The sequence below is a fragment of the Pandoraea sp. 64-18 genome, assembly GCF_001899225.1.
GTDB lineage: Bacteria > Pseudomonadota > Gammaproteobacteria > Burkholderiales > Burkholderiaceae > Pandoraea > Pandoraea cepalis.
The window spans coordinates 113,521-171,191 of sequence record NZ_MKVU01000016.1 but is presented as its reverse complement, the minus strand read 5'-3'; the positions used below and the strand labels follow the sequence as shown (position 1 = coordinate 171,191).

Sequence of the window (57,671 nt, the reverse complement as noted above, 5' to 3'; positions counted from 1 at the left end):
ATCCGTCACACACGCAAGAATGGCAAGCGCCACCCACACGTCGAGCACCGTGCGCAGACGACCGATCGCCAGCACCGCGCTCAGCGCCACGAGGTTCAATAAGAGCAGTACGATGCCGGTCCCGCCGACGGACAATTCACCCGGCACGCTCGCCGGTGACAACGCGGGCGGCAGCGGCACGGCCAACACCGTCAGGCAAAGCAGCACCCCCACGCCAATTGGCAGACCAATGAACAGCCACATCGCACGATCGGCAGGCGGCAACTGCGTCACGGACTGCGGGGTGAAGCGGCGTCGCTCCATCATGGCGATGAGCACGAGGGTGGGGAACCCCGCATGCCAGATGACCCAGATCCAGCCGGATGTCGTCGGGAGCGCCCCGAGCAGCCCGTGCGGCGCGAAAAGGCCGGGGAACGTCAGCAGTTGCATCGCGACGGTCAATGCCGTAAAGGCATAAGCACCGGACAGCAGCCCGAACACCGGCAGCCGACTCACCCGAAACTGTGCCGCCAACAGGAACGACGCGATCGTCGCCGTCGTGAAGACCGTCAGGCCGCACATGGGCAGGAAAGCCGCAACCGCCGGGAGTGCAGCGCTCGCCTGCGGCGCCGCCAGTATCAGGGCAGCGAGAATGACAATCGCCAGACAGCCTGCAAAAGCCCGCTGACCAGGCGTTGCACGCTCCATCAGAAAGGCGTCCATACGATACCCTTTGATTTTCGGTGTCCGATGCCGGCCCAACGACTCATGGCGTTGAGCACACATCTCCCCCGCCCACGACCGGTTAGCCGCAGCATGCACCAATTCCGCATGTCTGCCAACGGGTGTGCTCAACCGTCCGTCTTACACCGCACTCCAGCCGGATCGGGGCGGCACCCACGCCCCCCCCCGCTCCACGGCCGAACCTCAACCGCCCAGATACGCTTCGAGCACACGGGGATTGCCCAGCAGATTGCGCCCCGTGTCTTCGAGCACCACCTTGCCGGTCTCGAGCACGTAGCCGTGTTGCGCAATCTTCAGCGCCTGGCGCACGTTCTGCTCGACCAGGAAGATGGTCAGCCCCTCAGCGTTGATTTCCTTGAGGGTGCTGAAGATGCCCTGCACGATGATCGGCGCGAGACCCATCGACGGTTCATCGAGCAGCAACAGACGCGGCCGCGCCATCAACGCACGACCAATCGCCAACATCTGCTGTTCGCCCCCCGACAAGTTACCGGCCATCTGCTCGATACGCTCGGCAAGCCGTGGGAAACGCCCCAGCACCTTGTCCAGATCCGCCTTCACGTTCTGCTTGTCGCGACGCGTGTAAGCGCCAAGCTCCAGGTTCTCGCGCACGGACATCGTCGTGAGCGTGGCACGCCCCTCGGCCACCTGCACCAGCCCGCGCTGCACGATCTTGTTCGGTGCCAGACCGCCGACATCCTCGCCTTCGAAGAGAATCGTGCCCGCCTGCTTCTTGATGAGCCCCGACAAGGCGAGCAGCGTCGTGGACTTACCCGCGCCATTGGCGCCAACGAGCGAGGTGATCTCATGCTCGCGCAACGAAAAATCGACGCCCTTCACGGCCTCGATATGCCCATAGGCCACCTTCAGGCCCTTCACTTCGAGCAGCGCGCTCATGCCTTGTCCTCCGCGCCGGCCGCGAGGGCAGCCGCATCGTCGTCATCGTCATCGCGGCCGAGATAGGCCTCGATGACCTGCGGGTTGTGCTTGATCTCGTCCGGACTGCCTTCGGCGATGATGCGTCCGAAGTTCAGCACGGCGATGCGCTCGCACAAGCCCATCACAAAACGCATGTCGTGCTCGATCATGAAGATCGTGTAACCGCGCGCCTTGATGTTCTCGATCTCGCTCATGAGATCGACCTTCTCGCCCGTGTTCATGCCGGCCACCGGCTCGTCGAGCAGCAACAGCTTGGGCTCGGTCGCCAGGGCCCGGGCCAGTTCGAGCTTGCGCTGATCGCCATAAGACAGGTTGTCGGCGATGTCATGCGCCTTGTGATCGAGCTTGACCCAAGAGAGCAACTCATGCGCGCGTTCGCGCGAGCGCTTCTCCATCTCTCGATACCCTGGCAGCGAGAACAGCAGGCCCGCCGGGCCATACGAGAGATGCCGGTGCATGCCGACCACCACGTTCTCGATCAGCGTCATCTCCTTGAACACACGAATGTTCTGGAACGTGCGGGCAATGCCGCGCTGCGTAATCTTGTGCGGCTTCTGCCCCACGAGACTCTCGCCGTCGAACGTAATGCTGCCGCCCGTGGGCTGCAACAGTCCGGTGATCAGATTGAAGACGGTCGTCTTACCCGCCCCGTTCGGGCCGATCAGGCCGAAGATCGTGCCTTGCGGCACCTCGATGTTCACGTCCTGGAGAACGTGCAGGCCACCGAATCGTTTGGAAATATTGGAAAGCTTGAGCATGTCGTATCCCTCGTCCGCTTACGTGGAAGAGGCCGAGCGCGTCTTGCCGGCACGGAACCAACGGCGAAAACGCACCGGATCCCAAATGCCCTTGGGCAGGAACAGCACGATCAGCACCAGAATCAGGCCGTTGACCACCAGACGGAAGGCGTCGAACGCGCGCAGCAATTCGGGCAGCAGCGTAAGAATCGTGCTGCCGAGCACCGGCCCCACGAGCCCGTTGATACCACCAAGAATCGCCATGGTGAGAATCTCCACGCCACGGTCGAAGCCGAATTCGTTCGGTCCGATGAAGAACGTCAGATGCGCATTGAGTGCCCCGGCCAGCCCGGCGAGCACCGCCCCCAGCACGAACGCCAGCATCTTGTAGCCCGTGACGTTGATGCCCATGAGGCCCGCCGCCGTCTCGTCTTCCTTGATGGCTTCGAAGGCACGGCCCACTTTGGAGCGGCGCAGGCGCCACAACACGGCGAGCGAGATCACCACGGCCCCCGCCACGTGCCACCACTGCGTGAGTTGAGGAATGCCGTTCAGGCCCAGCGCACCGCCGGTCAGACCCTCGGCGTTGAGCGTCAGCACACGCACAACTTCGCCGAAGCCCAGCGTCGCCATCGCGAGATACACGCCCGACAGACGCAGCGTCGGCTTGCCGATGATGAACGCGATGAGCGCCGGCGCTGCCATGCCACCTGCCAACGACACCGCAAACGGCGTGTCGTAGTTCATCGTGAGCAACGCCGCCGTGTACGCACCGATGCCCATGAACGCGGCATTGGCCATGGCCAGCATGCCGCACGAGAGCGTGAGGTAAATCGACAGGGCCAGCAGCGCATTGGTGCCGAATGTCAGCACCAGATTGCTATAAACCGCCCAGAAATTGTTAAACCAGTCCATTGCGCCCCCGTGATTACGCTTTGCGTTCGAGCACTTTGCCGAACAATCCCTGCGGACGCACCAGCAGGATCAGGAACAACAGGCCGAATGCCACGGCGTCGCGCATGTTCGAGCCGATATACGCGACCGACAACACTTCCGCGAAGCCGAGGAAGAGGCCGCCGATCATCGCGCCGCGAATGTCGCCCATGCCGCCGAGAATGATGACCGCGATCCCCTTGTGCAGCATCGGCTGCCCCATCAGTGGGAAGACGGCGTTGGAGTAAAGCCCGATCAGCACCCCCGCCATGCCGCCCAGCCCCGCCGCGGCAAACGACGTGGCCAGGAACAGGCCCTCGACGTTGATCCCGAGCAGGTAGGCTGCCTTCGGCGACTCGGCAATGGCGCGCAGCGCGCGCCCGAGTTGCGTCTTCTTGATCGTGGCAATGAGCACGGCCATGAGCGCAAACGAGATGAAGATGATCGCGAGTTCCAGTACCGTCATGTGCACGCCGGCCACCGTCAGGGTGTCCTGCGGCACGAGTTCGTACGGGAATCGCAGGTTCTCCGCGCCGAAAATACCTTGCACACCGTTGTTGAGCAGAATGCCCACGCCAATGGTGGCAATCATCGGAATCAGGTGAGGCGCACCGCGTTTGCGCAGCGGTTTGAGCACCAGCACGTCGATGAGCAGGCCGACCAGGCCAGCCACCACGACCGCCGTGACGATAGCCGCCCACAGCGGCAGATGAAGACGCACGACGGCTTGCAGCGCCGCATAGGCGCCGACCATGAAGACCGCGCCGTGCGAGAGATTGATAACGCCGAGGATGCCGAACACGAGGGTGAACCCGAGCGCGAACAAGGCGTACACGCACCCTAGGGAGAGTGCGTTGACGAGTTGCTGTTCCAGCATGGTGTCTATTCCAGCCTGAGGGACGGGGACACGCGCCGCACGGGGGTACGGCGTGCGCCAGAAACGCCGATGGGCGTAGCGCCTTTCAGCTCTACGCCCATGCGGACTTCTTCAAGTACTGCCGGGCTGCTTACTTCTCGATGACGTACTTGGTACCCTTCGTCACGCTGACGATAGGCGCCTGTTGTGCATCGTAGCCGGCCGGCTTGCCGTTCTTGCCCATGGCCTGACGGAACGCAAACTTGCCCGTAGCGCCGTCGTGTGTGACCTTCGGCAGCGCGTCGCGCAGCGCCTTGCGGTCGGCATCCAGGTTGCCCGAGATCTTCACGCTCTTGATTGCGCCCGCCGCGATATACATCGCGTCATAGGCTTGCGCCGCGAACTGGTCCGGGGCCACGTTGTACTTCGCCTTGTAGGCGCTGATGAACTTCGTGTTGGCCGGCGTGCTGTTCTCGATCGACCACGGGCTTCCCACCCACAGGCCATCCGAGCTGCCCTTGGCCAGATCGAAGACCTTGACCGAGTTCATGCCGTTACCGCCGATGAACGGCACGTTGATGCCCAACTGACGGGCCTGCACCATGATCGGCGCGCCTTCGGCGATCAGTGCCGACAGCACGATGGCGTCCGGGTTGCTCGCCTTGATCTTCGTGAGCTGTGCCTTGAAGTCCACGTCACCCTTGGCAAACGTCTCGGTCGTCGTGACCGGGATCTTCAGATCGGCCAGCGCCTTCTTGAAGTTGTCGTAGCCGCTCTTGGTGAACACGTCGTCGTTGCCATACAGCACCGCGACTTTCTTGATGCCCGTGTGCTTGGTCGCGACCTTGATGGTCTCGGGCAGCACGTCGGCTTCCGTCACGGAGTTGCGGAAGATGTAGTCGCCGATGGACGTAATGCCGTCAGCCGTATTCGACGTGCCGAACGCCACGGTCTTGGCCGCTTGCGCGATCGGATCGGCCGCCTGCGCCGAGTTCGACAACGTCGGGCCGAAAACCATCAGCACCTTGTCCTGGAAGATCAGCTTCTTGAAGACGTTGATCGCCTCTTCTTTCTTGCCCTGCTCGTCTTCGACCTGCAGTACGAGCTTGTTGCCGTTGATGCCGCCGGCGGCGTTGATTTCGTCCGCCGCGAGCTGGAAACCGTTCTTGATGGCGGCGCCATATTGCGCCGCACCGCCCGACAGTGCCTCGGCCACGCCGATCTTCAGATCGGCTGCGTGGGCCGCAGCCACCATCCCAGTAGCGACAAGCGCGCTCAGCAACTTGGTCATGGTGCTTTTCATGAGTCTTCTTCCTCCGATTCCTGGTCTCTAGTTATGAGAAGGCGCGCCTTATGAGCGCGCCCATTACCCTAACCACCGCGTCTGTTCTTAAGCCACGGCTTAAGAAAACCCCTAAGCATAACGCAAACTACCTTTACCGGACACGGCAAATGGGGTTTTGCCCCGTTGCGGCGCACAAATGCAACGCGTTTATGGCGCCGCAACGGCGATTCGCAGCATCAATGACCGGCGATGGTCATTTGTTCAATCAGGATTGACCCGACCTCCTTGGTACCGCGCACCAGGGCATCGGCCCCAATCGCGACGATCTGGCGGAACATGTCGTTCAGGTTGCCGGCCAGCGTGATCTCCTCGACCGGATACTGAATTTCGCCGTTCTCCACCCAGAAGCCCGAGGCGCCGCGCGAATAATCGCCCGTCACATAGTTCACGCCCTGCCCCATCAGTTCGGTCACGAGCAGGCCGGTGCCGAGCTTGCGCAGCATCGCTCGAAAGTCGTCCGTCGGTGCGGTGAGCTTGCTGTACATGCGCAGGTTGTGCGAGCCGCCCGCGTTGCCGGTCGTCTGCATGCCGAGCTTTCGGGCCGAATAGGTCGACAGGAAGTAGCCCTGCACCACGCCATCGCTCACCACGTCACGGGCGCGCGTTCTCACGCCTTCTTCGTCGTACGGGGCGCTGCCCATGGCGCGCGGCACGTGCGGATCCTCGTAAATGCCGACATGATCGGCAAACACCGGCTTGCCGAGGGTGTCAACGAGGAACGTGGCCTTGCGATACAGTGCGCCACCGCTCACACCCTGCACGAACGCCCCCAGCAGACCGGCGGCGAGCGGTGCCTCGAACAGCACGGCGCACTTGCGCGTGGACAGCTTGCGCGCGTGCAGGCGGGCCAGCGCGCGCTCGGCGGCGTAGCGGCCGACCGTTTCGGGCGAGGCCAGGTCTTCGGCGGCGCGCTTGGACGAATACCAATCGTCGCGCTGCATATGGCGGCCAGATCCGGCAATCGGCGAGACCGAAAGATAGTGTCGCGAATACGGATATCCCGACAGGAAGCCGCGAGTCGTCCCCAGCATGAATTGCGAGTGCTGGGCCGACACGCCCGCGCCTTCGGAATTTCGGATGAGCGGACTCACCTCGAATGCCGCCGTCTCGGCGCGACGCGCCAATTCGACCGCGTCGTCGGCCGAAATGCGCCACGGGTGAAACAACGACAGGTCCTGCGGATGCATCTCCAGCAGTTCGGACTCGGCAAGCCCGGCGCAGTCGTCTTCGGCCGTAAAGCGGGCAATGTTATAGGCCGCATCGACCGTGTCGTGCAGCGCCTTGCGCGAGAAGTCGGACGTGCTGGCATTGCCGCGGCGCTGACCGATGAATACCGTCACGCCCACCAGCTTGTCGCGATTGCGCTCAATGGTCTCGACCTTGCCGCGACGCACCGAGACCGACAAGCCGTCGCCCTCGGAGATCTCAGCCGCGGCATCGGTGGCGCCGAGCGAACGGGCGTATTGCAGTACGTCGCTGACAATTTCCTTGAGTTGATCCTGGGTATGCGTGAAATGCTGGGTCGCTTGGGACATCGGCGCGATTCGGTCAGTGGCTGAATAGGAACCGCCATCTTAGCGCGACTTCCCCGCCGCCGTGCGTCGGCACGGCAACTATTTGGACGCCGCGCGCCGCGCTACAATAGCGCTCATGACGCACACTCAACGCTTTAACCAAATCGCCCACGCCGAGCTTCCCGACGAAGGCCCGAGCAAATCCCAACGCAAGCGCGAGTCGCATGCCTTGCAGGATCTTGGCGAAGAACTGGTCAATCTGGCCAAGGACGCGCTCGCCCGCGTGCCGATGCCCGAGAACCTCGAACGCGCCGTCAAGGACTGCCGCAAGATCACCGCACACGAAGGCCGCCGCCGCCAGATGCAGTACGTGGGCAAGCAAATGCGCACGCTGCATGAGTCGGAAGTCGAAGCGATTCGCCGCGCCCTCGACGTCATCAAAGGCGTCTCGAAGGCGGAAACGGCCAAGCTGCATGCGCTCGAGCGCTGGCGCGAGCGCCTGCTGGCCAAGGACGAGGCGCTCACCGAGCTGCTCGCCCAGCACCCGCAGGCCGATGCGCAGCAGCTGCGCACACTGATTCGCAATGCCCGCCGTGAGCAGGCCGCGCAAAAGCCGCCCAAAGCCTTCCGCGAGCTGTTCCAGGCGCTCAAGGATCTGCTGGGCACCGGATCGTCCCACGCCGAAACTTCAGACGACGTCGAGAACGAACTGCCGGAATTCCCAACGCGCGAGGAAGATTGATGGTCGCCCGCTCCCATCCGGACGAACTTCGCGTAGGCCTCGTCTCGATCAGCGATCGAGCGAGTCAGGGTACCTATGACGACCAGGGCATTCCGGCGCTCCAGGCCTGGCTTGGCGCCGCGCTCCGGTCCCCCTGGGTGGCGGAAACTCGCCTGATTCCCGACGATGCCGACGGCATTACCGCTACGCTTATCGATCTGGTCGACACGATGCAGTGCGATCTGGTGCTCACCACCGGCGGCACAGGCCCTGCACGACGCGACGTCACGCCGGAGGCCACATTGCGGGCCGGTACGAAGGAGATGCCCGGCTTCGGAGAGCAGATGCGTCAGATCAGCCTGCGCTTCGTACCGACGGCCATCCTGTCGCGTCAGGTCGCCGTGATCCGCGAGAACCCGGCGCGTGCCGCGCTCATCATCAACCTGCCCGGGCAGCCCAAGTCGATCAAGGAAACGCTCGAAGGGTTGCGCGATATGGACGGAACGTCGATCGTGCCCGGCATTTTTGCCGCCGTGCCGTATTGCATCGACCTGATCGGCGGACCTTACATCGAGACCGACGACGCCGTCTGCAAGGCCTTCCGTCCCAAGAGCGCCATTCGCGCCCCGAAACCCGCCTGATGGACTGACGACAGGACGTTCCGGGCCATTCGGTTCGAACATCCAAAGCACAACGCCAGCGATATGGCTGGCGTTGTGAAGCGTCTGTGGGGAAGATCAGGCCGAAGTGGGCGCGGCCGCCTCGGGCGCGCCGGGTACGGTCGTCTTCAGGAAATGCTCGCGGTAGTACACCAGTTCGTCGATCGACTCGTGAATGTCGGCCATCGCCGTGTGGGCGGCGCGCTTGGTGAAGCCCTTGTAGACCGTGGGTTCCCAGCGGCGGCACAGTTCCTTGAGCGTGCTGACATCCAGGTTCCGGTAGTGAAAGAACGCCTCGAGCCTGGGCATGTAACGCGCCATGAAACGGCGATCCTGACAGATCGAATTGCCGCACATCGGCGACTTGTTGGGCGGCACGTACTGCGAGAGGAACTCGATCAGTTGCGCTTCGGCAGACGCCTCGTCGACCGCCGATGCCTTCACGCGTTCGATCAGCCCCGAGCGCCCATGTGTCGACTTGTTCCAGTCGTCCATTGCGTCGAGCACGGCGTCCGTTTGATGGATCGCGAACACCGGCCCCTCGATGCGGCGTGTCAGCGCGGAATCCGTGACGACCACCGCCACCTCGATGATTCGGTCGCTGTCGGGCTGCAGGCCGGTCATTTCCATATCGAGCCAGACCAGATTGAACTCGGCGCGCGCAAGCGTCGTCTCGGCATCGGCAGACGTGGGATGTTGGGATGGAATGACAGACATGGTCGGAAGACTCTGGAAAACGCGTCGGTAGGCGACCGGCAAGGGCGTCCCACCGGTCGAAAGAACTTATAATTCTCGCATACTTCGGATTCTCCTTAAGCGCATGCTCACTTACCTCTTCGTGATCTTCCTGCTGGCGATGGTCATGACCAAGCTTTGGCTGGCCGCTCGTCAGATCCGCCATGTGGTCACCCATCGGGCGGCTGTTCCCGAGCGATTTGCCAGTACGATCACACTGACCGACCATCAGCGGGCCGCCGATTACACGGTCGCCCGCACCCGTCTGGGTATGGCCGAGATCTTTGCCCAGGCGGTGCTGCTCGTCGCTTTCACGCTGCTCGGCGGGCTGAACCTGCTGCATATCGGCGTGACCGAGTGGCTCGGCGAGGGCTATCTGGGTCAGATCGCATTGATCGCCGCCGTGCTGTTGATTTCCGGCCTCGTCGATCTGCCCTTTACTTACGTGCGGCAGTTCGTGATCGAACAGCGTTTCGGCTTCAACCGCATGTCGCTCGGGCTGTTCATTGCCGATATGATCAAGGCCACCGCCATCGGCGTCTTGCTCGGACTGCCGCTGCTGTTCGCCGTGCTGTGGCTCATGGAGCGCGCAGGACCGTTGTGGTGGCTGTACACGTGGGTGGTCTGGGTGGGCTTCAATCTGTTTGTGCAGTTCATCTTCCCGCACGTCATCGCGCCGATGTTCAATAAGTTCGAACCGCTCTCGGACGTGTCGCTGGCGCAGCGCATCGAGGGGCTGATGCAGCGCTGCGGCTTCGCGGCGCGCGGTTTGTTCGTGATGGATGGCTCGAAGCGGTCGGCACACGGCAATGCCTATTTCAGCGGCTTCGGCCGCACCAAGCGCATCGTGTTTTTCGATACGCTCATCGAGCGGCTCTCACCCGCCGAAATCGAAGCCGTGCTGGCCCACGAGCTGGGCCACTTCAAGCGTCGCCACATCACGAAGCGCCTGATCGTCGCCTTCGTGCTGTCGCTGGCATTCCTTGCCCTGCTTGGTTGGCTGATCGGCCGCACATGGTTCTACACCGACCTCGGCGTGATGCCGTCGCTGACCGGTAGCAACAACGCGTTGGCGCTGGTGCTGTTCTTCCTCGTGCTTCCGGTGTTCGGCTTTTTCGCCAGCCCGCTCGGCAGCCTGACATCTCGCAAGCACGAGTTCGAAGCCGACGCGTTCGCCGCCAGCCAGACGCAAGCCAGCGATCTGGTCAACGCTCTCGTCAAGCTTTACCAGGACAATGCGTCGACGCTCACGCCCGACCCCGTCTACACCGCGTTTTACTATTCGCATCCGCCCGCCTCCCAGCGCATCGACCGTTTGCTGGGGCACGCATGAAGCGCAGCCTCAAGGGAAAAGCCGCGCCGGCCGAAACAACCGCGCAGGAACGCCGTCACGGCCGAGTCACGGCGGCGCACGGCCGTCACTACGTCGTGGAAGCCGACGATGGCGAAACGGTGCTGTGCTTTCCTCGCGGCAAGAAGAGCGAAATTGCGGTCGGCGACGAAGTCGCCTGGGCGCGCACCGGCGATCAGGGCGTGATTGAAGAGATCCTGCCGCGCCGCAACCTGCTTTACCGCTCAGACCAGTTCAAGAGCAAGCTCTTCGCCGCCAACATCGACCAGTTGGTCATCATGTTGGGCACCGAGCCGTACTTCAGCGAGGATTTGCTGGGCCGAGCACTGGTCGCCTCGGAAGCCAATGCACTGCGACCGCTGATCGTGCTCAACAAGACCGATGTCGCCGAGGCCTTGCCGTCGGCGCGCGCGCGCTTGGCGCCGTATCGCGCCCTGGGCTACGACGTGCTGGAACTTTCCGTGCGGGCGGATCCGGAAGGGGCGAAGGCGCTGCTGCTGCCTCGCCTGGCACATCAAGCGTCGTTGCTGCTCGGGCAGTCGGGCATGGGCAAATCGAGCCTCGTGAACCTGCTCGTCCCCGATGCCGATGCCGCAACGCGCGAGATCTCCACGGTATTGAACTCAGGCAAGCACACGACGACCTTCACGCGAATCTTTCACCTGCCCGAAGGCGGACTGCTCATCGATTCGCCAGGCTTTCAGGAATTCGGTCTGCATCACCTCAAGGAAGGGGCACTGGAGCGCGCCTTCCCCGAGTTCCGTGCACGGCTCACCGGGTGCCGGTTCTACAATTGCCATCACCTGAAAGAACCCGGTTGCGCTATTCTCGCGGCCGTGTCCGACGGAAGCATCTCGCAACAGCGCCATATGCTCTATGCCCAGCTCGTTCACGAGTCGGAGCAACAGATTCCATACTGACGCATCAGTCTGCGGCGAAGCGATCCGCGCGAATCGGCCATAAAAAAACCCGCTTCCGCGGGTTTTTTTATGGGTTCTCGCTTGAACCTCAGCCCAACCACACGGCGAGGGTCAGCAGCAGCAACAGGAGCATCCAAAGCAAAACCGCGCGCCAGACCAGGCCGACGGCCGCCTGAAGCGTGCGCGGCGTGCATTCGCTGCCGACAGGCAGGACTGCGTCGTCGCCTTGATTCAGCGCATCGACGCTCGAGACTTCCGCCAGCGGGCCGGTCAATCGTGCGCCAAGGGCGCCGCTACCCGCTGCCAGCAGAATGCCTTCGTTCTCGTTCGGCCACTGCTTCGCATAGTGGCGCCACGCGTAAATGGCGTCTTCAAAGTTGCCGACAATGGCGAAACCGATGGCCGTCAAACGAGCCGGCACCCAATCGATGACATAGAAAACCTTGCGCGCGAAGGCCCCGAACGCCGGGCTGCGATCGGGCGCGGGCTCCGTCCAGCGACGCGACAGATATTCGGCGAGACGGTACAACACCGCCCCCGCCGGACCGACCGGCATCAGGAACCAGAAAAACACGCCAAAAACGTGGCGATGCGAGGCAATGACCGCGTGCAACAGTGTGTGGCGCACGATCTCGTCCACCGGCATGTCGACCGTGTCGATGCCGATCCACTGGTGCAGGATTTCTCGCGCCTCGTTCACGTTATCGTTGTTCAGCGCAACGTGAATGTCCGTGAAGTAGTGACTGAACTGCCGGAATCCCATCGTCAGGTAGACGATGAGCACGTTCCATGCGAAGCCCAGGAAAATGTTGACCCGCATGAGCAGGTAGTAGATGACGCCGACCGCCAGCACAAACGGCAGCACCACGACCAGCCACGCAAGCACACCATGACGGGGTAGCCCGGCATCGAACGATTGCGACGTATGGGTCGCGTGGGAGCGAATCAGGTTGTAGATCGGGTTTTGCGTGGAGAGGGCACGCATCTGCTCGAGGATCAGCGCGAGGAGTACCGAAAAGAATGTCATGCGTGCGTTCAGATCACCAGACGGAATGGTGTAACGATAGCACAGCTTCTCGCAAATGCCCGCCCCAGGCGCCTGCACGACGCACTCACTTCACACTATAGGCAGACAACTCGCGAAAACGATCGGTCTCTCGCGTCAGGCCCGCAGGAGTTGATAGAAATTACGTAGCATGCCGGCCGTTGCGCCCCAAATGAAGTATTCACCTCCCGCGGGCTTCGGATACGGCATCGCGTAAAACCGGCGTTCGCCCACCTGATAGTGGAAGACGCGGATCTGATGATGTGCAGGGTCCATCAGGAAATCCAGCGGCACCTCGAAAATCTCGTCAACTTCACCGGCATCGGCGATGAGATCGAACGGCGGCTTGACCAGGCCCACGACCGGCGCAACACGAAAGCCGGTTCCGGTGACGTAGTCGGGCAAGCGTCCGATCACTTCCACCGCCCCCGAATCGAGACCTATTTCTTCACGCGACTCACGCAAGGCTGTGGCGATCGGCGACAGATCGTCGGGCTCGCGGCTACCGCCAGGAAAACTCACTTGCCCGGCGTGCGTGCTCAGATGTTGGGTTCGCTGCGTCAGCAGCACAGTCGTGCCATGCGCGCGCATCACCAACGGCACGAGCACGGCCGCCGCACGCGGCGTAAATTGTGCCGGCGGCGCGAGTTCGATCGCGCCAGCCTCCGGCGTCCAGATCGGCGGACTCGCGAGCCGGTCACGCAACGCGGCGGGCGTTAGCCGCTCCGCCGGCACCGCAGGCTCCCCCTCGCCCGTCGAGACGATGGGTAACGCTTCAGGATGCAGGATCAGAGGTGGCGCCACGTAGACCTTTGCTGGGTGGAGAACTTCGCTATTTTAGCGAGGAAGCCCTAAACACGTACACGCAAACAAAATGCCAATGGCACGGCAATTCGTGGCGTTCGATGACGAGGACACGCCGCAACATCGGCGTCGATGAAAGACAGCACAACGAAAAAAGCACCCCGAAGGGTGCTTTTCCATACGGCTTTGGCTGCGCCCGGCCACGAGGTCGCCAGGCATAGCGGCGTCCGACTTACTGGGCGGCAGCGGGCTTGCTCTTGAACGAGAGCTTTTCCTTGATACGTGCCGACTTGCCCGAACGCTCACGCAGGTAGTACAGCTTGGCGCGACGAACGTCACCACGACGCTTGACTTCGATGCTGGCGATCAGCGGCGAGTACGTCTGGAACGTACGCTCAACGCCTTCACCCGACGAAATCTTGCGGACGATGAATGCCGAATTCAGGCCACGGTTACGCTTGGCGATGACGACGCCTTCGTATGCCTGAACGCGCTTGCGCGTACCTTCGACCACGTTCACGTTGACGATCACGGTGTCGCCCGGGGCGAATTCGGGAATCGTCTTGTTCGCGGTCAAACGCGCGATTTCTTCCTGCTCGATCTTGGCGATCAGATTCATTTACCACTCCTTGTGCCATCGTATCGGCGTTATATACCGGCATGCCGGCCCCGACAGAGGATGGGTGCAAACCGAATGCCGTCCCCATGACGACACCCGCTACCTACTTGGCCGACGTATCGACCCGCAGGCTTGCCAGCCATGCCTCATCGGCACGACTGAGCAATCCGTTGGCGCGTGCGCTCTCGATCAGATCGGGGCGTTTGCGCCAGGTATTGGTCAACGCCTCGCGGCGTCGCCATTTTTCAATCTCTGCATGATGCCCGCCCAACAGCACGTCGGGCACGCGCACCCCTTCGTACTCTTCGGGTCGCGTGTAATGCGGACAATCGAGCAGGCCATTGACGAAACTGTCCTGCTCGGCCGACTGCTCGTCGTTCAGTGCCCCCGGCAGCAGCCGGATCAGCGAGTCCATCAGTGCCATGGCGGGCAACTCTCCGCCCGACAGCACGAAATCGCCAACACTGACCTCTTCGTCCACGACGCGATCGATCAAACGCTGATCGATGGCTTCGTAGCGCCCACAGAGCAGAATCAACCCCTGCTCCTGTTCGCGCAGTTCCACGACACGACGATGCGTCAGTGGCTTGCCTTGCGGCGACATCAGCAACACCCGGCCGCGCGGTACGCCGGCTTGCGCCTGCGCAGCCTTTGCGGCCTCGATGGCGTCGTCGAGCGGCTTGGCGAGCATCACCATGCCCGGGCCGCCGCCGTACGGTCGATCATCGATCGTCCTGTAGCTGTTATGCGTGAAATCGCGAGGATTCCAAAACCGCAGACCGTAGCGCGACTGCTTGAGCGCCCGGCTGGTGACGCCCCAGTCGGTCAGTGCCCGAAACATCTCGGGAAAGAGCGTGACGACGTCAAACTGCATCAAACCGGTTCCGTCCAGAGGTGCCCGGACACCACAGCGGCCGGGCGATCAATCGGTATCTCAGTAGTCAAGACCCCAGTCGACCACAATGCGCCCCGCCTCGATATCGACGGATTGCACATATTTGGCGACGAACGGGATCAGACGCTCAGCGGTCTTCGCCGACTTGTCGTCGACGGCAGGCGCCTCGTAAGCGACACGCAACACAGTGTGCACGCCGTTGTCGAGCAACCCGACGACCTTGCCCAGCGATTCGTCCTGCAGATTCGTTACCTGGGCGCCAATGAGGTCCACCCAGTAAAACTCGTCTTCACCGGCGGTCGGAAACGCACTGCGCGGCACCCAGACCTGAAGGCCCTTGAGCGCCTCGGCGGCCGACCGGTTTTCGCTGCCGCGTAATTGCGCGACCACGGTACCGGAATGCCCTCGACTGTGCAGTACATTGGCCTTGGTGTAGGCCGACTCACCGGGACGACGAAAATACCAACAATCGGCGGACAAGAGCCCTTCGCCCTCGCCCGTATGCGGCTGCACCTTGATCCAGCCACGAATTCCGTAGGCGTCGCCAATGTAACCCAGCTCGACGAGATCGTCGGGCACTTCGGTCACCGGGGCGAGCACCTGCTCGGCACGCATGCCGGCGGCGCGGCGCGCCTCAGCACCGATTTTCAGCGGTACCCGCTCACGTGCGGGTCGAGCGGAACGAACCATGCCAATCCAACGTTGTGACGAACACACGGCGATGACCGCCCCAGATCGCTCGGGAGCAGGCACCGCCGTTCAATTCTCATGCCATCGGCAAACCGACGGCAATGCTGATAGCTTGACTAGCCGAAGCGCTTAGGCAGCGGCCTTGGCGCCTTGCTTGATCAGACGAGCCACGGTCGGCGACAGTTGTGCGCCAACGCCTTGCCAGTACGTCAGACGGTCTTGAGCGATACGCAGACCTTCCGTGCCTTCGGCAGCGACCGGGTTGTAGAAGCCAATACGCTCGATGAAGCGACCATCGCGACGGTTACGCGAGTCGGTTGCAACGATGTTGTAAAACGGGCGCTTCTTCGCGCCGCCGCGAGCCAGGCGGATAACGACCATAATAAATCCTTGTGAATCCAGAAGTGTTCGGACAGAAAACGCGACATTATAGCGCAAAACCCTCGTCAAAACAAACACTTCCCCGGACACCGGCGGCGCCCCGCCAAGCCGCGCCCGGATTGGGGGACAAGACCGCCGCGTTGGCTACGGGAGGCACTGGTCTACAATGCACGCATTCTGTGCGTGAAGCGAGTCCAGCATGCAACGATTGACCGGTGGATGGCAACGCCCCGCTCGGCCGCAATGGCCAGTGCGGGTCGCCGTGCGAGTCATCCATCTTGTGAAGCATGTGCGTCGGGTCGGTTTGTTTTTCGGCGCCGCGCTGGCGATGGCCCCATGCCTCGCCACGGCGCGCGACGCCCTTCCCATCGAACGTCTCGTCCTGCCGCCCGGCTTTCACGTCGAAGTCCTCTCCGACCGGGTGCCCGGCGCCCGCGGCATGACGCTTGGCCCGAAAGGCACCTTGTTCGTCGGCAGCCTCGCACAAGGCGTTGTCTATGCCATCACACTCGATCCGTCGCGCGCCTATGCGGCCAGGGTCCAGACCATCGCCTCCGGGCTGAACATGCCCGTCGGCGTGGCATTGCGCAACGGCGCACTCTATATCTCGGCCGTCTCGCGCATCGTCAAGCTCGACAATATCGAAAGCCGGCTCGACAATCCCGGCAAACCGATCGTCGTCTACGACAAGCTTCCTGGCGAAAGTCACCACGGCTGGCGGTACATCGCATTTGGCCCCGATCAGCGCCTGTATGTCGGCGTGGGCGCACCGTGCAATGTCTGCAAGCGCGACGGCGACCGCTTCGCGATGATCGGCAGCATGAAGCCGGACGGCACCGACTGGCAGGTCGTCGCCCGTGGCGTGCGCAACACCGTAGGCTTCGACTGGCAACCCAGGACACGCACGCTCTGGTTCACCGATAACGGTCGCGATCAACTCGGCGACGACGTGCCGGACGACGAGCTGAACCGCCTCACACGCATCGGCGAACACTTCGGATTCCCTTACTGCCATGCCGGCGACATCGCGGATCCCGAATACGGGCGAGAGAAACGCTGTGCGGACTTCACGCCCCCCGTGGCAAAGCTTGGCGCCCATGTGGCCGCGCTCGGCGTGCGCTTTTACACCGGCAAACAGTTCCCCAAGGACTATCGCGGCAGTCTGTTCATCGCAGAGCACGGCTCCTGGAACCGGAGCCGCAAGGTCGGCTACCGGGTCGTACGCGTCGTGCTCGACGCCAAGGGCAACGTCGCCAGGCAGGAAATCTTCGCGCAAGGTTGGCTGGGCGACGACGAGTCGGTCTGGGGCCGCCCTGTCGACCTCCTTACGTTACCAGACGGCTCACTGTTGATCAGTGACGATGAGGCCGGCGCGATCTACCGCATTACTTATCGGAAACCGTGACGCGGCCGCACGACGACGACCGACATCGACTCGGGAATCTCACCGCAATGACGATGCAAGGAACTGCACTGACCGGCATTCGGTCAACCTTTCATGGACTCAGGGCTGCGCACGGCGTCCGCCGCCTCCGTGTGCCGCGACACTTTCGCTGATCGTGCCCTCCCGGCACGCTCGGCAATTCCACCAAGACATGATCATGACCCAACGCCGACTCTCTTTCCTGCCCGCCTCGTTCGCCACCTATATGGCAACGCTCCTCGTGCCGGCGGCCATGTTGGCCGGCTGCGCCGCCCCGTCGGGCGGCGCCGGTCCATCGCAGGCGTCGCCCGGCGCGCCAGCCGCCGCCACCGCCCCCGCCGACATCCTCGGCACCTGGCAACTGATGCGGTGGGAAGGTGTCGACGATTTGCCAAGTCTGCCGGAAAGCCGCGCCATCAACCTGACCTTTAACGACAAAGGAGCGTTCTCTGGCTCCGGCGGATGTAACCGGATCTTCGGCCAGTACTCGGTGGGGCCGGCCAAGGGCCAGGTCAGCCTTCAGGCGCCGGCCGCCACACGCATGGCTTGCCCGGACTCGATGGCCTTCGAAGCCCGCTACCTGACGACGCTTCCCCGCGTCACCCGTTTCGAACGCCGCGACACGCAGTTGATTTTGCGCACTCCGAATGGCGAGACCCTGACCTACGCCTCGCAGACGTTGCTGGATCGTCCGGTCGCCAGCGCCACCAAGACGGAAGACCGTATTGTCGACGTCGATTCGCAAATGGCGGATTGCGTGGGCGCCGCGCCGCGAAAGTGCCTGCGCGTGCGCAACGCCGACGATTCCGGGAAAGCGCCGTGGGAACTCTGGTACGCCCACATCGATGGCTTCTCGTGGAAGCCCGGCGTAGAATACCGCGTGAAAATCCACGGCGAACCCGTCGTCAATCCGCCCGCCGATGCGTCGAGCATGCGCTGGACGCTGGTCGAAGTCATTCGCGAAACGCCAGCCCGATAACCCATCCCAATGAATGCAGTCGCCTATAAATCCAAGACCCTGACCGCGGGCCTGGCAATGCTGTTCGGCACGCTGGGCTTGCATCGTTTCTATCTGTATGGTCTGCGCGACCGCTTCGGGTGGGCCCATGTCGTGGGATCGGCCTGCGGTGTAGCGGGTTGGGGGCTGCTGGTCACGAGTGAGCTGCAGTCTCCCGCCGGATGGGGCCTGACGATTCTCGGCGCCATCTCGCTGTTTTCCGCATTCCTGGCGGCGATTGTTTACGGACTTCGGCCCGACGAGCGCTGGGATGCCCAGTTCAACGCCAGCGCCCAGCGCAAATCGCGCTCGGGATGGATGGCCGTCATCATCGTGAGCGTGTCGCTGTTCGTGGGCGCGATGTTGATGATGGTCGGTCTCGCCGTGGCGTTCCAGACCTATTTCGAAACGCACGACACGCCGAACCGCCTGTCGCAGTAACGCGTGAGCATGACCACACTCGTCGTCGCCCCCTCCCGACCGACGCTGGGCTTCATCGGCGCCGGTCGCGTTGCATGCGCCCTCGCGCTCGCGGCGGCACGTGCGGGGTATGAGGTGACGGCGATCGCAAGCCGACGCCTCGATGCGGCGCAACGCGTCGCGGTCGCCTTGCCGGCGTGTAAGGCCCTGCCAATCCACCGGCCGAACGACATGAACGCGGTCTTCGCCCACGCGGACCTTGTCTTCCTGAGCGTTCCCGACGACGCCATCGCCACGTGCGCCGCACATCTGTCGCCGCGCGCCGGGCAGGCACTGGTGCATTGCAGCGGCGCCTCGGAGGTTGGTCTGCTCGCGGCCGCCACCCGACACGGTGCGCAAATTGGCGGCTTCCACCCGCTGTTTCTTTTTGCCGGTCTCGATGACGACGCGATACGCCTGTCGGGCAGCGCCATCACCATCGAAGCCGACGCACCGCTGAACGCTACGCTCCACGCGCTTGCCAGCGCGATGGGGTGCCGCGCCCTGTCGATCCCGGCGGGCGAACGGATGCGATATCACGCCGGCGCCAATTACGCCGCCAGTTTTCTGCTGTGCCTGCTCGATGAAGCTATCCAGCTCTGGCACGCGATCGGCATGCCGGAAGCCGACGCCCAAGACGCCATGTGGCCGCTGGTCATGGGTACCCTCACCGCCGCCCGCGACCGCGGACTTGCCGGCGCGCTCTCCGGCCCGGTGTCGCGGGGCGACGCAGGCATCGTCACCCGCCACACCGAAGCGCTTGCCTCGCTGGGCGGCAATCACGCGACGTTGTATTCGCTGCTGACGCTCCGGGCGATTCACCTCGCCCGTCAACGCCCGAACGCTGACGGCGCCGCACTCGACGCCATCGCACGCGCCATCGCGCCATATTTGCCGCCGTCCGCCCCAGAAAGCGACGCATAAGCACATCCAGCGTCCCCAGCCCATCCAGTCGCTCGACGCCGTCCACCCGCGCCACCTCGCCTCGCCCGCCAGTCCGTTCCGCGTCATGCTCGCCTCTCATTTACTGTATAAAAACACAGTATAATGACAAGCATTCCTCGCGAACGACCTGCCTTCGCGCCCCGGACTGCCATCAAGGAGACAAGTCATGGCTTCCTCATTCGCGCCGCCCCCGTCGCGTAAGGGCCGAGGCGCTACCGCCAATCTCGAATCGCGCTTTTCCGAATTCCGGCGCGAAAGCGATGAGACCCGACTTGAATCGGATGCGGCCCAAGAATGCGAGGTCAAGTTCGTCACGCAAGTCGCGCTGGAAAACGCGCGAACGATCATCTCGCGCAATCAATCGACGGACATTCCCTTCGACCGTTCGATCAACCCGTATCGGGGATGCGAGCATGGCTGCGCGTATTGTTTTGCGCGTCCCACGCACGCCTATCTCGGCCTGTCGCCGGGGCTCGACTTCGAAACCCGCCTTTACGCGAAACACAACGCCGCCGAGCGCCTCGACGCCGAGTTGCGCAAGCGCGGCTATCAGCCCGCCCTGCTCGCACTCGGCGCAAACACCGACCCGTACCAGCCCATCGAACGTGAATACGGCATCACTCGAAGCGTGCTGGAAGTCCTCGAGCGTTTCGGCCATCCCGTCGGCATCACCACGAAATCCGCGCTGGTCACGCGCGACATCGACATCCTGTCGCGAATGGCACAGCGTGGTCTGGCCCGCGTATTCATCTCAGTGGGAACGCTCGATGCGGAGATCGCACGCAAGATGGAGCCGCGCGCCAATACCCCGGCACGTCGCATCGAGGCCATCCGAAAGCTGACGGACGCGGGTATTCCCACCGGGGTGATCGTGGCGCCCATCGTGCCGGCGCTCACCGATTTCCACATCGAACGCGTACTGACGACGGCGGCGCAAGCCGGCGCAACGTACGCGGGCTATGTGATGCTGCGACTGCCGCGCGAAGTTCACGATGTTTTCGTGACGTGGCTCGAAGCACATTACCCGCTGCGGGCACGCCACGTCATGAGCCTGATCGAGCAGGTGCGCGACGGCAAGCACAACAGTTCCGAATTCGGCACGCGCATGCGCGGCACCGGTTTGCATGCGGAGTTGATCCGTCAGCGCTTTCATCTGGCCGCCCGCAAGTTGGGTCTCAATCAGGCGCGACCACCGCTGCGTAACGATCAGTTCAAGGTCCCCGCACCGGCAACTTCGGCCGTCGCCAACGGATGGCAAACCGCCGCGCAAGCCCCTGAGGCCGGGACCGACAAGGCCGACCCGCAAATGCCGCTCTTCTAGAAAGCGACGCCGGACGCAACCGCAACTTGAGCCTATCGACGCTCTCCCGCCCTCCCGCCGCCGCGCTCACTCCTCGACGTGGATGGTGAGCGTCTCCTTGATCTCCTCCATCACGACGTAGCTCTTCGACTGCACGGCCCCCGGCAGTTGCAGCAGGATGTCGCCGAGCAACTTACGGTATTCGGACATCTCTCGAATGCGCGCCTTGATCAGATAGTCGAAGTCGCCCGAGATGAGATGGCACTCCATCACCTCCGGGATCCGCAGCACTTCCCGCCGAAACTGATCGAACATGTTGCCTGACTTGTGATCGAGCGTGATCTCGACGAATACCAGCAACGCGGCGCCCAGCGCGGCCGGATTCACCCGGGCGTAGTACCCCATGATCACCCCGTCGCGCTCCATGCGTTTCACGCGCTCGATGCAGGGCGTAATCGACAGGCCGACCTGCTCGGCGAGGTCTTTCATCGACATCCGCCCGTCTTGCTGAAGCAGCGCGAGAATGCGCCGATCGAGCCGATCCAGCGTTCGGATCGATTGCTGTTGGACTCTCATTATTTATTCCTGAATTTCCAATATATACATTAACTAAACCTACTAATCAGATAATACTATGCCAATTATTACTGGATAAACATGGTTTTACAGGAGTCAATGCAATGAAGGTCATCGTTCTCGGTAGCGGCGTCATCGGCGTCACCAGCGCCTATTACCTGGCGAAGGCCGGGCACGACGTCACGGTGCTCGATCGTCAAGCCGGACCGGCGCTCGAGACCAGCTTCGGCAACGCCGGCCAGATTTCGCCGGGCTACGCCTCGCCGTGGGCAGCGCCGGGCATTCCGACGAAGGCCATCAAGTGGTTGTTCCAGAAGCACGCCCCGCTCGCCATCCGTCCGGACGGCACGCTCACGCAACTCAAGTGGCTCTATCAAATGCTGCGCAATTGCACGCCCGAGCGTTATGCCGTCAACAAGGAACGCATGGTGCGGATCGCCGAGTACAGCCGCGATTGCTTCCGTGCGTTGCGCGCGGAGACGGGCATTCCTTACGAAGGTCGTCAGGCGGGCACGTTGCAACTGTTCCGTACCGATGAGCAACTGGCGAACGCCGCGCGCGACATGGCGGTGCTTGAAGAGGCCGGTGTGCCGTTCGAGTTGCTCGACCGCCAGGCGCTTGCCAGCGCCGAGCCGGCATTGGCGGCCGTCGCTCACAAGCTTACGGGCGGCCTGCGCCTGCCCAACGATGAAACCGGCGACTGCCAGTTGTTCACCACGCGTCTGGCGGCGATGGCCGAGGCACTCGGCGTGAAATTCCGCTACGACATGCCGATCGACGGTCTGAACGTTGTCGGCGACAAGATCGATGGCGTGGTCTGCGCAGGCACGGTGCAGCGCGCCGACGCCTACGTCGTCGCCCTCGGGTCATACTCCACACCGTTCCTGCGCGGCCTGGTCGACATTCCGGTGTATCCGCTCAAGGGATACTCGATTACGGTGCCCATCGCCGATGCATCGCGCGCGCCGGTGTCGACCGTGCTCGACGAGACCTACAAGATTGCCGTCACTCGCTTCGACGACCGCATTCGCGTCGGCGGCATGGCCGAAGTGGTCGGCTACGACAAGACGCTCAACCCGGCTCGCCGCGCCACGCTGGAAATGGTCGTGAACGATCTGTATCCAGGCGCCGGCAACACGGCCGACGCCTCGTTCTGGACGGGGCTGCGCCCGATGACGCCCGACGGCACGCCGATCGTGGGCGCCACCGCCCTGCGCAATCTGTTCCTGAACACGGGACACGGCACGCTGGGCTGGACGATGTCCTGCGGCTCAGGCCAGTTGCTGGCCGATCTGATGTCGGGACGGCGGCCCGCGATTCTGGCCGACGATCTGTCGGTGGCGCGCTACAGCCGCGCGCCCGACGCGCAGGCCCAACCGGCCTTCGCCTGAGCTTCCAGACGGCACCTTCGGGTGCCGTTTTGATTGGCGCCGCCGAAACGTTGGCATGCGCTGTCGTCACTTTTTGCTGTCACATCACAAAAAAGGAGACGCATCATGAGAATCGGTGTACCCAAGGAGATCAAGAACCACGAATACCGCGTCGGCATGACGCCCGCCGCTGTGCGCGAAGTCGTCGCCCGCGGGCACGAAGTGTGGATCGAAACCCAGGCCGGGTCCGGCATCGGCATGGACGACACGGTCTACGCCGCCGCCGGTGCACGCATTGCCGCAACGGCGGTCGACGTGTTCGATCGCGCCGAACTGATCGTGAAGGTCAAGGAGCCGCAGGCCGTCGAACGCGCCCGGCTTCAGCCCCATCACACACTCTTCACGTACCTCCATCTCGCCCCCGATCCCGACCAGACGCGTGACCTGCTCAAGAGCGGCGCCACGTGCATTGCCTATGAGACGGTGACGTCTGCGAACGGCGGACTTCCCCTGCTCGCCCCCATGTCCGAGGTCGCCGGACGCATGTCGATTCAGGCCGGGGCCACCGCGCTCGAAAAGACGCATGGCGGACTGGGTCTGCTCCTCGCCGGTGTACCGGGGGTGGAAGCTGGCAAAGTCGTGATCCTGGGCGGTGGCGTTGTGGGCACCAATGCCGCGACGGTGGCCGTGGGCATCGGCGCGCAGGTGACGGTGATCGACAAATCGGTCGACGCGTTACGCCGCCTCAATGCGCAGTTCGGTGGCCACGTCCAGACGGTCTACTCGACGCAACACGCCATCGAAACGCATGTGCACGACGCCGATCTCGTCATCGGCGGCGTCCTCATTCCGGGCGCCGCGGCGCCGAAACTCATCACGCGCGCGATGCTCGGCCTCATGCGCAAGGGCGCTGTCATCGTCGACGTCGCGATCGATCAGGGCGGTTGTTGCGAGACCTCTCACGCAACGACGCACGCTGATCCGGTCTACGTCGTGGAAGGGATCGTGCACTATTGTGTGGCCAATATGCCGGGTGGCGTGCCGCGCACCTCCACGTTCGCGCTCAACAACGTGACGTTGCCGTTCATTCTGCAACTGGCCGACCATGGACCGGTCGCCGCGATGCGCGCCGATCCGCACCTGCTTGCCGGACTCAATGTGGCGCGCGGCAGGGTGACCAATCGTGGTGTCGCTGACGCGCTGGGCCTGGTCTATCACGATCCGCATGCCGTGCTGGCGAATTTACCGGCTGCGGCGTAGGCACAACGACGTGAACGCGTAGGCGCGTAGATGCATCGGCGCGACGCCGGGGCGCTTCACACCCGGCGCCGCGCCACGCCTCGCGCTTTGGACATGGGCACACTCCCTTCGTTATACTTGCCTCATCTCGACGGCGCCCGCCGGTCAAGCCGGTACCCAGGCACGTGCTGCCGCGCGGCATTCTGCCTGTCCCCAAGCCGTCCCTGTCCATGAGCAAGTGATGAACGCCGACCCGCAAGAACTCAATAAATTCAGTGAATTGGCCCACCGTTGGTGGGATCCCCACAGCGAATTCAAGCCGCTGCACGAGATCAACCCGCTGCGGCTCGACTGGATCGAGCAGCATGTGCCGCTCCAGGGCAAACGCGTGCTGGACATCGGCTGCGGCGGCGGCATTCTCTCCGAATCGATGGCGCGCCAGGGCGCACACGTCAAGGGAATCGACCTGTCGAAAAAGGCGCTCGGCGTGGCCGATCTGCACAGCCTCGAAGCCGGCCTGTCCATCGACTATGAAGAGATCTCCGCCGAGGCGCTCGCCGCGCGCGATGCGGGAACGTACGACGTGGTGACCTGCATGGAGATGCTCGAACACGTGCCGTCACCGGCATCCGTCGTGGCGGCCTGCGCAACGCTCGTCAAACCGGGCGGTCATGTGTTCTTCTCCACGCTCAACCGCAACCCGAAGGCCTGGCTGCTGGCGGTGGTCGGCGCCGAATACGTGCTGCGCATGCTGCCGCGTGGCACGCACGACTACGCCAAGTTCATCCGACCGTCGGAACTCGCGTCGTTCGCCCGCGCCAGCGGCCTGACGGTGCGGGATCTGCGCGGCATGACCTACAACCCGCTGAGCAAGCGTTACGCGATCAACCGCGACACCGACGTCAACTACATGATCGCGTGCACCCGCGATGCCTGATATGTTCGAGCCCCCCGCCCGAGTCCCCGCCACGCCCTTCGGCGCCGATGCACAACTGCTCAATGGCAACGTTCGCGCCGTGCTGTTCGACCTGGACGGCACGCTGGCCGACACGGCGCTCGATCTCGTCGCCGCCGTCAACAAGGTGCGCACCGACCGCGGTCTGGCGCCGGGTCCCTATGAGACGCTGCGCTTGCAAGCGTCGCACGGCGCGCGCGGACTGATCGGCAGCGCCTTCGGCGTCGCCCCTGAGGATGCGGCGTTCCCGTCCTTGCGCGATGCCTTCCTCGCCAATTACGAAGCCGCCTTGTGCGTGCGGAGTCGCCTGTTCGACGGGATTCCCGCGCTGCTCGAGGCCTTGGCTGCGCGCGGCATGCCGTGGGGCATCGTGACCAACAAGGCCGCGCGTCTGACCGATCCGCTCGTCAAACTGCTCGGGCTCGCCGAGGGCGCCGCGTGCGTGGTATCGGGTGACACGACGCCGCACAGCAAGCCTCACCCCGCCCCCCTACTGTACGCCGCCGAGTGCATGGGCATCGCGCCCGGGCGCATCGTGTACGTCGGCGACGACCTGCGCGACATCCAGGCGGGCAAGGCGGCTGGGATGGCGACTGTCGCGGCAGCCTATGGCTATTGCGGCGACTCGCTGACCCCTGCCGAGTGGCAGGCGGACGCTGTCGTCGAACACGCGGGGGCGATCGCCCCGCTGGTAATGTTGCCGGCCTGACGGGTCGGGTCATTACCGCCCGGGACAGGGCCACCGCAGCCGATCCCGGGTCTGTCTCGCCGCGCAACAGAGGCGCGGCGCCTGCGTCACTGGCGACTTACGGGAGACCGCATGGCCGAGCAAGAGAACGATCGCAAACCCCCTTCAGCCTCGCCGGAATCGTCCGCCGACGGCACTCGTCTGCAACAAGGTCTCGTTCGTGCCCGCGCGCTCGGGCGCGACCCCAACGTGCGCCGCCGTGCGCGCAAGACCAGCCTGTGGACCGCCGGGGTGATCGCCGTGTTCGGCGTCATCGGTTATTTCACTGTGCCGGCGGTGGTCAAGCATTACGCCGTCGAAAAGCTCTCGGCCTATCTGGAACGACCGGTGAGCGTGGGCGACGTCAGCTTCAACCCGTACACACTGCGCCTCGATTTGCATCAGGTCCATATCGGCGACAAAACGCCGGGGCAGCCATTCGTGGACGTGGGCATGCTGCGCGTAAACGCCTCGTGGGGTTCGCTGTTCCGCTTTGCACCGGTCGTCGACGAGCTTTACGTCGACACGCCGGTGCTCAACATCGTGCGCACGGCCCCACAACGCTTCAACTTCTCGGACATCATCGATCGCGCAACGTCGGGACCGCCGTCCCCCGAGCCGTCGAAGCCCGCTCGCTTTGCGCTGAATAACGTGCAGATCAAGAACGGTACGGTGCGCTTCGACGACGCCGTGCAGAACGAAAAGCACGTCATCGATCATCTGCAGGTCGGCGTGCCGTTCATCGCGAACCTGCCGGCCGACACCGACATCTTCGTGCAGCCGCTGCTGCAGGCCTCCATCGACGGCTCGCCGGTACGGATCTCGGGCCAGACCAAGCCGTTTGCCGATTCGCTGGAATCGACGGTCGACATCAAGCTCGACCGGTTCGATCTGACCAAGTACCTCGGGTATTCGCCGGTCAACGTGCCCGCGCAGATCAAGAGCGGCGCCATCAGTACCGATCTGAAGCTGCATTTCACCCGCGACAAGGACGGCAATCACGTGCTGCTCACCGGCACGGCGGGATTGTCCGACGCCGTGGTCAACGAGCCGGATGGCTCGCCGCTCGTCGCGGTCAAGCAAGTCGACGTGAAGCTGGGCAAGGTCGAGCCGCTTGGCAATGTCTATCACATCGATAGTGTGCGGGTCGACGGTCTCGACCAGCAGGTCACGCTGGAGAAAGACGGCTCGATCAACGTCGCCAAGGCGCTGCTGCCGCAGCGTCAGGTCATCAAGGCGGTGGGCAAGGCGGTGGATCAGGCTGCGGCGTCGCCGCAAGCGAGCGAAGCGGCCAAGGCGGCACCGAAGGTGCCGGCCGAGCAGACGGCACGTCCTGCGTCGCCGGCGTCGGCGGCCGAAGCGGCCCAGGCGAAAGCGTTGGCCGCTGCCGAACCCGCGCCGCTCGACCTGCTGGTCGGCGACGTCTCGCTCGTCAACAGCAAGGTGCGCTTGACCGACGAGCGCGGCGCGAAACCAGCGAGCCTCGCGCTGGAGAATATCCAGATCGGCGTGAAGCAGTTCTCGACGCTCGGCAAGGACCCCGCGACGTACGACGCGTCGCTGGGCATCCAGAGCGGCGGTTCGCTCAAGGCGCACGGCCAGTTCAGCCTGCCCGCGTACAACGCTAGCGGCGAACTCGAGGCCCAGTCGATTGCGCTCGCCGCCCTGCTGCCCTTCGCGCAAGGCGCGCTCGCGGGCGAGCTCAAGAGTGGCACGCTCGGCGCTCAGGCCAAGTTCAGCGCGGCGTTTGCCCCCGACAAGCAGCCCAACGTCCAAATTGCGCCTGCCACGGCCACGCTCGAGAAGATCGAATGGCTGACCGGACTCAAGGGCGACGCGCCGGTCAAACTGGCCAAGGCTGAAGTGAAACTCTCACACTTCGATCTGGGCGCGCGGCAAGCGGCGCTCGACGAGGTCACCGTCAACGGGCTGCAGGTGTCGGCGCGTCGCGACAAGGACGGCAAGATCAACCTGCTCGCCCTGACCGGCGACGGCCAGCCGAAAGCCGCCGCAAACCAAGGCAAAGGCAAAGATATAAAGGCGCGCGTGGGCACGGAGCGCGGCCGGCGGACGTCCGCCGCATCGACTTCATCGAACGCGCAGGCGAGCGCGGGCGGCTGGCAATGGACTGTCGGCAAGGTGGCGTTGGAAAACGCCAGCCTCGGGTTTGAAGACCGCGACGTCAAAGGCCGTCCGATCAACGCGACGTTCGCACCGCTCAACGTCAAGGTGCAAGGTGCGTCGCAGGACATGAGCAAGCCGTTGCAGGTGGACATCAGCGGCACGCTCAATAAGAAAGGGTCGCTCAACGCCACGGGCCACGTCACGCCGCAACCGCTCGCGGCCGATCTTCAGATCAAGACGCAGCAGCTCGATCTGGCGGCGTTCGATTCGTACATGAGTGACCAATTGAACGCGAGCATCGCGAGCGCGCTGCTCTCCAGCAACGGGCGGGCCACGTTCGCGATGAAGGGCGACACCCCGCAGGCAACCTACCGCGGCGATGCCACGCTGGGCAACGTGCGTCTGCTCGACAAGGTCACGACGGATGACTTCATGCGCTGGAATGCGCTGGCGGTGCAGCAGATCAATCTGGCGGTGGGCAGCGGCAAGCCTAACGTCCAGTTGGGCAGCATTGCGTTGTCGCGCTTCTACGCGCGTTTGATCATCAACGCGAACGGGCGCTTGAATCTGGCCGATGTGGTCGGCAACAAGGAAGCGGCACCGCGTTCGCTGACGCGTGCGAACGAAGGCGTGCCGCTCGGTGGATCGACGGCCAAGCCACCGCTCGATGCGGCGGCGTCCGCCGTGGAAGCGGGACAACCGACGGCCGTCGAGACGCCAGCGCAGAAGCCTGGCGAGACGACGGCACAGCGCGGCCCGGGCTACGGGGCTGGCAAGGCGTTGCCTGCGGACGTCCACATCGGGCGTATCACGTTGCAAGGCGGCAACATCAACTTCACGGACAACTTCGTCAAGCCGAACTACACAGCGAACCTGACGGATATTGGTGGGCAAATCGGCGCCTTCGGCACGGCGACGACCGAGCCCGCTGCGGTCTCGCTGCAAGGCAAGGTCAACCGGAATTCACCGATCGGCATCAACGGCAAGATCAATCCGCTTGCGCCGATGGCGTTCGTGGATCTGAGTGCCAAGGCCGACGGCATCGAGCTGACCAATCTCACGCCGTACTCCACGAAGTACGCGGGCTACCCCATCGACAAGGGCAAGCTCACGGTCGATGTGCACTACCTGCTCGATCAGGCGAAGCTGACGGCGAACAATCACATCTTCATCGACCAGTTGACGTTCGGGGATCATGTGGACAGCCCGACGGCGACCAATCTTCCGGTGCGTCTGGCGGTATCGCTGCTGAAGAATTCGCGCGGCGAAATCGATGTGGACATCCCGATCTCCGGCTCGCTCGACGATCCGCAGTTCAGCCTTGGCGGGGTGATTTTCCGGGCGTTCGTGAACCTGATCGTCAAGGCGGCGACGGCGCCGTTCAGTTTGCTGGCGTCGGCGTTTGGCGGCGGTGACCAGGAGCTGGGCTACGTGGAGTTCGCGCCAGGCAGCGCGCGTCTGACGCCGGAGAGCGAGAAGCGGCTGGAGACGCTGGTCAAGGCGCTGACGGATCGCACGGCGTTGAAGCTGGATATCGAGGGCCGGGTCGATCCGGCGAAGGATACCGACGGTCTGCGCAAGGTAGCGGTGGAGCGCGCGATCAAGGCGCAGAAGGTCAAGGCGATGGTCGGCAAGGGAGAGAGCATCGACGTGGACACCGTGAAGGTAAGTCCGGAGGAGCGCAGCAAGTACTTGACGGCCGCCTACAAGGCAGCGGACTTTGCCAAGCCGCGCAACATGATCGGGTTTGCCAAATCGCTGCCGGACGACGAAATGGAAAAGCTCATGGAGACGAACATCAAGGTGGGCGACGACGATCTGCGGGCGCTGGCGGATCGGCGGGCGCAGCGTGTACGGTCGTGGCTGGACGGCAAGATCGCGTCGGATCGGATGTTCGTGGTGGCGCCGAAGCTCAACGCGGACGGTATCAAGGACAAGGGGGCGACGACACGGGTGGACTTTGAACTTAAGTAGGCCATTTGTGTCATAATCAGCGTTACCACTGGGGCCGACATGGTTTCGACGTGGGTAGCGAAGCGAATCAGGGCATACCGAGGACCCGTCACCTCGTTAATCAATGGGAAAATTAGTAACTGCAAACGATAACTCGTACGCACTGGCTGCCTAAGGGCGCCTGCCTCGCACTAGCTCTCTGACGGGTTAGGGTAGCAATACCAAGCGAGGTTATTCACGTCAGATAATCTTCGGTGGTGCCACGGCGCCGGAGCCTAAAATCAAGTGGATCGCTGTTGCGTAGCGTGTTCGTCCGCGACAAAACGGTTAAATCAAATGACTGAACTAAGTATGTAGAACTGATCGTAGAGTACTTGCGGACGCGGGTTCGATCCCCGCCGGCTCCACCAATATTGAAGCCCCAACTGATCTCAGTTGGGGCTTTTTCTTTTCTGGTCTCGTCCAGGGTCCGGCCCCAGGCGCTCGCGACGCCCCAATACATGCGCGAGGCGTCGAGATGACGGTGCACGTCAGCCGATTTCGCCCGACCTCAGGCGTTTTTGTCCGGGTCGACTCGACCCTCACCCTCGCGATTCGCTCAACTCGTAGCTAGTGCTGCGTCCACCCGCATCCGATTTGCGCAGGACCCCACGGGCCAGCAATTCGGTAACGTCTCGTAGCGCTGTGTCCTGTGAACACTTGGCAATCGCCGCCCATTTGCTGCTGGTGCGCTTACCCTCGAAGCCATCGAGTAGCCGATTGACCACCTTCACCTGTCGCTCGTTCATCGGCGTTGCCGCCCAACGCGGCCAAAACCGAGTCCTGGATAGCACGGCGTCAAGTGTGTGCTGTGCCTGATCGACAGCACGATGCAGTGTCTCGAAGAACCAGGCGAGCCACTCCGCGACATCAAGCGATCGCTTCTGCGTGCGCTCCAGGATGTCGTAGTAGGCCTTGCGGTCGCGTTGGATTTGCGCCGACAGACTGTAAAAGCGCTGAGGACTGCCATCGGCGCGGGCCAGACTAACCAGATCGTAGCGCCAACATGGCCAGTCGCCAGCCCGCCAGATACAAGTGTAATCGCCGCTTTTCATGCGGAGATTATGGGCCGTAATCTCCGCAAACGTACGCTATTCGCCGCATGTAATGCGGTGATAGTGCGGCCCATTCACCGCACCGCCTCCTCCCCTCAATCCGACCGCATCTCCACCTCCTGAGAGGCCTCATCGCGCCGCTTCAACTCATCGAGCACCATCCGCTTCGGCACCTTGCCGTAGCCCGACTTCGGCAGCGCGTCCCAAAAGACAATTCGCTTGGGAACTTTGTACTTGGCGATTCGGGTCTTGAGCCAATCCTGCAGCGCCGATTCGTCCAGCCCCTCCGCGGCATGCAAAACGCAGACGGCCACACCGACCTCGCCCCACTGCGCATCCGGCACGCCAACCACCGCAACCTCGGTGATCGCCCCGTGCGTCAACATCAATTCCTCGATCTCGCGCGGATACACATTGGACCCACCCGAGATATACATATCCGAAGCGCGACCGGTCAGATACACATAACCGTTCTCGTCCATATGCCCGATGTCCCCCGTGCGGAACCAGCCATCGCGGAACGACTTGGCGTTGGCTTCGGGGTTGCGGTAATAGCCCGCGAAAACCGCCGGACCGATAACGCAAACCTCGCCCGTCTCACCCGGCCCAAGCTCGTTGCCGTCATCGTCCTGAATCGTCACCTGCATGCCGCTGCGCTCGACCCCACAAGTCCGCGGTCGCAACGCGATGGTCTCGTCGTTGTGGTCGTATGTCGGCAACACGGTAATGTTGCCCGTGACTTCCCCCAGGCCGTAATACTGCACCAGCACCGGCCCCAGCTTGGCCAGCGCGCGCTTCTGATCCTGCTCGTACATCGACGCGCCCGCGTAGATCACGTAACGCAGACTCGCGTGGTCGTACGCGTCGACAGCCGGGTGCTCGACCAACATCTTGAGAATCGTCGGCACCGTGAACATATTGGTCAGCCGATACCGCTCGATCAGCGCGAACGCCTGCGCAGGATCGAGCTTCTGGGCCGGCATGATCACCGTCGTGCCGCCACGCGCCATCACGTTGAGCTGATGCATGCCCGCGCCGTGCGAAATCGGCGCGACCACCAGCGAGCCATCCTCGTGCGTCAGGCCCGGCATGAGATCACACAGGTGGTTGTTGATGACGAACGCAAGCTGCCCATGCGTGAGCACCGCCCCCTTTGGACTCCCGGTGGTGCCCGAGGTAAAGAACAGCCAGCACGGCGTGTCGCGCTCGACCACCGCGTTGGCCATCGGGGCCGACAGGTGGCGATCGATCAGCGCGCTCACGTGCGGCGATTCGTCCGGCACCGCATTGTCGCCAGTGAACCAGACGATGCTGCAGCCCGGACGCTCCGCGACAACCGCCGCAGCATGTTCCGGGTAATCCGTCTGGCACAGAAATACCGTCGGTTCCGCCACGCGGGCCATGGTGGCCACCTCGCCCGGCGCGAGCCGGAAGTTGGTCGGCACCCAGACCGCCCCCAGACGAAACACGGCGACCATCGCCTCGATCATCTCGTTGCTGTTTCGCGAGTGGGCAAGCACGGTATCGCCGGCGCCCACACCGACCGCGCGCAAGCCCGCCGCGAGCGCCGAGACGCGTGCGTCGAACGCTTGCCACGTCCATTGCTGTTCGCCGAAAACGATCGCGGAATGATTCGGAAAACGACGCGCGTTGCGCGTCGCGAAATACGCAAGGTTCATCACTCGTGCCGAGGTCGGCGTCATGTGGATGAAGCTCATTTGGCGCGCTCCATGATCGAGACGTAATTGGCCACTGCGGCGCCCCCCATGTTGAAGACACCCGCGAGCGCGGCGTCAGCGATCTGCATGTCGCCCGCCTCCCCCGTGAGCTGCATCGCCGCCATCACATGTTGCGAGACCCCCGTCGCGCCCAACGGGTGGCCGCGCGACTTGAGCCCGCCCGACGGGTTGACCGGCAAGCGCCCGTCGCGCAACGTCACCCCCTCCTCGATCACCCGCCAACCCTCACCGGGGGCGGCGAGCCCCATCGCCTCGTACTCGATCATCTCGGCGATCGTGAAGCAGTCGTGCGTCTCGACAAGACTCAGATCCCCCAGCGTCACCCCAGAGCTGCCGAGCGCCTTGCCCCACGCGCGACGCGCCCCTTCGAACGCGATCGGATCGCGCTTCGCGAGCGGCAGGAAATCGTTGACCTGCACGCGGGCGCGAAATCGAATGGCACGTTGCATCGTCATCGCGACCTCGGGCGCGGCGATCACCATCGCTGCGGCGCCATCGGAGACGAGCGAGCAATCGGTGCGGCGCAGCGGTCCGGCGACGAATGGATTCTGTTCCGACGGTGTATTGCAAAACGCAAACCCCAGATCCTTGCGCAAGTGCGCATAGGGATTGCGCACACCGTTCGCATGGTTCTTGGCCGCGATCATCGCCAACGCGTCGCTGTGGTCGCCATGGCGCTCGAAATACGCCTGCGCGATCCGTCCGAAAATGCCGGCGAAGCCGTCGGGGTTGCTTTCCTCGCGACGATAACACCCGCTCATCAGGATGTCGGGAATGGCCCGCCCCGGCACGGCGGTCATCTTCTCCGCCCCGATCACCAACGCGAGCTTGCCACGCCCTGCCGCGATGAAATCCATCGCCGCATGAAGCGCTGCAGAGCCTGTCGCGCAGGCGTTCTCCACATGCATCGCGGGTGCGAAGCGCAGGCCCGGTTGCACGAGCGAAGCGAGGGCGCCCTCGAAGCCCTGCGGTGTGAGGCCGTTGTTGTAGACCCCGACCATCACCGCGTCGATGTCTTCGGCCACGACGCCCGCATGCGCCAGCGCGTCGCCGATCACGTCCCGCATCAGCGTTTCCACGTCAGGCGCATCAAGCTTGCCGAAGCGCGAGTGCGCCCAACCAACCAGCATGGGTTGTGTATTCATCTTGTCTCTTCCTTGAGCTCGGTGCAGGCCAGCGTCATTCGTCGAGGATGCCCGCGGCAACGAAGCCGCCATCGACCGCGAGCGTCTGGCCGGTCACGAAACTCGCCCCCTCCGACGCGAAGAACGCGACCGCCGCGGCAATCTCGCTCGGCTGGCCGTAGCGCTTCATCGGCACCTGGCGCAGATAGGTCTCGCGCGCCTGCGCCGAGTGATGCCGGGTGAGCGGCGTCTCGACCGGCCCCGGCGCGATCGCATTCGCCGTGATCCCCGACTGGGCAAGCTCGATCGCAATCTGGCGCGTAAGCCCCATCATCGCGGTCTTCGACGTGCCGTAGCCGGTACGTCCGGCACCGGCGCGGATGCCGCTCGTCGACGCGATGTTGACGATCCGGCCCCACTGGCGCGCACGCATGCGACGCGCCGCGTGCTGCGCGAGCGCCAACGGACCGGTCACGTTGATCTCCATGATGCGGCGGAACGTGTCGAGCGGGAAATCGATGAATGGCTTGAGGCTGGCGATGCCGGCGTTGTTGACAAGCACGTCGCACCGGCCATGACGTTCGTCGAGTGCGGCGAAGAACTGTTCGATCGAATCGTCGTTACCCACATCGAGCGTCATGGCATCTGCGCGATGTCCGCGCGCCATGATCGCCGACGCCACGGCCTGCGCGGCCTCCAGTGCCAGATCGCTGACGATCACCGTGAACCCATCTTCGGCCAGCCGTTCGGCGATCGCCGCGCCGATGCCGCCCGCGCCGCCCGTGATCACCGCGACCCGTGACTCTGCTTCCATGTGTGGCTCCTGTGTCAAATTCGAGATGCCCGCGCTGAACGCCGCACGGGTCGATGAAACTGTGGAATCGATGATGGGCATTCACGCGACGTCACGCATCGCCCACGTTGTGCGTCACGTGAGCGGAACCATCGAGCAGCTCTGGCCGCCATCGACGGGCAAACACACGCCCGTGATAAATCGGGCTTGCTCCGACGCGAGAAAGACGGCCGCGTTGGCCACGTCCCACGGGTCGCCCATGCGACCCATCGGCACCATCTGATTGCGTGCCTCGATCATGGCTTCCACGCTGCTGTACTGCGATGCGATCTGCGTATAGATCAACGGGGTGTGAATCGCGCCGGGAAGCACGCAGTTGGCGCGAATGCCGTGGCGTGCGTACTGCATCGCCATGCTGACGGTGGCCTGATTCACGGCCGCCTTCGAGGCCGAGTAAGCGAAATAGGGATAGCCGGTCCACCCCAGCGCTGCCAGCGACGAGATGTTGATGATCACGCCGCTGCCGCGCTCGATCATATGCGGCAAGACGGCCTTGGCCGTGCGATAGACCGAGCCCAGATTCAATTCGATGGCGAGATGCCAGGTCGCTTCGTCCAGCTCGACCGGGCCGCCCATGTGCGTCACGCCCACGTTGTTGTGCAGCACGTCGATGCGCCCCAGGCGCGACAGCGTCTCGGCAACCACTTGTGCCACCGACGTGGCGTCCGTGACATCGGCACGCACGGCGAGTGCCGTGCCCCCCGCTTGCTTGATCGCATCGGCCGTGCCGTCGGCCAGATCGCTGTCGAGATCGACGCAACACACACTTGCGCCAGCACGCGCATAGGCGAGCGCCGCCGCTTTGCCATTGTTCCAGCCATCGCCGCGGCAGCCCGCGCCGAACACGATCACCGTCTTGCCTTGCAGCGACGCCGTGGCGTTCATGGATTCGTTCATACGCCACCTCGCGATCTCGTCAATTTCTTTAAATCCATAATGTGGACTTTTAATAAAACAGAATACGTTGAACAAAGGATAGGAGATTACCCGCATTTGTGGATAGTGCTCGTTAACCACGATTCATAAAGAAGAGCCAATCCCTATAATTTTCGCAGGGTTACGCACATAAGCCGTCCACAATGTGAATTAAGCAAGTGTTAATTCACACAGGAAATTCAGAATCAACAGTCCACAATGTGGAGTTTTATAAATGATTCAATCGTCAGCCGATGACATGCCGTCGCAAGGCGAAGGCACGAAGGCCGCCGTGGTGCCGATCGAACGAGATGGCTCGCAAAGCATCGACCGCGCGATGGCGTTGCTCAGTCTTGTGTCGGCGCAGAGCCGGGTCGGCATGCCGTTGCGTGAACTGGTCGCACAAAGCGGCCTGAAGCAGCCCACGGTACACCGCCTGCTCGGCGCGCTCACGCGAGCCCGTCTGATCGAGCAGGATCCACAGAGCAAGCGCTATCACCTCGGCATCGAAAGCTACGTGCTGGGCACGCTGGCGGCCGAGCGCTTCGGCGCGCATCGCATCGCCGTGGGCAGCGTGGTGCGGCTCGCGCATCAGTCGGAGGACACCGCTTTTCTGACCGTACGCCGTGGCGATTACGCCGTTTGTATCCACCGTGAGGAGGGCGCGTATCCGGTGCGCGCGCAGGTGCTGACGATCGGGGACTGCCACCCGCTCGGCGTGGGCGCCGGCGCCATCGCGCTGCTGGCAGCCCTGGACGACGACGAGGTCGAGCAAACGCTGAGCGCGAACGCGGCGAGTTATCGCGAGCATTACCCGTCGATCACGCCCGAGGGGCTGTGGGCGCTGGTGCGCGAGACGCGCGAACGAGGCTATTCGATGCACCGCGGCTTGGTTCACCCCGGCTCATGGGGCCTGGGCATCGTGTTCCACGACGAATCGGGCACCCCGGCCGGCGCACTCTCGATCGGCGCGATCGAGAGCCGAATGGGCGAGGACCGTCAGCAAAAGCTGGTGCGCATGCTGCAGTCCGAGGTACGCAATATCGAGACACGCCTGAAACAACGGTCAGACGCCCGTCCCGCCGATGCATCGGTGCCGGCAGTTCGCGCCGGTCGCCGCGCGAAGTAAGTCAGGTCCGTCGCCAGACGGCGACGACAACGAGCCCCCTCGCACGCGCCAACAAAACGCCTGGAGACACCTTGAATCTGCCCTCCCATCGTCACCTGAAGCAGCCCGGCCCCCCGGCTGTGCAGCGGATCGAATCCATCGTCGGCGACGCCCTGTCGCTCACCTTCGCCCTGGCCGGCGGCCAAAGCTTGCGCGATGCCATTCTCGGCCCACTTGAAGCCGCCGGCATGGCCGCGGCGACCGTGCGCATCGAAGGCCTGCGAGTGCACTCGATGCGCTATGTCCGCCCAGCGGCGTCGCCCGACGACGAGCACGTGGCGTTCTATAGCGAGCAGCACTGCATCGACGAACCCGTCACGATCGAGCTGGCCTGCGCGACGGTCGGTCGCCGCGACGGCGGACCGTTCATCCACTGCCATGCCATGTGGCGCGCTGCCGACGGTCGTTGGCAGGGGGGCCATATCTTCTCCGACCAGGTGATCGTCGCGCAGGACACCGAGGCGCGCGCGTGGGGCATCGCCAACGCCGAGATGCGTGCGGACTTCGATGCGGAAACCAATTTCACGCTGTTCCGCCCGGTGCCCATCGAGGCTACGCACGAGCCAGTGCCGGCGTCTACCGGCCGCCGATGCGTGGTCGCGCGCATTCGTCCCAACGAGGATCTGGTGCAGAGCATTGAACAGGTCTGCCACGAACACGGTCTGCGCGCGGCAACGATTCGCGGCAGTGTCGGCAGCATCGTCGGCGCGCGCTTCGAGAACGCCGCGCCGGTCGACGACATCGCCACCGAGATCTTCGTGCTGGACGGCGTCGTTGCCGAGGCCGCGAATGGACCGCGGGCGACGCTCGATATCGCACTGATCGACCCGCGCGGCAACATTCACCAGGGACGCGTGGTACGTGGCGACAATCCGGTGCTGATCTGCTTCGAACTGTTCCTGGAGGAGTCCCTCGACGTCGGGACCGCCGCATGACGCGATACACGCTCTCGCACTGGGGCGTCTACGAGGCCGGCGTCGACGACACGGGCAAGACCTGTCTTCGCCCGTATGCGAAAGACAGTGACCCTTCGCCAATCGGCACGTACCAGACCGCCGATTCGCTGCGCGCCCTGCGCGTTCGCCGTCCGTCGGTGCGGCGCGGCTGGCTCGAGAATGGACCGGGAAGCGCCACGCATCTGCGCGGCAAGGAGCCCTTCGTCGAAGTGTCATGGGACGTCGCGCTCGATCTCGTCGCGAAGGAACTTGCGCGGGTTCGCGAGACCTACGGCAACACGGCGATTTTCGGCGGATCTTATGGCTGGGCGAGCGCGGGCCGGTTCCACCACGCCCAGAGCCAGGTGCATCGTTTCCTGAACTGTGTCGGCGGTTATGTCCGCCATCGGGATTCATACAGCCTCGGCGCGGCGCACGTGATCATGCCGCATGTCGTCGACGACATGAACGAGTTGATCGGCTATCACCATTCGTGGGACGTGCTCGCCGAACACACGGAACTGTTCGTGACCTTCGGCGGCGTGCCACAGAAGAATGCCCAGTCGGCACCGGGCGGCGTCGGGCGACATCGCGTTCCTGGTGGACTGCGTGCGATGCACGACGCCGGCGTCAAGTTCGTGAACGTCGGCCCGGTCTCGGACAATCTCGACACCGGCGGCGAGGTCGAATGGGTCGCGTCGCGCCCCGGCACCGATACGGCCTTGATGCTTGCCCTCGCCTGGGTGCTGCGTCACGAAAATCTGCACAGCCCCGCGTTCCTCGCCTCGCACTGCACGGGATACGACGAATTCGAGCAGTATCTGCTCGGACATGTCGACGGCATTCCGAAGACGCCCGCGTGGGCGGAGCCGATCACCGGTGTGTCGGACGACACGATCACCGCGCTCGCGCGCCGCATGCACGCGAGCCGCACGATGCTCAACGTCGCGTGGTCGTTACAGCGCGCGCATCACGGCGAGCAACCGTTCTGGATGGTCGTCACCCTCGCCGCGATGCTCGGCCAGATCGGCCTGCCCGGCGGCGGCTTCGGCGTCGGCTACGGCTGCGTGAACACCTTGGGCACGCCGCACGACAAACTCGGCGGACCCACGCTGCCGCAAGGCCGCAATCCGGTCAGCGAGTTCATTCCCGTGGCGCGCATCGCCGACATGCTGCTCAAACCCGGCGAGCCGTTCGACTACGACGGCGAGCGCTATCGCTATCCCGACACGCACCTGGTTTACTGGGCCGGGGGCAACCCATTCCACCACCATCAGGACATCAACCGCCTGTTGCGCGCCTGGCAGAAGCCGGACACGATCGTTGTCCACGAGCAATCGTGGACCGCGACCGCGCGACACGCCGACATCGTGCTGCCGATCTCCACGTCGCTGGAGCGCGACGACCTCGGCTACGCGTCACAGGAAGCGATCCTGATGTGGATGGCGAAGATCGACGAGCCGGTCGGCGAATCGCGCGATGACTTCACCGTCTTCGCGGGTCTCGCGCAACGACTCGGCGTCTTCGCGGAATTTACCGAGGGCCGCGACGCCGACCAGTGGCTAAGGCACATGTACGAGGAGACGCGCAAGCGCTATGCGCGCGCCGACATCGCGTTACCGGACTTCGACACCTTCCGCGACGTGGGTATGGTCGATCTCCATTCACGCGCGCGGCCGGTGGTGATGCTCGAGGCGTTTCGCGCCGATCCCGCCGCTGCGCCGCTGAATACGCCATCAGGACGCATCGAGCTGTATTCGCGCGAGATCGCCGCGTTTGATATTCCTGACTGCCCGGGCCACGCGTGCTGGCTGCCGCCGGCCGAATGGCTCGGCGCACCGCTCGCGTCGACCTATCCGCTGCACCTGCTTTCGGACCAACCGCGCAACAAACTGCACAGCCAGCTCGACGGCAGCCCTTACAGCGCCGCCAACAAAGTTCGGGGCCGCGAGCCGCTCTACCTCCACCCGCGCGACGCCGCCGCACGCGGCATCCACGACGGCGACATCGTCGAGGTGTTCAACGCGCGTGGTCGCTGCCTCGCGGGCGTGCGCATCACCGATCGCATTCTGCCCGGCGTGGTGCGGATGTCCACCGGCGCCTGGTACGACCCGGAACCGGACACCGGGCGCGACAAGCATGGCAATCCCAACGTCTTGACGGCCGACGTGCCGGCCTCGGGCCTGTCGCAGGGCTGCGCCGCGCAGTCATGCCTGGTCGAGGTCAGCGCGCCGGTCACCCACCCGCCGCCGGTGAGTGCCTTCGATTTACCTCTCTTCACTACCGAGATCACGACCGACATCACTGCCGCAACCGCCGCACCGACCGAGCGCCTCTAGCGCCCGTTCGCATCAGGCACCCAAATCCAAAAAAGCAATCTTCAGGAGACACATCATGCAGAGCCTTTCCCGCCGTTCGATGCTGAAGCTTTCCCTGGGTACTGCGATCGCGGCCCCGGCGATCCTCAAGCACACGCGCGTCTACGCGGCCGACTTCACGCTGAAGTACGCCAACAACGCGCCGATCACTCACCCGCTGACGGTACGCATCACGGAGGCCGCCGAGGCCATCCGCAAGGAGACGGGCGGCAAGGTCGACCTGCGCGTGTTCCCGAACAACCAGCTCGGCGGCGACACCGACATGCTGTCGCAGTTGCGCGCCGGCGCGCTCGACTTCTTCACGCTGTCGCCGATGATCCTCTCGACGCTCGTGCCCAAGGCCGCCATCAGTGGCGTGGGCTTCGCGTTCAAGGGGTACGACCATGTGTGGAGCGCGATGGATGGCGAGCTGGGCGACTACGTGCGCGCGCAGATCGAGCGCGGCGGCCTGCACCCGTTCCCCAAGATCTTCGACAACGGCTTCCGCCAGATCAGCTCGTCGACGCGAACGATCAAGACGCCCGACGACCTGAAGAGTTTCAAGATTCGCGTCCCCCCGTCGCCGATGTGGACGTCGATGTTCCAGGGCTTCGGCGCGGCGCCGCTCACCATCAACTTCGCGGAAGTCTATTCGGCGCTGCAGACGAAGATCGCCGACGGACAGGAAAACCCGCTGGTCACGATCAATTCGGCCAAGCTCTACGAAGTGCAGAAGTACGTGGCAAAGACCAACCACATGTGGGACGGCTTCTGGTTCCTGTCGAACCGCGCGTCGTGGGCCAAGCTGCCGGCGGAAGTCCGCAAGGTGATCGAGGATCAGATCACGGCCGCCGCGCTCAAGCAGCGCACCGATGTCGCCGCGCTCAACGACTCCCTCGAAAAGGACCTCACCGCGAAAGGCATTGCCTTCAACTCAGTCGACGCCGCGGCCTTCCAGAACAAGCTCCAGACCGCCGGCTTCTACAAGGAATGGCAGGGCAAGTTCGGCGAGCAGGCCTGGGCACTGCTGCAAAAGAGTGCGGGCCGCACGCTCTGAGCCCCCATAGGCCTTTCGAAGGAGACAGCGTATGAACCGCGCCAGGCTGGAGACTCGCATGAACAAAGGCATACTGCCGGCAGCCCCTGCCCAGGAGGGGCTGATCGCCGCGCTGCAATTCACCTTGGCGAAGTGTGTCGAGCTACCGGCCGCACTGCTCGTGCTGGCTGAGATCGTCACGCTGTTCGCCGGGGTCGTCAGTCGCGCCGTATTCCACAGCCCGCTGGTATGGTCGGATGAGCTGGCCTCGATCCTGTTCATCTGGCTGGCGATGCTCGGCTCCGTGATTGCCTTGCAGCGCGGCGAACACATGCGCATGACCGCCCTGGTCGGCCGCATGAACGCCGGCCGGCGCGCGTTCCTCGATGTGCTGGCGATCGCCACGCCGCTCGCGTTCCTGCTGCTGTTCATGCCGAGCGCTTACGACTTCGCGGCGGACCAGGCCTTCATCACGACGCCGGCGCTCGAAATTGCCGACTCGTGGCGGGCCGCCGCAATTCCGGTGGGCTGCGCGCTGATGGTGCTGACCGCGCTGCTGCGACTGGTCCGTCACGGCAACTTGCGCATGGTCGTCACTGCCGCGGTAACGATCGGCGCGATCATCGGCGCGCTGCTGCTTGCGCAACCCGTGCTGCGTGGGCTTGGTAACGTGAACCTGCTGATCTTCTTCGTCGGCTTCGTGGCGCTGATGGTGCTTACCGGCGTACCGATCGCCTTCTCGTTCGCGCTCGCCACCTTCGGCTACCTGTCGCTCGGCACCACCACACCGGTCGTGATTCTGGCGGGCCGGATGGACGAAGGCATGAGCCACTTGATTCTGCTCGCGGTGCCGCTGTTCGTGTTCCTCGGCCTGCTCATGGAGATGACGGGCATGGCGCGCTCGATGGTGGCGTTCCTCGGCAGTCTGCTCGGCCACGTGCGCGGCGGCCTGCAGTACGTGCTGATCGGCGCGATGTACCTCGTCTCCGGCATCTCCGGTTCGAAGGCAGCCGACATGGCCGCGGTCGCGCCGGTGTTGTTCCCGGAGATGCAACGCCGAGGCGCCAAACCCGGCGACCTCGTTGCGCTGCTCGCCGCCACCGGCGCTCAAACCGAGACGATTCCGCCGAGTCTCGTGCTGATCACCATCGGCTCAGTGACCGGCGTATCGATTGCGGCCCTGTTCACCGGCGGCCTGCTGCCCGGCGCGATCCTCGGCGTCACGCTGTGCACGCTGGTGTGGTGGCGCTATCGCAACGAGAAGGTGGGCAGCGGCGCGCGCGCCTCAGGCCGGGAGATCGCGAAAAGCTTCGCCATCGCGCTGCCCGCGCTCGCGTTGCCTTTCGTGATCCGTGTCGCGGTGATCGAAGGAATTGCCACGGCGACGGAAGTGTCGACCATCGGTATTGTCTATTCGGCCGCGATCGGGATACTGATCTATCGCCGCTTCGACCCCAAGCGGGTCTATCCGATGCTGGTCGAGACCGCCTCGCTGACGGGCGCGATCCTCTTGATTATCGGTGCGGCGACCGGCATGGCGTGGTCGCTTACGCAATCAGGCTTCTCGACGATGCTCGCTGCAGCGATGCGCGACGTTCCGGGTGGTCCGGTCGGCTTCATGGCGATCTCCATCTTGGCGTTCATCGTTCTGGGCAGCGTACTGGAGGGCATTCCCGCCATCGTGTTGTTCGGCCCGCTGCTGTTCCCGGTCGCGCAGAGCGTGGGCATCAACGAAGTGCACTATGCGATGGTGGTCGTGCTCTCCATGGGCATCGGCCTGTTCGCGCCACCGTTCGGCGTCGGCTACTACTCCGCCTGCGTCATCAGCAAGGTTCATCCCGACGAGGGCATGCGGCCCATCGTCGGCTATATCGTCGCGCTGGCCGTCGGCCTGGTGCTGGTCGCCGCCGTGCCTTGGCTCTCGACGGGCTTCCTGACCTGATCTTCCCCGTTTCACGCCCGAAATCCGGTTCTGCCAACGCGGCGCGCGCTGCCATGCAGCGCGTGGCCCGACGCGCGCCGGGACACGTCCACTTTGCACAGGAGACTTTATGAGCACCGTTGCATCCCCACCCGCCGATACCCTGAGTACGCTTGCGCAGCGCGCGCATCGCATTCGCCACAACGCCATCACCATGGCCGAGGTTCAGGGCCAAGGCTATGTCGCGCAAGCCTTGGGGATCGCCGACGTGCTGGCCGTCGCCTATCTGCATGCGATGAACGTGCGGCCGCACGACCCGGAATGGGAGGCCCGCGATCGCTTCCTGCTGTCAGTCGGCCACTACGCCATCGCGCATTACGCCGTGCTCGCCGAGGCCGGCTACTTCCCGAGGGAGGAACTCGTCACCTACGGTTGCGACGACAGCCGCCTGCCGATGTCGGGCATGATGTCGTACACGCCGGGCGCGGAAATGTCGGGCGGCTCGATCGGTCTTGGCCTGCCGATGGCCGTCGGCATGGGACTCGGCCTCAAACGCAAGCAGTCGACGTCGTTCGTCTACACACTGATGGGTGATGGCGAGCTTGCCGAAGGCCCGACCTGGGAAGCGGCAACGTCGGCCTCGGCGTTCAAGCTCGACAACATCATTGCCGTCGTCGACGTCAACGGCGTGCAAGCCGACGGCCCGTCGACGGTCATCATGCCGACCGAGCCGCTGGTGCAGAAGTTCGAGGCGTTCGGCTTCTACACACAACGCGTGAATGGCAACGACCTGGCGGCCGTGCTCCAAGCCTTCGACAATGCCCGATCGCACGACCGGCCCGTGCCGCGCATCATCATCTGCGACACCAAGATGGGCAAAGGCGTCGATTTCCTCGAAGCCCGCGAAAAGAATCACTTCATCCGCCTCGACCCGCCCGAGTGGCAACGAGCATTCAGCGCGCTCAACGCGCAAGGGAGCGCAGCATGAACACGTCCGTAGCCGATCAACCGACGACAACCCAAACCCGTCAGAACGCCATGCCCGCCGCGCCCGCCATCATCGCGTCGTCGGTCGATGAGGGACACCGCACACGCGCTACACCGTTCGGCAAGGCGCTCGTGGCGCTGGCCGATGCGCGTCCAGAGATCGTCGGCATGAGTGCCGATCTCGCGAAATATACGGACATGCACATCTTTGCGCAGGCCTATCCGGAGCGCTTCTACCAGATGGGCATGGCCGAGCAGTTGATGGCGACCGCCGCCGGCGGACTGGCCAAGGAGGGGTTCATCCCGTTCGCGTCTACCTACGCGACCTTCGCCGCACGCCGATGCTACGACTTCATCTCGCAGGGCGTCGCAGAGCAGGATGCCAACGTCAAAATCATCGGCGGCCTGCCGGGCCTGACCACGGGCTACGGCCCCAGCCACCAGGCCACGGATGACATTGCGATCTTTCGCGCGATGCCCAACCTGACCGTGATCGATCCGTGCGACGCGCTGGATATCGAGCAGATCGTGCCGGCCATCGCCGACCACCCCGGCCCCGTGTACATGCGCGTGCTGCGCGGCAACGTTCCGCTGGTGCTCGACGAGTATGGCTATAAGTTCGAGCTGGGCAAAGCCAAGCCGATACGCGATGGCAACGATGTCCTGATCATCTCGACCGGCTTCATGACCATGCGCGCCCTCGACGCCGCCAAGGCACTGGCGGCGGATCGCGTCGACGTGGCGGTGCTGCACGTGCCGACGATCAAGCCGCTCGACGAGGCGACCATCGTGCGCGAAGCAGCGCGCGGCGGGCGTCTGGTGGTCATTGCGGAAAACCACACGGTGATCGGTGGTCTGGGCGAAGCGGTAGCGGGTGCGCTCATGCGCGCCGAGGTATCGACGCGCTTTCGCCACATCGGTCTGCCCGACCAGTTCCTGGACGCGGGCTCCCTCCCGGTGCTGCAGGATCGCTATGGCATTTCGCGCAACGCGATGATCGCATCGATCAAGCATTGGTTGGGGTGACGTGGACGGCGTGAGGTGCGGCAGGCCAGCGCGATGACGGATGCGCCATCCGCCTTACGTGCCCGGCGCATGCCGGGCACGTTGGCTATCGGCGACGGTCGACGGCGTCAGGGCGGCCGCGTGCCGTTCACAGGCCGGTGCTTCCTGATCGGTCTTTCGACGCAGGGACGGGACCGTCGCGCAACCCCAGAAACGGAAACGGCGGCGCCACCTTGAAATCGGCCGAGACCTCACCGCTGAAGGTATTGCGCTGATCCTTGCCGAGATCGAGCCGCTTCACGGGCGCCCCGGCCGCGAAATCAACCTTGTTCAGATCCACCCAGAACGTGTTGGGCGTGAGCGCCGATTCAAAGAAATAAAGCATGCGCTTGTGATCGACGACCGTGCGCCAACGCGTCGACGAAATATTCGGCTCGCCCGGCGTCGTGATGCCGAACGGCACCGACGCGTTGCGAATGACACTGAACACGCTCGCCAACGCCTCGACCGGCGATTCGGTCTTTGGAATCGCATTGATGTAGAACGACGCTCGCGCAAAGCGATCCGACGAGCGATTCGTCCCCGGAAGGAACGTCGTTCCGCCAATCTGCTTCCAGTAACTGTTCAACGCAAGCTGCTCGTCGAACGTCGGCGAATTGGTCATCACCTGATACTGGCGGCCGTGGTGAATCACCTGCCGACCGTTGATGTACTCGACGATGGCACTGTCGCCCGACTTGTCGGACATCGACAGATGCAGCGTCGCGATCCGATCCTCGCCGGGCACGTTGTCCGTCACGATCGTGAACGGCGTCTTCTCCAGCGCCGCCACGGCTTGTGCGACCGTCGCGAAGTTATCCAGCACGTACTGCGCCCAGGCCGCGATCGTCAGCCCCGGCTTCGACCCCTTGTCGAACGTCGGATATTGCGACTCCACCAACCAGAGCAACTGCGCCGATAGCCCCTTCTCGTTGACGCCGTCGGTCGTCGACACGTCGTAGCCCGTGGCCACCACGCTGCCGTACTTCGCCGTCCAGCGAAGCGAGTTGGGCCCCGCCTCGCCCGAGCGCGTCATGCCGCGCGGCAACACATAGAGATTGGTGGCGACGTCGACCCTCCAGTCCATCGAGCGCGCGGTAATCACGTCGTCGTTCGCGCCGAGATACACCACACGGGTACAGGCCAGTGCCGACAGCGGGGACAAGGCGAGCGTTGCGGCGGCGACGAGACACGGCAAGGTCTTGACGAACATTCGGGGCATGGTGATACCTCACGTTGGGGAGACGATTGCGCAAGAACCATCAGTATAACGATGGAATTCGCCCCCTCCCCCGCCCGATCGCAAACAACGAAGCCCCGCCAGCGATGCTGCCTGGCGAGGCCTCGACTTCCCCCCTGGGGCCGGTCACCGGCCCTACGATTTGCCGGCTCAGCGCTGCGGTTGCGCCGCTGCGCCAACCTCCTTGCGCACCTTGGCCACCTGGGTGGCTGTCACCGCCGGCGCCTTGTTGCCCCAGCTCGAGCGCACGAACGTCAGCACGTCGGCCACATCCTGATCGGTCAGCCGGTCGTCGAAGCTCGGCATCGCGTAATGCGTGGGCGCCGACTTCGTCCACGGCATTTCCGCGCCGCGCAACACGATGTGGATGAGCGAGGTCGGATCGGCCGAGTTCACCGTCGAGCTGAGGGCGAGCGTTGGGAACGTCTGCGTGTAGCCCTTGCCGGTGCTGCGATGGCACGCCGCGCAGTTGTCGAGGAACGTGAGCGCACCGTTGCCCTTGCCTGCGCCCGTACGCAATGCCTTGGCCACGGTGTCGTCATAGGCGAGCGCCTTGGCGTTCGGATCGACCGGCTTGAGCGTCTTCAGGTACTTGGCAATCGCCGTGAGGTCGTCATCGTTCATGTGCTGGGTGCTGTGCTGCACCACGTCCGTCATCCCGCCGAACGCCGCGGAGTGGTCGTTACGTCCGCCCTTCAGGAACGCCGTGATATCGCCTTCGCTCCAGTTGCCCAGACCGTCGGTGACATCGCCCCGCAGATTCTTCGCGAGGAAGTTGTCGACCACACCGCCCGACAGGAATGCGGTGCTGTCGTCGGTGAGCGCCTTCTCCTGAAACGCAAAGCCGCGCGGTGTGTGGCAGGCGCTGCAATGGGCCAGGCCTTCGACAAGATAGCGTCCGCGCGAGATGGGATCGTTATCGGTCGAGGCGGTATCGCCAACGACCGCGGGCGCGAACATGTTGCGCCAGATCGACAGCGGCCAGCGCATCGACATCGGCCACGGGATATCGGTCGACTTGTTGGTCTGCGCGACGGGCTTCACGCCGTTCATGAAGTAGGCGTACAGCGCCTTGACATCGGCCGGACGCACCTTCGCGTACGACGTGTACGGCATGGCCGGGTACAACGTCGCGCCATTCTTCGCGACCCCGTGGCGCACCGCCTTGTCGAAGTCCTCGAGGCTGTAGCTGCCGATGCCGGTGTCCTTGTCGGGCGTGATGTTCGTCGAGTAGATCGTGCCGATCGGCGAGGCGATCGGCAGGCCGCCGGCGAACGGTAGCCCCTTGGGCGCCGTGTGGCACGCGGCACAATCGGCCGCGCGCGCGAGGTATTCGCCCTGCTTCACGAGTTGCGCCTGCGGGTCGTTCGCGGCGGGCGCCGGGCTGCCGGCGGCCGTCGTGGCGGGTGCCATCGGCGTCGGCGACACGGCGGGTGCGGCCGGTGCCGAGGCCGGCGCCGCAGCATTCTGCGCCCACACGGCAACGGCCGCGAACGCCAGCGTCCCGGCGGCAAGTGCGATCGCGGAGCGTTTCATCATCGTTTTGCGGATCATGGTTGCGCTCCTCACGCCTGAACCAGCGGGCCGGCGTTCTTGAGGTACTGTTCGCGAATCGCCTTCGCAGACCAGTACGCCAGCGCCGCCACCACGCCCGTGGGGTTGTAACCCATGTTCTGCGGGAACGCCGACGCGCCCATCACGAACACGTTGGACACGTCCCAGCTTTGCAGGTACTTGTTGACCACGCTGTTCGACGGGTTCGTGCCCATGATCGCGCCGCCGGTCGTATGCGTGCTCTGGTAGATCCGGGTGTCGTAGTGCGTGCCCTTCTTGCGGATCGCGCGGAACACCTTCTCCGGATTCATCGCGCGGCCGACCGCTTCCATGCGGTCGCCCATATAGCCCAGCATGGCGTACTCGTTGTCATGCCAGTCGAACGTCATGCGCAGCAACGGCACACCGTAGGCGTCCTTGTAGGTCGGATCGAGATCGAGACACGCGTCGCGATACGACATGACCGAGCCGGAAATGCCGATCGTCATGAACCGCTGATACGCGTCCGTCACACCCGCTTTCCACTTGCTGCCCCACGACGGTGTGCCCGGCACGCTCGGCGTCATCTTGATCGGGCGCCCGCCCGTGCGCACGTGACGGATGCTCGCGCCGCCGATAAAGCCCAGCGGCCCGTGGTCGAACTGGTCGCCATTCAGATCGTCCATCGACACGCCGCCCGCGCCCGTGCCGATGAATGGATTCAACTGCGTGCCCTTGGGCAGCAGCACGTTCACGGCGCCGTTCATCTGGTACGCATAGTTCTTGCCGACAACGCCCTCGCCCGTCTTCGGATCGTAGGGCTTGCCGATGCCGGAGAGCAACAGCAGGCGCACGTTGTGCATCTGGTACGCGGCCATGATGACGAGATCGGCCGGTTGCTCGACTTCGCGGCCTTGTGCGTCGATGTACGTCACACCCGTGGCCTTCTTGCCGTCGCTGTCGAGATTGACCTTGACGACGTATGAGTGCGGGCGCAACTCAAAATTGGGCTTCTTGAGCAACACCGGCAGAATGGTCGTCTGCGGCGATGCCTTCGAGTACATGTAACAGCCGTAGTTTTCGCAGAAGCCACAGAAGTTGCACGGCCCGAGACGCACACCGTACGGATTCGTATAGGGCTGAGAGGTATTCGCGGCGGGGGCCGGGTACGGATTGAAGCCGACTTCGCGGGCCGCCTTCTCGAAGAGCGTCGCGCCATAGGTGGTCTGTAGTGGCGGCGTGGGGAATTCGCTCGACCGCGCCCCCTCGCGCGGATTGCCGCCGGGCACGATCGTGCCGTTCAGGTTGCCGGCCTTGCCCGACGTTCCGAACACTTTCTCGGCGAAATCGAAGTGCGGCTCCAGCTCCTCATAGCTCACGCCGAAGTCCTGAATCGTCATGCCGTCGGGAATGAACTTCTTGCCGTAGCGTTCCTCGTAATGGCTGCGCAGCTTCAGCTCTTCGGGCAGGATGCGGTAGTGCATGCCATTCCAGTGGAAGCCCGCGCCGCCCACGCCGTTGCCGAGCAGAAACGAGCCGTTCTGGCGGTAAGGCACAGCGAGATCGTCCGGCGTATGACGAATCGTAACGGTCTCGCGGGCCAGCTCCTGGAAGAGCTTGCCGCGCACCGAGTATTCGAGTTCGTCGATGACTTTGGGGTACTGCGCGTCGGTGGGCGTGTCGCGCATCGCACCGCGCTCGAGCGCCACGACGTTGAGCCCGGCATCGGTGAGTTCCTGGCCGAGAATGGCCCCGGTCCAACCGAAGCCCACGATGACGGCGTCGACCTTGTCTTTCTTGATGGCCATGAATTAGCCCCGCTTTCCGGAAATCGACACGGGCCCATACGGGTACTTGACGTTCGGCTGATCCGCCCAGTCGAGGAAGTCGGCGCGCGCGCCGGGGAAGCCCACCATCTTCCAGCCCACCATGTCCTTGTTGCCGCCGTGGATCGGATCCGAGAAGAAACCTTCCTTCGTATTGGCGAGCAGATAGGAGAAGAACGTGCGCGCCGGCACGCTATCGAACTCGACCTTCGCGTGCTCCAGATCGCCGAGCACGGTCTCCTGCGTGGCGTGATCGAGCTCGGCAAATGCCTTGTTGTACTGCTTTTTGCAGTAAGCGTCGCACGCCGCAATGCCGTGACGATAGATGTCGCGCGGCACGAGACTCAACTGGTAGCCCATCTCGGGAGGCTGATCGGTATGGAATGGCCCCTGCATATACCAGAGCTTGCCGTGCCCGAAGGGCGTTTCCATCTGACGGTCGATGAACTGTGGCACGTCGGCTTGAAGCGCCCCCGGGCCGAGGTCGTCGGCGGGAATCAGGCGGTCGACGGCGGCATTCACAAAACGCCATTCGTCGGCGGTGAAGTACTTGGGCTCATAGGGCGTGGTGGATGCGGCGGGGGCGGCGGGCTTGTCGCTGCTGCAGGCGGACTGACTCAGCGTGGCACCGGTGGCGAGGGTCGTGGCGGGTACGATCGCCAGCACCTGACGCAAAAAGCGCCGGCGCGGTTCCTTGTCCTGTGACATGGGGTTCTCCGTTTTGTGGGGGACGAATCACGCATGACAGTCAAGCAATGGGTCGCCATGCGTGAAGAAAACCTGACAGGCTATTCGCTTCGCGTAGCGTTTTTTAACGCGACCATTCTACTGACAAGCCCCCCGCATGGCAAAACCAGTGTGTTGCGTAAGGCTCGCAAGCCGTTGATTAAAAAGGCTTGCCAATAATTAAAGTATTTACTATTACGCGCGCACGAAGCGTTTTGTCACATAAAATCCTTCGCGCGGCTTTAGCATGAAAAAGGCCGCTCCATGTTCCGGTAGCGGCCTGGCCTGCCTAATGCAGCCGTGGATTACTCTGGGATAGGCGGCAGTGCCGACAACGGCGGCGGCGGTGGTGGCGACAATGGCGGCGGCGGTGGCAGTGGCGACGGCGTCGCGTCGGCTCGAGCGCTGCCGACGGGTCCGTGTACGCCTGCAGCCTGTTCGCTCGGCGACGGCGCGGACACCATCGATCGAGCAAACATTGCCCGCAAGTGATGCTGCCTGCCCGGCTGCGCGTTGCAGAACGCCTCCGCAAAAATTTCGCGCCGGGAGCGTTGCGACGTCGCGCTGGCCAACGCCGGCGACCGTTCGGCTCGCATGACGCGCGCGTATTCGCTGCCGTCCGGCGCGACAAAGTGGGGCACGTCCGATGGGGTGCCTGACCTCACGAGGCTGGCGTAACCGTGCGCGTCCATCTCCGGTGCCTCGGAATCGTCGGAGTCCTCAGAATCGTCGAGCACAGGCTCGGCGGCGGGCTCGGCCAACGAGGGGCGAACGAGATCGGAAAACCGGGTGGCATCGATTGGATTGGCCGTAGTCCGACGCGACCGCTCACGACTCGGACTGCGTGGATCCGCGCCTGAGTCGAGTTCGTCGCCGAGCAGGCTGTCGTCGTGCGCAGGCGTTGGCGTGTCCGCCGGCGCGCGGTGCGTGTCGGACGGTGACAGGCCATCGTACACAGCGCGGGTGGCGGCCTTCCAAGTGTCGATGTCCAGCGCCCTGACGGCGAGCCAGGAACGCGCGGCGTCGCGTCCGCTGGATCTGGCGTCATTGAGCACGGTCGTGTACTCGTGCGCGCCAAACCCCCGGCTGCGAATCATCTTGAGCGTGACAGGCTGATCGGCCGGATAGCCAAGGAGGAGTGCCAGTCGGGCCGAATCATTGGCCGCCCGCGTCTTGTTCCTGGCGAACCAGGAGGTAGACGCAGCAGGTTTGAGGACCCAGTTGCCATCGCGCACCGCCAGGCGCAGCGGTACGTCGGCACCGCCGTTGGTCAGCTCGCGCTCCGCCTCGCGCGCCATGTCGTTCAGCGCGATCAGGGCGTTCAGTTCCGAACGCAGCAGATCGTCCTTCCTGCCATGCGAATTCATGGTCAATCGCGCCATCGCATCTCTGAGCGCAGCAAGGTCATCGCGATTTCTTAGCGCAATTTTCCTGGCGCTCCCGTCCGGCAACGACGGAATGGTCGCAGTCAGCTTGCCGACCTCATCGCTCAGACGCGCAATCTCGCCAAGTTGCGCGCGCACCGAGCCAGTGGCAAACGTTCGAACGAAACGGGTCGGCTCGGCGGGAATCCCGTGACGGACCCGCTGCATGGACGACGCACGGGCACGCTCGAAAGTCACGTCGGCGGCGACGGCGTCGGTAACCTGGGTGCGCCAGCGCCCAAGTCCCTCGCCGACGAATTTGGGCATCAGCGGGTCGGCGCGCAGGCGCTTGGCGTGAAGCACCTCGCGATCGCGCTCCCCGCACCATGTCCCCAGCGGAATGCCGCTGTTGGCTTGCGTGCTTCGCGGCCGCACGGGATAGGACTGCCAAGGCTTGCCGGTCGATCCAAGCGCCGACGTTGCAATCGATCCCAGTCTCTGAAAGTCCGAGCCGAAGCTGTTCCCATCATCAGGCGGCTTCGACCGGGTAATGGAAATGAGTTGCACCGGCGAGCCGCGCGATGCAGCGGAAATGGTTCCCATGATCGTCTCCAAGGTAAACAGACCGAATGGTCTTCAACCGCAAGGAGACTAGAGCGGTTTGCCGGGAAGCGATGTCGATTGTGTGGGAAGACTTCGTATTGTGGCACCGGCTCATCGTTTTCCCGCACGCAATGCGCGTGCACAACGACGGCGGTCAAGGCGTGGGCACGCGTTCACGCGTTACCCGCCCGCCCCCTCAGCGCCGGACCAGCAGCGCTTCGAGCAATGCCGCGCCGTCTCTGCCCTTGGCCGCATCGGCCCAGAGTCGATCGATCATGGCGCGATACATGCCAACGCCGTCGGGTGACGTGGTGATGGTGGCGATACCGGTACGCAGGTTCGGTAGTTCGCCCAGCCGGAACGGCGACACCGCCACATAGGCCTCGCCCTGCGCCTCGAAGATCTGGAACGACTCATTGGGCATGTTGTCGCTCACGATGCCGATCTGCACGCCCGTCGTGTCGGCCTCGAGAAACTCGACGATGCGCGCCACTTCGCGCCGCGCCGCCCGCTTGCGCTCGTGCTGCACCTCGGGAGGGAGTCCCAGCCGCCCCACGAGTCCGTGATGCAGAAACTGCTCGATCTGACGCAGCCCGATGAGGCTCGTCACCGCCAGCCGCTGGCGCGAGAAGCTCGACTTGCGCTCCTGCAAGATGTTCAGCACGCGATCGATCGTGTTCGTCCAGCGCTGGTCGGCTAGCGTGGGCGGTATGCTCTCGTCGAGCATGTGGCGCAGCCAGACGTCGTAGTCTTCGGACGTCAGCAGGAACGAAATGGGATCGAAATGTGCGACGATGCGCTCGGAACGGCGCTCCAACTGGCGCATGCGCTCGAAGTAGCTGACTGCCGAGTCGTGATATTCGACTTCCACGCCCAGCAGATTCGCGAGCGACACGCCCAGCAATGCCGCGAGACGCTCGAGGGTGTCGATCTTGACGATCTCGCCGCGTTCGAGCTTGTAGATCGCCGCGCGTGAGATATCGAGCTGCTCCGCCACATCCTCGCTACGCAGCTCCGCAGCGATCCGGTAGGCGCGCAATCGTTCTCCGATGGCTCGGAAATTGAAACGCGCGCCTCTTGGCGCGCGGGATGTCGTCGCAACGCGATTCAAATCGTCCCCTTTCGGATGCCCATGCGCCGCGCGGCGGATCGCGCCGCGCCCACATCGCAGAGCGGCGATTATACCGGGCGCTCGCATGCCTCGATGCGGCTTGCACGCCCGTCGGCGACGCACTCGCCCCGGGAAAGGAGGCTGCCGCGCGCTTGCCCGGCCGGCTGCGCCGTGACAAGGCGAGCGCCGCCTACGGCGCCAGCGCGATGACCTCGGCCACCGCGGCCGTCAGTTTCTTCGCGTAAGGTACGTGCAGGAATTCGTTCGGGCCATGCGCATTCGACTTCGGTCCGAGCACGCCGCACACCATGAACTGTGCCGACGGGAAACCCGCCTGCAGTGTATTCATCAACGGAATGGTACCGCCCTGCCCGATGTACGCCACGTCTTCCCCATAGTGCCGTTGCGACGCCGTGTTCAGTGCCGACGTGAGCCACGGCGCAACGTCGGGCGCATTCCAACCGGAGGCCGCACCGGCGTCCGGCTTGAACGTCACCCGGGCGTTGTAGGGCGGATCGAGTTCCAGCAGCGATTTGAGTTCGGCCACCGCCTGCGCGGCGTCGACGAGCGGCGGCAGACGCAGCGACAGCTTGAAGGCCGTGCGCGGACGCAGCACGTTGCCTGCATCCGACAGCGCCGGCAGTCCCGCCGCCCCGGTGACCGACAGCGACGGGCGCCACGTCGAATTGAGCAGCGCCTCCTTCGGATCGGTCGTGGTCGGCAATACCGACAGGCCGTCCTGACCGCACGCCCACGGCATCTTCTTCCAGACTTCGTCGCCAAGAATGCGCGCCGTCGCTTCCGCCTCCTTCAGGCGCTGCAACGGAATCGGCGTATGAAAGCCCTGCGGCAGCACGTTGCCGCTGCCCGCGTCTTCCAGACGTTCGAACAATTGACGCATGATGCGAAAACTCGACGGCGCAATTCCGCCATAGCCGCCCGAATGAATGCCTTCGTCGAGCACTTGCACTTCGAGACTGCCGGAGATCAGGCCGCGCAGCGATGTCGTGAGCCACAACTGATCGTAGTTGCCTGCGCCCGAATCCAGGCAGACGACCAGTCCGACACGGCCCAGTCGCTCACGCAGCGCGTCGACGTAAGGCAGCAGGTCGTAACTGCCCGACTCCTCGCACGTCTCGATGAGACCGACGCAGCGCGGGCGCGCCACGCCCTGAGCATCGAGGGCCGCGAGCGCCGTCACGCTGGCATAGATGGCGTAACCGTCGTCGGCCCCGCCCCGACCATAGAGCTTGCCGTCTTCAAACTTGGGCGTCCACGGGCCCAGGTCGCGACGCCATCCGTCAAACTCCGGTTGCTTGTCGAGGTGGCCGTAAAGCACGATGGTTTCGTCGCTGGCCGAGCGCGTGGCGGGGGCCTCGAAGAAGATAACCGGCGTGCGTCCGTCAAGACGAATCACTTCGAGCTTCAGCCCCTTCACCGGCTGGCGTTCGGCCCATTGCGCGGCGTCGCGCACGACGCGATCGATGTATCCATTGCGTGCCCAGTCGGCGTCGAAGCCCGGGCTCTTGGCCGGCACGGCGATGTAGTCGGTCAGCGCGTGCAGGATGTCTTCGTTCCATTTACGATCGACGAATTCGCGCAAGGCAGCGGTGTCGAGCGACGGCTGAGTCCGGGTGACGATGTCGTTCATGGGGGGCGTCCTTAGGGAGGGCTTGTTCGATGTGGCGGACCGGGCCGTGCAGATTGAAGGGGGCGCGAGGCGCCATCCGGAGCACTCGTCGGGAGCGGCAGCGGGCCGTATCCGTATCCGTATCCATATGGCGACATCATAGCCATTCCCGCGGGCGGTGGCGACCGACCTGAAGGCGCCCGTCGCGGCGACCGCCGTCACAGGTCGGCGGGTCGGTAGGTCGCTCGGGGCCGCAGCATGAACGCTTGCTCCCGCTGCTCGATCGCGTGAGCACACCACCCACTGGTTCGCGCCACCATCCATAACGCGGCAGCGCTGCCGCCGGGCATGCCCACCGACTGCGTCAATGCTACGAGGGCAAGCGCCAATCCGGGGGAAAGCTGAAGGCGTTCATGCGCATCGGCGAGCAGTCGGGACATCGCTTTGGCCCGGCCGACGTTGTGAGCGTGTTCAGCGGCCAATCCCAACAAGACCTGCGCGCGCGGATCTCCATTAGGGTAAAGCGGATGATTGAATCCGTACAGCGACTTTCCTTCGGTTCGGATCTGGTCAAGGTGATCGTCATGGGTCTCACCAGACAAGTGGGCGACCAATGTCCGTTCCACGACATGTGTGGCACCACCGACCGAAGTCCCCAGATGCGTGCAGATCGCCGCCGCGACGCTGTTGAAAAGCGGCGCAGACGTGGATGCTGCCGCGCGTGCGGCCAGTGTGGCAGGCGTGAGTTCGTGATCGGCGCAAATAATCAGCAAGGCATTGATCGCTTTGATCGCATTGCGCGTTGCTCTCGCGCCGCTGGCCCGCAATGCCCATGCGGCTATTCGCTCGTTCGGTCGACGGGGAACGTAGGCTCGCGCGTTCGATAGAAATCCAAGGCATCCGACAAGCGCATGGTAGACCCGTTGTACGCTGCCAAAATCTTCTTGCGTGCGTTGCGGCGCATCCGGTGTCTCATGCCCACACAGGGTGAGTACGCACATCGCCATCAAATTTCCAATGTCGTCGGGCGGTCCCAGTTCAGCATGCAGTTGTAGCAATGCGTGCAGGCGATCCGGAATCTCAAGCATTGGCCAGGGTTCCGCCGAGGGGTTCCACGCGCCCGTCACGAGGAGTTCGGCAACGGCCTCGAAGGGGCAGCCCTGCGTCGCCAATTCCAACGCGGCATGGTCGCGGTAGCGCGGACCGTGCTCGTCGATCCGCGTGATCGATGTGGCAACGATCGGTTCGCCCCAGTGCATCGACGTCGCTGCTGTCACGGCACGCGGCACTCGCCCGCGTCCGCGCACGACCATCGCGTCAACGTCAGCGCGGGCGTAGAGGTGTCGATGCGTCCCCGGGACCGGGATGCTCTGTATTTTTCCACGACTCACGTAGGAATAGAGCGTCTTTGCCGTCACGCCCAGCGCACTGAGGGTTTCGTCCCGAGACAAGTAGTCATGCCGATACTTCATGGTCGATTATCAGAATCAATCTTGAGGCAACAAGGGGGGGTCCCTAGAATATTCACACATCGGCCACACCGCGCAACGGCCGGCAGAATAGTCCCGAGCGGGGACGAACGTCAATCGAAGGAGACCATGACATGCCCCCTGCAACCACAGCCTCGGCGGACAACGTCGTCGATGCCGAAAAGCCTGTAACGTGGAACGTCAACGATATTCCATGGATCCCCCTGACCGGCCTGTTTATCAACAAGTCCGGTTACAAAGCCGTCACCGAGCCCGCGTACACGAATGATGCCTACAGCATCGAGCTGACCAGTGTCGGACCGGGAGGGGCATCGCCCACCCACGTCGAGCCGCACGCGCATTTGTTCTATGTGTTGTCCGGCGTAGGCGAAGTGACGGTGGGTGACGAAACGTCTCCCGTCTGCGCCGGGTCCGTCAGCCCGATCTCTGCCGGCGTTGCACACTCGTTCCGAAATCTGGGCGAATCCGCGTTGGAAATGCTGGTCATTTACCATCCGCCTCGCGTTCGCACAAAGCCACCGATGCCGACGCTAAGGACGACAGTGACAGCACTTCGGCAAGAGGCCACGGGCATCATCCGCGTTGAACTGCGACCGGCAGACGGCACCGCTTTTCCCGCGTTCACGCCCGGCGCACACGTTGACGTTCGACTGCCCAATGGCATCACCCGGAGCTATTCCCTGACCAACGCGCCCGACGAAACGCACCGATACGTGCTGGGCGTGCTTGAGGTTCCAGAAAGCCGAGGCGGATCGCGCTACCTGCATCACGAATTGGAAGTCGGCGCCGAACTGATCATCTCCAACCCGCGAAACAACTTCCGCCTCGCCGACTCAACCGAGCGCGCCGTGTTGATCGCCGGTGGCATCGGCATCACGCCCTTGTTGTGCATGGCGCGTCACTTGCGCGTGCAAGGCCGCGATGTGGTGCTCGCCTATTGCGCGCAGACCCGAAAACACGCTGCCTTTGTCGACGATATTCTCGCGCTCGGCATCCCGGTAACGTGGCATTTCGATGATGAACAAGGCGCGCAATTCGAC

50 protein-coding genes, 1 other RNA gene and 2 pseudogenes (2 of these 53 only partly in view) are annotated in these 57,671 nt (G+C 63.9%); 25 read left to right on the top strand and 28 right to left on the bottom strand.

Annotation, left to right across the window (positions count from 1 at the left end; translation table 11 throughout):
* The 7 genes from BGP02_RS14375 to pmbA form a co-directional block, all read right to left on the bottom strand.
* Positions 1-702, bottom strand: partial view of a sensor domain-containing diguanylate cyclase gene (locus BGP02_RS14375; RefSeq protein ID WP_017234882.1) — the 5' end (the start) only. It extends 738 nt beyond the left edge of the window; only the first 702 of its 1,440 coding nucleotides appear in the window; its start codon is at positions 700-702; its stop codon lies beyond the left edge, outside the window.
* Between the two features lie 204 nt (positions 703-906).
* Complete coding sequence (locus tag BGP02_RS14370) at positions 907-1,620, bottom strand: ABC transporter ATP-binding protein (protein ID WP_017234881.1); 714 nt, start codon at positions 1,618-1,620, stop codon at positions 907-909.
* A complete protein-coding gene (locus BGP02_RS14365) occupies positions 1,617-2,420 on the bottom strand; it encodes an ABC transporter ATP-binding protein (RefSeq protein ID WP_017234880.1) in 804 nt (267 codons plus the stop codon). Before BGP02_RS14365 ends, BGP02_RS14370 begins: the two co-directional genes overlap by 4 nt.
* An 18-nt stretch (positions 2,421-2,438) precedes the next feature.
* Positions 2,439-3,314 (bottom strand): branched-chain amino acid ABC transporter permease, encoded by an 876-nt coding sequence (locus BGP02_RS14360; RefSeq protein ID WP_017234879.1) that lies wholly within the window; start codon positions 3,312-3,314, stop codon positions 2,439-2,441.
* Positions 3,315-3,327: 13 nt separating this feature from the next.
* Entirely contained in the window at positions 3,328-4,209 is an 882-nt protein-coding gene (locus BGP02_RS14355) for a branched-chain amino acid ABC transporter permease (protein ID WP_017234878.1), read from the bottom strand.
* 130 nt (positions 4,210-4,339) lie between these two features.
* On the bottom strand, positions 4,340-5,491 hold the full coding sequence (locus BGP02_RS14350; protein WP_017234877.1) for an ABC transporter substrate-binding protein: 1,152 nt from the start codon (positions 5,489-5,491) through the stop codon (positions 4,340-4,342).
* A gap of 218 nt (positions 5,492-5,709) precedes the next feature.
* The gene (pmbA, locus tag BGP02_RS14345; RefSeq protein WP_017234876.1) at positions 5,710-7,068 is read right to left on the bottom strand and encodes a metalloprotease PmbA; all 1,359 of its coding nucleotides are present in this window, start codon (positions 7,066-7,068) and stop codon (positions 5,710-5,712) included.
* Between the two features lie 115 nt (positions 7,069-7,183).
* Between pmbA and yjgA the strand changes: the two genes are divergently transcribed.
* Positions 7,184-7,789 carry a ribosome biogenesis factor YjgA gene (gene yjgA / locus BGP02_RS14340; RefSeq protein WP_017234875.1) on the top strand — a complete coding sequence of 202 codons (606 nt, stop codon included), beginning with the start codon at positions 7,184-7,186 and terminating at the stop codon, positions 7,787-7,789.
* Complete coding sequence (mog, locus tag BGP02_RS14335) at positions 7,789-8,409, top strand: molybdopterin adenylyltransferase (protein ID WP_017234874.1); 621 nt, start codon at positions 7,789-7,791, stop codon at positions 8,407-8,409. The genes yjgA and mog overlap by 1 nt, the downstream gene beginning before the upstream one ends.
* 96 nt (positions 8,410-8,505) lie before the next feature.
* Here the strand turns inward: mog and orn are convergent, their stop codons facing one another.
* Positions 8,506-9,144: an oligoribonuclease gene (gene orn / locus BGP02_RS14330; RefSeq protein ID WP_017234873.1), complete on the bottom strand. Its 639-nt coding sequence runs from the start codon at positions 9,142-9,144 to the stop codon at positions 8,506-8,508.
* A gap of 103 nt (positions 9,145-9,247) precedes the next feature.
* On the opposite strand from orn, the gene BGP02_RS14325 reads away from it, so the two are divergent.
* Both BGP02_RS14325 and rsgA read left to right on the top strand, forming a co-directional pair.
* The gene (locus BGP02_RS14325) at positions 9,248-10,495 is read left to right on the top strand and encodes a M48 family metallopeptidase (protein ID WP_130025503.1); all 1,248 of its coding nucleotides are present in this window, start codon (positions 9,248-9,250) and stop codon (positions 10,493-10,495) included.
* Positions 10,492-11,433: a ribosome small subunit-dependent GTPase A gene (gene rsgA / locus BGP02_RS14320; protein ID WP_261938811.1), complete on the top strand. Its 942-nt coding sequence runs from the start codon at positions 10,492-10,494 to the stop codon at positions 11,431-11,433. The genes BGP02_RS14325 and rsgA overlap by 4 nt, the downstream gene beginning before the upstream one ends.
* Positions 11,434-11,521: 88 nt before the next feature.
* Here rsgA and BGP02_RS14315 read toward each other — a convergent pair whose 3' ends face one another.
* From BGP02_RS14315 to rpsP, 6 genes are all read right to left on the bottom strand, one after another.
* On the bottom strand, positions 11,522-12,460 hold the full coding sequence (locus BGP02_RS14315) for a CobD/CbiB family protein (protein WP_026132135.1): 939 nt from the start codon (positions 12,458-12,460) through the stop codon (positions 11,522-11,524).
* A 135-nt stretch (positions 12,461-12,595) separates the two neighbouring features.
* Positions 12,596-13,282, bottom strand: a complete 687-nt coding sequence (locus tag BGP02_RS14310) for a CoA pyrophosphatase (protein WP_026132134.1) — start codon at positions 13,280-13,282, stop codon at positions 12,596-12,598.
* A 232-nt stretch (positions 13,283-13,514) separates the two neighbouring features.
* Complete coding sequence (gene rplS / locus BGP02_RS14305; protein WP_017234868.1) at positions 13,515-13,901, bottom strand: 50S ribosomal protein L19; 387 nt, start codon at positions 13,899-13,901, stop codon at positions 13,515-13,517.
* A 103-nt stretch (positions 13,902-14,004) separates the two neighbouring features.
* Positions 14,005-14,775, bottom strand: coding sequence for a tRNA (guanosine(37)-N1)-methyltransferase TrmD (gene trmD, locus BGP02_RS14300; RefSeq protein ID WP_150563103.1), 771 nt, complete (start codon positions 14,773-14,775; stop codon positions 14,005-14,007).
* Positions 14,776-14,835: 60 nt separating this feature from the next.
* Positions 14,836-15,486 carry a ribosome maturation factor RimM gene (rimM, locus tag BGP02_RS14295; protein ID WP_232424674.1) on the bottom strand — a complete coding sequence of 217 codons (651 nt, stop codon included), beginning with the start codon at positions 15,484-15,486 and terminating at the stop codon, positions 14,836-14,838.
* Positions 15,487-15,615: 129 nt separating this feature from the next.
* Positions 15,616-15,867: a 30S ribosomal protein S16 gene (gene rpsP / locus BGP02_RS14290; protein WP_017234865.1), complete on the bottom strand. Its 252-nt coding sequence runs from the start codon at positions 15,865-15,867 to the stop codon at positions 15,616-15,618.
* 328 nt (positions 15,868-16,195) lie between these two features.
* On the opposite strand from rpsP, the gene BGP02_RS14285 reads away from it, so the two are divergent.
* The 5 genes from BGP02_RS14285 to BGP02_RS14265 all read left to right on the top strand — a co-directional run bounded on the left by BGP02_RS14285 (position 16,196) and on the right by BGP02_RS14265 (position 21,012).
* A complete protein-coding gene (locus BGP02_RS14285; RefSeq protein WP_261939890.1) occupies positions 16,196-17,272 on the top strand; it encodes a PQQ-dependent sugar dehydrogenase in 1,077 nt (358 codons plus the stop codon).
* Between the two features lie 196 nt (positions 17,273-17,468).
* Positions 17,469-18,269 carry an META and DUF4377 domain-containing protein gene (locus BGP02_RS14280; protein WP_198288715.1) on the top strand — a complete coding sequence of 267 codons (801 nt, stop codon included), beginning with the start codon at positions 17,469-17,471 and terminating at the stop codon, positions 18,267-18,269.
* A gap of 9 nt (positions 18,270-18,278) precedes the next feature.
* The gene (locus BGP02_RS14275) at positions 18,279-18,728 is read left to right on the top strand and encodes a TM2 domain-containing protein (protein ID WP_286798774.1); all 450 of its coding nucleotides are present in this window, start codon (positions 18,279-18,281) and stop codon (positions 18,726-18,728) included.
* Positions 18,729-18,737: 9 nt separating this feature from the next.
* Positions 18,738-19,670, top strand: coding sequence for a Rossmann-like and DUF2520 domain-containing protein (locus BGP02_RS14270; RefSeq protein ID WP_261938813.1), 933 nt, complete (start codon positions 18,738-18,740; stop codon positions 19,668-19,670).
* Between the two features lie 187 nt (positions 19,671-19,857).
* Entirely contained in the window at positions 19,858-21,012 is a 1,155-nt protein-coding gene (locus BGP02_RS14265; protein ID WP_286798773.1) for a PA0069 family radical SAM protein, read from the top strand.
* Between the two features lie 66 nt (positions 21,013-21,078).
* Here BGP02_RS14265 and BGP02_RS14260 read toward each other — a convergent pair whose 3' ends face one another.
* Positions 21,079-21,567: an Lrp/AsnC ligand binding domain-containing protein gene (locus BGP02_RS14260; protein ID WP_017234859.1), complete on the bottom strand. Its 489-nt coding sequence runs from the start codon at positions 21,565-21,567 to the stop codon at positions 21,079-21,081.
* A gap of 104 nt (positions 21,568-21,671) precedes the next feature.
* On the opposite strand from BGP02_RS14260, the gene BGP02_RS14255 reads away from it, so the two are divergent.
* The 6 genes from BGP02_RS14255 (at position 21,672) to ssrA (ending at position 30,345) form a co-directional block, all read left to right on the top strand.
* Positions 21,672-22,958 (top strand): D-amino acid dehydrogenase, encoded by a 1,287-nt coding sequence (locus BGP02_RS14255; protein ID WP_017234858.1) that lies wholly within the window; start codon positions 21,672-21,674, stop codon positions 22,956-22,958.
* Positions 22,959-23,063: 105 nt separating this feature from the next.
* A complete protein-coding gene (ald, locus tag BGP02_RS14250; protein ID WP_286798772.1) occupies positions 23,064-24,197 on the top strand; it encodes an alanine dehydrogenase in 1,134 nt (377 codons plus the stop codon).
* 217 nt (positions 24,198-24,414) lie between these two features.
* Positions 24,415-25,113: a bifunctional 2-polyprenyl-6-hydroxyphenol methylase/3-demethylubiquinol 3-O-methyltransferase UbiG gene (ubiG, locus tag BGP02_RS14245; RefSeq protein WP_026132131.1), complete on the top strand. Its 699-nt coding sequence runs from the start codon at positions 24,415-24,417 to the stop codon at positions 25,111-25,113.
* A gap of 1 nt (position 25,114) precedes the next feature.
* The gene (locus BGP02_RS14240; RefSeq protein WP_286798771.1) at positions 25,115-25,840 is read left to right on the top strand and encodes an HAD-IA family hydrolase; all 726 of its coding nucleotides are present in this window, start codon (positions 25,115-25,117) and stop codon (positions 25,838-25,840) included.
* A gap of 111 nt (positions 25,841-25,951) precedes the next feature.
* Positions 25,952-29,956: a DUF748 domain-containing protein gene (locus BGP02_RS14235; protein WP_286798770.1), complete on the top strand. Its 4,005-nt coding sequence runs from the start codon at positions 25,952-25,954 to the stop codon at positions 29,954-29,956.
* A 30-nt stretch (positions 29,957-29,986) separates the two neighbouring features.
* Positions 29,987-30,345: a transfer-messenger RNA gene (ssrA, locus tag BGP02_RS14230) on the top strand.
* A 171-nt stretch (positions 30,346-30,516) separates the two neighbouring features.
* Here the strand turns inward: ssrA and BGP02_RS14225 are convergent.
* From BGP02_RS14225 to BGP02_RS14205, 5 genes and pseudogenes are all read right to left on the bottom strand, one after another.
* Positions 30,517-30,969 (bottom strand): annotated as a pseudogene (locus BGP02_RS14225) (Fic family protein); the annotation flags it as partial.
* Positions 30,970-31,124: 155 nt separating this feature from the next.
* Positions 31,125-32,747, bottom strand: coding sequence for an acyl-CoA synthetase (locus BGP02_RS14220; protein ID WP_268567560.1), 1,623 nt, complete (start codon positions 32,745-32,747; stop codon positions 31,125-31,127).
* The gene (locus tag BGP02_RS14215) at positions 32,744-33,913 is read right to left on the bottom strand and encodes an acetyl-CoA acetyltransferase (RefSeq protein ID WP_286798769.1); all 1,170 of its coding nucleotides are present in this window, start codon (positions 33,911-33,913) and stop codon (positions 32,744-32,746) included. Before BGP02_RS14215 ends, BGP02_RS14220 begins: the two co-directional genes overlap by 4 nt.
* A 34-nt stretch (positions 33,914-33,947) precedes the next feature.
* Complete coding sequence (locus BGP02_RS14210) at positions 33,948-34,706, bottom strand: SDR family NAD(P)-dependent oxidoreductase (RefSeq protein ID WP_261938819.1); 759 nt, start codon at positions 34,704-34,706, stop codon at positions 33,948-33,950.
* Positions 34,707-34,820: 114 nt separating this feature from the next.
* On the bottom strand, positions 34,821-35,642 hold the full coding sequence (locus BGP02_RS14205) for an SDR family NAD(P)-dependent oxidoreductase (protein WP_286798768.1): 822 nt from the start codon (positions 35,640-35,642) through the stop codon (positions 34,821-34,823).
* 253 nt (positions 35,643-35,895) lie between these two features.
* Between BGP02_RS14205 and BGP02_RS14200 the strand changes: the two genes are divergently transcribed.
* From BGP02_RS14200 to BGP02_RS14170, 7 genes are all read left to right on the top strand, one after another.
* The gene (locus BGP02_RS14200; protein ID WP_286798766.1) at positions 35,896-36,789 is read left to right on the top strand and encodes an IclR family transcriptional regulator; all 894 of its coding nucleotides are present in this window, start codon (positions 35,896-35,898) and stop codon (positions 36,787-36,789) included.
* 71 nt (positions 36,790-36,860) lie between these two features.
* Positions 36,861-37,763 carry a PCC domain-containing protein gene (locus BGP02_RS14195; protein ID WP_286798764.1) on the top strand — a complete coding sequence of 301 codons (903 nt, stop codon included), beginning with the start codon at positions 36,861-36,863 and terminating at the stop codon, positions 37,761-37,763.
* On the top strand, positions 37,760-40,102 hold the full coding sequence (locus tag BGP02_RS14190; RefSeq protein ID WP_261938823.1) for a molybdopterin-dependent oxidoreductase: 2,343 nt from the start codon (positions 37,760-37,762) through the stop codon (positions 40,100-40,102). Before BGP02_RS14195 ends, BGP02_RS14190 begins: the two co-directional genes overlap by 4 nt.
* A gap of 55 nt (positions 40,103-40,157) precedes the next feature.
* Positions 40,158-41,177, top strand: a complete 1,020-nt coding sequence (locus BGP02_RS14185; protein ID WP_150564649.1) for a TRAP transporter substrate-binding protein — start codon at positions 40,158-40,160, stop codon at positions 41,175-41,177.
* A gap of 58 nt (positions 41,178-41,235) precedes the next feature.
* Positions 41,236-43,098 (top strand): TRAP transporter large permease, encoded by a 1,863-nt coding sequence (locus BGP02_RS14180; protein WP_150564648.1) that lies wholly within the window; start codon positions 41,236-41,238, stop codon positions 43,096-43,098.
* 109 nt (positions 43,099-43,207) lie between these two features.
* Entirely contained in the window at positions 43,208-44,065 is an 858-nt protein-coding gene (locus BGP02_RS14175; protein WP_261938825.1) for a transketolase, read from the top strand.
* A 50-nt stretch (positions 44,066-44,115) separates the two neighbouring features.
* On the top strand, positions 44,116-45,090 hold the full coding sequence (locus tag BGP02_RS14170; protein ID WP_217425922.1) for a transketolase family protein: 975 nt from the start codon (positions 44,116-44,118) through the stop codon (positions 45,088-45,090).
* Positions 45,091-45,217: 127 nt separating this feature from the next.
* Here the strand turns inward: BGP02_RS14170 and BGP02_RS14165 are convergent, their stop codons facing one another.
* The 4 genes from BGP02_RS14165 to BGP02_RS14150 form a co-directional block, all read right to left on the bottom strand.
* Positions 45,218-46,330, bottom strand: coding sequence for a linear amide C-N hydrolase (locus BGP02_RS14165; RefSeq protein WP_217425921.1), 1,113 nt, complete (start codon positions 46,328-46,330; stop codon positions 45,218-45,220).
* Between the two features lie 168 nt (positions 46,331-46,498).
* Complete coding sequence (locus tag BGP02_RS14160) at positions 46,499-47,899, bottom strand: c-type cytochrome (protein ID WP_410007600.1); 1,401 nt, start codon at positions 47,897-47,899, stop codon at positions 46,499-46,501.
* Between the two features lie 14 nt (positions 47,900-47,913).
* The gene (locus BGP02_RS14155; protein WP_017235145.1) at positions 47,914-49,689 is read right to left on the bottom strand and encodes a GMC family oxidoreductase; all 1,776 of its coding nucleotides are present in this window, start codon (positions 49,687-49,689) and stop codon (positions 47,914-47,916) included.
* Positions 49,690-49,692: 3 nt separating this feature from the next.
* Complete coding sequence (locus tag BGP02_RS14150; protein WP_017235146.1) at positions 49,693-50,415, bottom strand: gluconate 2-dehydrogenase subunit 3 family protein; 723 nt, start codon at positions 50,413-50,415, stop codon at positions 49,693-49,695.
* A gap of 33 nt (positions 50,416-50,448) precedes the next feature.
* On the opposite strand from BGP02_RS14150, the gene BGP02_RS14145 reads away from it, so the two are divergent.
* Positions 50,449-50,613: a hypothetical protein gene (locus tag BGP02_RS14145; protein ID WP_157211532.1), complete on the top strand. Its 165-nt coding sequence runs from the start codon at positions 50,449-50,451 to the stop codon at positions 50,611-50,613.
* Between the two features lie 125 nt (positions 50,614-50,738).
* Here the strand turns inward: BGP02_RS14145 and BGP02_RS14140 are convergent, their stop codons facing one another.
* The 4 genes from BGP02_RS14140 to BGP02_RS14125 form a co-directional block, all read right to left on the bottom strand.
* The gene (locus tag BGP02_RS14140; RefSeq protein ID WP_286798762.1) at positions 50,739-52,400 is read right to left on the bottom strand and encodes a hypothetical protein; all 1,662 of its coding nucleotides are present in this window, start codon (positions 52,398-52,400) and stop codon (positions 50,739-50,741) included.
* Between the two features lie 196 nt (positions 52,401-52,596).
* Entirely contained in the window at positions 52,597-53,439 is an 843-nt protein-coding gene (locus tag BGP02_RS14135) for a helix-turn-helix domain-containing protein (protein ID WP_353744108.1), read from the bottom strand.
* A gap of 262 nt (positions 53,440-53,701) precedes the next feature.
* Positions 53,702-55,162, bottom strand: a complete 1,461-nt coding sequence (locus BGP02_RS14130; RefSeq protein ID WP_286798760.1) for a M20 family metallopeptidase — start codon at positions 55,160-55,162, stop codon at positions 53,702-53,704.
* Between the two features lie 197 nt (positions 55,163-55,359).
* Positions 55,360-56,400, bottom strand: coding sequence for a citrate/2-methylcitrate synthase (locus tag BGP02_RS14125; protein WP_286798759.1), 1,041 nt, complete (start codon positions 56,398-56,400; stop codon positions 55,360-55,362).
* A gap of 344 nt (positions 56,401-56,744) precedes the next feature.
* On the opposite strand from BGP02_RS14125, the pseudogene BGP02_RS14120 reads away from it, so the two are divergent.
* Both BGP02_RS14120 and BGP02_RS14115 read left to right on the top strand, forming a co-directional pair.
* Positions 56,745-57,122 (top strand): annotated as a pseudogene (locus BGP02_RS14120) (cupin domain-containing protein); the annotation flags it as partial.
* 30 nt (positions 57,123-57,152) lie between these two features.
* Positions 57,153-57,671 carry the 5' portion of a PDR/VanB family oxidoreductase gene (locus BGP02_RS14115; protein WP_286798781.1) on the top strand. Its footprint extends 426 nt past the window's final position, so the window shows 519 of its 945 coding nt (coding positions 1-519); its start codon is at positions 57,153-57,155; the stop codon falls past the right edge of the window.

Coding starts and splice junctions, on each gene's coding strand:
- BGP02_RS14370 (WP_017234881.1), bottom strand. CDS start 1,620: ATGAGCGCGCTGCTCGAAGTGAAGGGCCTGAAGGTGGCCTATGGGCAT.
- BGP02_RS14365 (WP_017234880.1), bottom strand. CDS start 2,420: ATGCTCAAGCTTTCCAATATTTCCAAACGATTCGGTGGCCTGCACGTT.
- BGP02_RS14360 (WP_017234879.1), bottom strand. CDS start 3,314: ATGGACTGGTTTAACAATTTCTGGGCGGTTTATAGCAATCTGGTGCTG.
- BGP02_RS14355 (WP_017234878.1), bottom strand. CDS start 4,209: ATGCTGGAACAGCAACTCGTCAACGCACTCTCCCTAGGGTGCGTGTAC.
- BGP02_RS14350 (WP_017234877.1), bottom strand. CDS start 5,491: ATGAAAAGCACCATGACCAAGTTGCTGAGCGCGCTTGTCGCTACTGGG.
- pmbA (WP_017234876.1), bottom strand. CDS start 7,068: ATGTCCCAAGCGACCCAGCATTTCACGCATACCCAGGATCAACTCAAG.
- yjgA (WP_017234875.1), top strand. CDS start 7,184: ATGACGCACACTCAACGCTTTAACCAAATCGCCCACGCCGAGCTTCCC.
- mog (WP_017234874.1), top strand. CDS start 7,789: ATGGTCGCCCGCTCCCATCCGGACGAACTTCGCGTAGGCCTCGTCTCG.
- orn (WP_017234873.1), bottom strand. CDS start 9,144: ATGTCTGTCATTCCATCCCAACATCCCACGTCTGCCGATGCCGAGACG.
- BGP02_RS14325 (WP_130025503.1), top strand. CDS start 9,248: ATGCTCACTTACCTCTTCGTGATCTTCCTGCTGGCGATGGTCATGACC.
- rsgA (WP_261938811.1), top strand. CDS start 10,492: ATGAAGCGCAGCCTCAAGGGAAAAGCCGCGCCGGCCGAAACAACCGCG.
- BGP02_RS14315 (WP_026132135.1), bottom strand. CDS start 12,460: ATGACATTCTTTTCGGTACTCCTCGCGCTGATCCTCGAGCAGATGCGT.
- rplS (WP_017234868.1), bottom strand. CDS start 13,901: ATGAATCTGATCGCCAAGATCGAGCAGGAAGAAATCGCGCGTTTGACC.
- trmD (WP_150563103.1), bottom strand. CDS start 14,775: ATGCAGTTTGACGTCGTCACGCTCTTTCCCGAGATGTTTCGGGCACTG.
- rimM (WP_232424674.1), bottom strand. CDS start 15,486: ATGGTTCGTTCCGCTCGACCCGCACGTGAGCGGGTACCGCTGAAAATC.
- rpsP (WP_017234865.1), bottom strand. CDS start 15,867: ATGGTCGTTATCCGCCTGGCTCGCGGCGGCGCGAAGAAGCGCCCGTTT.
- BGP02_RS14285 (WP_261939890.1), top strand. CDS start 16,196: ATGGCCCCATGCCTCGCCACGGCGCGCGACGCCCTTCCCATCGAACGT.
- BGP02_RS14280 (WP_198288715.1), top strand. CDS start 17,469: ATGACCCAACGCCGACTCTCTTTCCTGCCCGCCTCGTTCGCCACCTAT.
- BGP02_RS14275 (WP_286798774.1), top strand. CDS start 18,279: ATGAATGCAGTCGCCTATAAATCCAAGACCCTGACCGCGGGCCTGGCA.
- BGP02_RS14270 (WP_261938813.1), top strand. CDS start 18,738: ATGACCACACTCGTCGTCGCCCCCTCCCGACCGACGCTGGGCTTCATC.
- BGP02_RS14265 (WP_286798773.1), top strand. CDS start 19,858: ATGGCTTCCTCATTCGCGCCGCCCCCGTCGCGTAAGGGCCGAGGCGCT.
- BGP02_RS14260 (WP_017234859.1), bottom strand. CDS start 21,567: ATGAGAGTCCAACAGCAATCGATCCGAACGCTGGATCGGCTCGATCGG.
- BGP02_RS14255 (WP_017234858.1), top strand. CDS start 21,672: ATGAAGGTCATCGTTCTCGGTAGCGGCGTCATCGGCGTCACCAGCGCC.
- ald (WP_286798772.1), top strand. CDS start 23,064: ATGAGAATCGGTGTACCCAAGGAGATCAAGAACCACGAATACCGCGTC.
- BGP02_RS14240 (WP_286798771.1), top strand. CDS start 25,115: ATGTTCGAGCCCCCCGCCCGAGTCCCCGCCACGCCCTTCGGCGCCGAT.
- BGP02_RS14235 (WP_286798770.1), top strand. CDS start 25,952: ATGGCCGAGCAAGAGAACGATCGCAAACCCCCTTCAGCCTCGCCGGAA.
- BGP02_RS14220 (WP_268567560.1), bottom strand. CDS start 32,747: ATGAGCTTCATCCACATGACGCCGACCTCGGCACGAGTGATGAACCTT.
- BGP02_RS14215 (WP_286798769.1), bottom strand. CDS start 33,913: ATGAATACACAACCCATGCTGGTTGGTTGGGCGCACTCGCGCTTCGGC.
- BGP02_RS14210 (WP_261938819.1), bottom strand. CDS start 34,706: ATGGAAGCAGAGTCACGGGTCGCGGTGATCACGGGCGGCGCGGGCGGC.
- BGP02_RS14205 (WP_286798768.1), bottom strand. CDS start 35,642: ATGAACGAATCCATGAACGCCACGGCGTCGCTGCAAGGCAAGACGGTG.
- BGP02_RS14200 (WP_286798766.1), top strand. CDS start 35,896: ATGATTCAATCGTCAGCCGATGACATGCCGTCGCAAGGCGAAGGCACG.
- BGP02_RS14190 (WP_261938823.1), top strand. CDS start 37,760: ATGACGCGATACACGCTCTCGCACTGGGGCGTCTACGAGGCCGGCGTC.
- BGP02_RS14185 (WP_150564649.1), top strand. CDS start 40,158: ATGCAGAGCCTTTCCCGCCGTTCGATGCTGAAGCTTTCCCTGGGTACT.
- BGP02_RS14180 (WP_150564648.1), top strand. CDS start 41,236: ATGAACAAAGGCATACTGCCGGCAGCCCCTGCCCAGGAGGGGCTGATC.
- BGP02_RS14175 (WP_261938825.1), top strand. CDS start 43,208: ATGAGCACCGTTGCATCCCCACCCGCCGATACCCTGAGTACGCTTGCG.
- BGP02_RS14170 (WP_217425922.1), top strand. CDS start 44,116: ATGCCCGCCGCGCCCGCCATCATCGCGTCGTCGGTCGATGAGGGACAC.
- BGP02_RS14165 (WP_217425921.1), bottom strand. CDS start 46,330: ATGCCCCGAATGTTCGTCAAGACCTTGCCGTGTCTCGTCGCCGCCGCA.
- BGP02_RS14155 (WP_017235145.1), bottom strand. CDS start 49,689: ATGGCCATCAAGAAAGACAAGGTCGACGCCGTCATCGTGGGCTTCGGT.
- BGP02_RS14150 (WP_017235146.1), bottom strand. CDS start 50,415: ATGTCACAGGACAAGGAACCGCGCCGGCGCTTTTTGCGTCAGGTGCTG.
- BGP02_RS14145 (WP_157211532.1), top strand. CDS start 50,449: ATGACAGTCAAGCAATGGGTCGCCATGCGTGAAGAAAACCTGACAGGC.
- BGP02_RS14140 (WP_286798762.1), bottom strand. CDS start 52,400: ATGGGAACCATTTCCGCTGCATCGCGCGGCTCGCCGGTGCAACTCATT.
- BGP02_RS14130 (WP_286798760.1), bottom strand. CDS start 55,162: ATGAACGACATCGTCACCCGGACTCAGCCGTCGCTCGACACCGCTGCC.
- BGP02_RS14125 (WP_286798759.1), bottom strand. CDS start 56,400: ATGCACTGGGGCGAACCGATCGTTGCCACATCGATCACGCGGATCGAC.